This window comes from Robertmurraya sp. FSL W8-0741, from assembly GCF_038004005.1.
In the GTDB taxonomy this organism is placed as follows: Bacteria; Bacillota; Bacilli; order Bacillales; family Cytobacillaceae; genus Robertmurraya; species Robertmurraya siralis.
Map to the genome: position 1 here is coordinate 2,323,500 of NZ_JBBOQG010000001.1, position 56,614 is coordinate 2,380,113.

A 56,614-nucleotide genomic window follows, 5' to 3' on the forward strand; every position below is an offset into this window, starting at 1 on the left:
ACTTAAGCAAGTATAGCGGCGCATTGCTGCTTGTTACCCATGATCGTTACTTTCTCGATCGAGTTACAAACCGCATGTTCGAGTTAGATAGGGGAAAGCTATATAGCTACAAGGGGAATTATGCTGCCTTTCTTGAAGCGAAAGCGGTCCGAGAAGAAAATGAAGCAGCAACGTTAGAAAAAAAACGAAATTTATTTCGTCGTGAGCTGGAATGGATTCGTCGAGGAGCAAAAGCACGGACTACAAAACAAAAAGCAAGAATTGGGCGCTTTGAAAGCTTAGATGAACAAATTTCTTCTGTCAAGTCTGGCGATAAGCTGGATATTTCACTTTCAGGCAGCCGTTTAGGAAAGCAAGTTTTTGAACTGAAAAAGGCGAATAAATCTTACGGTTCTCAAGTAATCTTAAAAGATTTCGATCTACTAGTGAAACCGGGGGATAGAATAGGGATCGTTGGTAGAAATGGTACGGGAAAATCGACTTTATTAAACACTTTAGCAGGAAAACTCCCGTTGGATTCAGGAGAGTATGTGATCGGGCAAACTGTTAAAATTGCTTATTATACGCAGGAAAATGAGGATTTGGATGAGAGTAAAAGAATGATCGAATATTTAAAGGAAACGGCACAAGTCGTTACTACTGCTGATGGGAAGACGATTTCAGCAACGCAAATGCTTGAACGGTTCTTATTCCCATCTTTTACTCATGGAACTCCGATTCGCAAGCTTTCAGGGGGGGAGAAACGACGATTATATCTCTTAAAAATCCTTATGTCAGAACCGAATGTCTTATTGCTTGATGAGCCAACCAATGATCTGGATACACAAACATTAACGGTGTTGGAGGATTATTTAGAAGACTTTCCAGGGGTCGTTATTACGGTTTCCCACGATCGTTATTTTCTTGATAAAGTGGCAGAACAACTGCTTATTTTAAATGGAGATGGAAATATTGAATCATTTTATGGAAACTATACAGAGCTATTAGAAAGTCAGTTTGCTAACCAACAGATTAAGCAATCAAGTCCCTCAAAGGATAAAGCGGCGGTCGAAGAGAAGCCAAAAAAGAAAAAGATGACGTATAAAGAGAAAATGGAATGGGAAAAAATCGACGAGGATATTGCTAACGTTGAAGCGCGACTCAAAGAAATCGCGGAAGAAATGACACAGACGGGCAGTGATTTTGAAAAGGCACAGGCTTTGATGAACGAAGAAAATACCTTAAATGAAAAGCTAGAACATTTTATCGAAAGATGGAGTTACTTAGCTGATTTAGCTGAAAATGAATAATGATTTGCTTTTCGAGCACATTTTGTGTTTCAAAAGCTTTCTTATGTTACGATAAATGTAAGTAAATCTGTAATAGTAAGGCGTGTAATTGCCGGTAAAAAGGGTGAAATTATGAAAATTAAATCTATTGAACCTACTCCGAGTCCAAATACAATGAAAATCAATTTGGACGAACAGCTTCCAATGGGAAAAAGCAATAATTATAAAAAAGAAACGATGTCAGGGGCTCCTCTAGTAATACAGGATATTTTGCACATCGAAGGAATAAAAGGTGTCTATCATGTTGCTGATTTTTTAGCGATCGAACGCAATGCTAAATTCGATTGGAAAGATCTTCTTTCGCAAGTGCGAAGGGCTTTTGGAGAAGAAGAAGGAGATAATTCTGAACGGCAAAGTATGGATGAGCATTTTGGCGAAATCAAAGTTCAAATTCAAATGTATAAAGGGATCCCTCTTCAAGTGAAATTGACCGATGGTACTGAAGAAAAACGCTTCGGTATGCCCGAACAATTTACGAAATTAGTGGCAGAAATTGAAGATGATGAGAACTATATTTTACAGCGAAAATGGAAAGAACACGGAGTTCGTTATGGTGAATTTGCTGAAATTGGACAGGAAGTTGTCGAAGAGCTAATTGCAGCATATCCAGAGGAACGGCTGCAAGAAATATTGCGACAAGCAAAGAGTACTGATCCGGTCGTTCAGTTCCAACCGCGTAAAAAAATAAAGGTAAATCGAGATGATTTAAATGAGCCAAATTGGCAGAAGCGCTATCAGCTGTTAGAACAAATGGAAGATCCAACTTTGGAGGATTTACCTCTATTAGATAAAGCTCTGTCTGATGAAAAAGCATCGATTCGAAGATTAGCGACCGTCTATTTAGGGATGATTGAAGATAAACAGGTTTTACCGTATCTTTATAAAGCATTAAAAGATAAAGCTGTAACTGTTAGAAGAACGGCAGGTGACTGCTTGTCGGATTTAGGATTTACTGAAGCGGCAGATGAAATGGCGCTAGCATTACAAGATAAAAGTAAACTTGTACGCTGGAGAGCAGCGATGTTCCTTTATGAGGTGGGGGATGAAAGGGCTCTTCCGGCCTTAAAAGCCGCAGAAGACGATCCAGAATTTGAAGTTAGCATGCAAATTAAATTGGCCATTGAAAGAATTGAGCATGGTGAAGAAGCGAAGGGTTCTGTTTGGAAGCAAATGACAGAAATGAGAAATAAATAAACAATTAATAAGCACAGACCAAACCTGGTCTGTGCTCATATTATGAATGAATTTGAAATTGTACGGGAATATCATTTTCGTTAATTGGTAAAAATTCATAACCTAAATCTTTAAGTTCCTCAATAATTTGTGGTAATACCTTAGCCGTAATCTCTTTATCATGAAAGAGGATAACTGGGACTTTGTCTTTTTTTAATAATTTTTGCACTTGAGTTAATACAGATTGTGTAATCGTCTTCGGGTTATCGATTTTCCAATCGTTGCTATCTACGTTCCAATCCCACATTACGTAATCTGCTTTATCAAGTTCTATTTTTTGGGCGGATGTTAAATTAGGAAAGCTCCCAAATGGCACTCTCACAATTTTGCTCGATTTCCCAGAAACGGACTCTAATGTTTTAGCGCAAGTATCCATTTCTTCTCGAGGCGATGTCATGGTTTTATAGAAATTCGAAACTCGATGAGTCACACCATGGCAGCCAATTGCATGTCCATCTGCAACAACGTTTTCTACAATTTCAGGCCTTTTAATCATATTTTCATTGAGCATAAAAAAGGTTGATTTAATTTGATGAGTATGAAGAATTTTTAAAATTTCTTCTGTGTATTCAGTTGGACCATCATCAAAGGTTAAATAAATCACGCGGGCAGCACTTTTCGTTTGAAAAAACGTGTTTAATGAATTTCCTTTTACTTCGATATTCATTAATTTTGTTTTGTGAATGCGATAGGTGCTTTTATTGATTGTAGTGGCTTGTACTTTTGCTTCAAGAGAAAGATGTTTTCCTAAAATCATAGATGAAGAGAAAATAACAATTGTAATGCAAAATAAAGTGGTAAATATAATTAGTCTTTTTCTAGGTGTCATGCTTAGGACTTCCTCTCCTACAATATATCTATCTTTAATAATAGGACAATAGTAGACAAATTTATAGGGGGATTCTACAAATTTTGTAAGTTTTAAAATTCGGAATATTCAGTCGTATTGAAGATGCTAACAAATTGCTTCAACACCCAAAAATATAGTATGCTGTTATTGGAATTCATTTAAGGAGGGATGTTCATTATGTCAATGGCATATGAAGAATATATGAAGCAAATGGTGCGACCAATGCGTGAAGAACTTGTTCAAGCAGGGTTTCAGGAGCTTCTAACACCAAATGAAGTAGAGGACTTTATGGAAAATGCCGAAGGTACGACATTAGTAGTGGTTAATTCGGTATGTGGCTGTGCTGCGGGGCTTGCTCGTCCAGCGGTAACTCAAGCAGTGCTTAGAGCAGAGAAAAAGCCGGATCAGCTTGTTACTGTGTTCGCGGGTCAAGAAAAAGAGGCGACCGCAAAGATGCGTGAATACTTTGTAGGGTTTGAACCGTCGTCTCCATCCATGGCCATTTTAAAAGGCAAAGAAGTTGTTCATTTTATTCCAAGACACGAGATTGAAGATCATTCAATGGAAGCGATTATGGAAAACTTATTAGTTGCATTTGAAAATCATTGTAAATAAGTTATCGTTATGATGAAAAGGATGTCAAGGACGTCCTTTTACTTTTTTTATAAAGCTTTGTTAAACAATATAGTTTGTTTTAGTTCATTTCGTGTGAAGCCTTGGTTTCACACGTCTTTTTAGTTATATTGAAAGTCAGAGAGAAAATAAGCGAAAAATTAACAATAACCGATATATAACAAAATCTATAAAAAGGAAATTCAGGTGAGGATATGTTTGTAACTACAGCTGGTCGTACAAAAGAAAAAATGATCAAGGAAGCTCAGATGATCGCAGCGGATTTAAAAATAGATTATGCACCGAGATTAAAACGTTCAGTTCGAGCTCTTCAGGAAATTTACGCTGATGATTGCCTTGTTGTAGGAAAGGGAAGGTTAGAATTGTATCCTTTAGGGGAAAGGCAGCCATTCTTCTTTCATCCGAATTCTAGCATGTTTCGTATAAAGCGGTTGCAGGCAGGAGAGAACGATCCATTCATTGAGGCATGTCAGCTCAAAAAAGGCTCACAACTGTTAGATTGTACGCTCGGTCTTGCTTCCGATAGTATTGTGGCAAGTTTTGTCGTGGGCGGTGAAGGAAATGTTGTAGGAATAGAAGGTAATCCATTTATTGCTTATATCGTGGAAAAAGGTCTCCAGTCATGGGATGCAGTAGACGCTGAAATCAATGCAGCTTTAAAGCGTATTTCAGTCGTGAATTGTTTGTCACTTGAACATTTAAAAAAATTAGAAAGTTGCAGTTATGATTGTGTTTATCTCGATCCGATGTTTGAACACCAAATACTAGAGTCAGATGGCATAAAAGAATTAACAAAATTTGCTTTGTATGAGGACATAACTCAAGATTTGATAGACCATGCCAAAAGGGTGGCAAAAGAGAGAGTGGTATTAAAAGATCACTATAAAAGCAAGCGCTTTGCTAAATTTGGCTTTCAAGTAATGCGTCGCAAAACGGCTAAATTTCATTATGGAATCTTACAGATACAGTGAAATCCAAGGTTCACGGTATCTGTAAGAAAATTAATCAGCAATTGCTAAATACACGAAGTATGCAAGTAACAGCAGGCTGCTAATTACGACAAGAATCGTCCAATCCACCACGTTTCACTCCTTTCATGTTCTTTGTCGCATATTGTGTTTTCACTTAGTACGAACGATAGATAAAATAGAATATAAAAAAATGAAACTTCTTTTCCCTTAAAGACGTAATAAATGTATAATTTATATTATAAAGTATAGCTATGTTTAACTTAGAATACGAGTAATAGAGTAAATTTATTCATAATAGAAATATTTAGTCGAAAGAAAGATGGGGAAAAGTTGATGCTGATACATAGTGCTCGTCGAATGAAGGCTTTCCAAGAGAATATTTTTACGGAGCTGGCAGATATCAAAAAAGCTAAAGTAGCTCAAGGAATTGAATTGATTGATTTGAGTATTGGGAGCCCCGATTTAGCACCACCTCCATCTGTTTTACAGACTTTGGCAGAGGAAGCTGCCAACCCAAATAAGTTTGGTTATGCTCTAAAAGGAACAGAGGATTTCCATCGAGCCATCACGAATTATTATATGAGGAATTATCAAGTCGAGTTAGATTGCGATAATGAAGTTCTTACGTTGATGGGTTCTCAGGATGGTCTCGTTCACTTGCCGATGGCTCTCTGTGAGCCAGAAGATTATGTGCTCGTACCAGATCCAGGCTATACTGCTTACGCGGCAGGGGTGTCTATGGCAGGGGCTACCATGTATCCGATGCCTTTAAAAAAGGAATCTGGATATTTACCGAGCTTAGAGGACATTCCGCTAGAAGTGTGTGAAAAAGCAAAGTTAATGATTTTAAATTATCCTGGTAATCCTATTCCGGTTGTCGCGTCTGAAGGCTTTTTTAAAGCTGCGATCACGTTTGCGAAAAGACATAATATTGTTATTTTACATGATTTTGCTTATTCGGAGCTTTATTATGATAGAAAACCAGTGAGTTTTCTATCAGTTGACGGTGCCAAAGATGTTGGGATTGAAATGAATTCATTATCTAAAAGCTTTAATATGGCAGGCTGTAGAATTGCATATGCTGCTGGAAACCATGAACTTCTGCAATTGTTAAAAAGGTTAAAGTCGAACTTAGATTATGGAGTCTTTTTGCCAATCCAAGCTGCTGCAACAGTGGCTTTAGATCAACCTTCAGAATTTTTGGAAAAAAATCGCGTGATTTATCGCAAAAGAAGAGATACCCTAATCGGAGGTTTTCAGCAATTGGGCTGGAAGGTGAGCTCTCCGGAGGCTTCCATGTTTATATGGGCAGAAATTCCACAAGGTTTTACGGCAAAGGAATTTGCTTTTACATTAATAGAAGAAGCGAACGTCGTTGTTACGCCTGGAAATGCATTTGGAAAATGGGGCGAAGGTTACGTAAGAATAGCACTTGTTCAGTCAGAAGAAATGTTAAAAAAAGGACTGAATCAAATAGAGAAAAGTGGATTATTCCACGCAGTAAGGGAGGGATAGCAGCATGCCAAATTGGTTGCGTAAATCTATTGTCGTATTGGTGACAGTCTTAACGTTTGGACTTGTTTCACCTTCACAAATATATGATCTTGTTGACAATAAACCGCCGAAACGTGATACGTTTCAATCGAAAGCAGATGAGAATTCTCTTTCACATGATGAAATCACGTTTATACAAACCCCGCTATCTGAAGAAGATGCATTACACAAATTGATTAAAGATGCAGAGTCACAGTCCTATATTAAATTTGGTGAGCGAATTAGACCGGTAATAGAGGATGAATTTAAAGAGATTATTCTTCCAAATATTGAAGCGGCCATTCAATCCATTGCTTCGCACTATGAGGAGGATGAAATAAAAAACCTTGTCATTTCGGAAGCACCAACCGGTGGAGATACGGAAAAAATATTTCATATTGCGGACAAGGGGAAAAACCAAGAGCTTATTCGCTTTCATGTAAGAAAAGATCATCCTCCACAAGCGGGGTATTGGTTTAATTTCCATTATCATACAGCGGTGGACAATTTTGAAGAACATCATGAGTTAGGTTCTATTTACTGGGATAAAAATACCCCACCTAAATGGATGAGCTAACAGGTTGAGTTGTCAGTTATAACTATGAATTTCAATCAAGTTAATTAGTCAACTTAATTGAAATTCATAAAAATTTATGAAAAAATATAAATATGTTGTGAAACTTTAATAGGGCATAAACGTATTAAGATAAAAGGAAATGAGAGAGCTTTGATGCAGGAGAGCAAACACAATGACACTGAAAGTCGTCATCTTGTTCGTTTTCTTGATGAAATGAACTTATCAAATTTGGAGGTAATAAAATGGCGGTTAGTTTATCAAAAGGACAAAAGGTGGATTTAACAAAAACAAATCCAGGTCTCTCAAAGGTAATCGTTGGTTTAGGCTGGGATACGAATAAATATGATGGTGGAAATGACTTTGATTTAGACGCATCTATATTTTTATTAGGTGAAAATGGCAAAGTAGCTTCAGAAAATGATTTCGTTTTCTATAATAATACAACTGGAGGCAACGGTTCGGTTGTACATACTGGTGATAATAGAACTGGTGAAGGCGATGGAGATGATGAGCAAGTAAAAATTTCTTTAAATGACGTCCCATCAAGCATTCAACGTGTAACTTTTACTATTACCATACATGATGCGGAAGCAAGAAGCCAAAATTTTGGACAGGTTTCAAATGCTTACGTACGAGTTTTGAATGGAGATACGAATGAAGAGTTAATTCGCTATGACCTTGGAGAAGATTTCTCCATTGAAACTGCACTTGTGGTGGGAGAGTTATATCGACACAATGGCGAGTGGAAGTTCAGTGCCATTGGCAGTGGTTATCAAGGCGGTTTAGCTGCACTCGCACGAGATTTTGGCTTACAAGTTGGTTAAGTTTATAAAAGTTTTACTAAAAGGCTCGGCTAATGCCGAGTCTTTCTAGAGCAATCATTTCATTTACAATTTGGGAGGAACATCTTGAATGTCAATATTACAAGGAATTTTAGATACATATGCCATGTTTTTCGATTGGAACATGTGGGTGGAGGCATTAAGTGACCCTGTATCCTGGGGATTGATTGGTACACTAGTTATTATGGAAGGGTTGCTTTCAGCTGATAACGCTCTTGTTCTTGCGGTCATGGTAAAGCATTTGCCGGAAAAACAAAGGAAAAAAGCTTTGTTTTACGGATTACTTGGCGCATATATATTCCGTTTTCTTGCCATCGGTGTAGGGGTTTACCTTATTGAATTTTGGTGGGTAAAGATACTGGGTGCAGGATATTTGGCATGGTTGGCAATCAAGTACTTTATGGATAAAAGGAAAGAAAATGATAGTGGTGAGGAAGAGCTTGAAGGTATCAATAAAAGCGGCTTGCTAATTCGTTTGTTTGGTAATTTCTGGGGAACAGTTGCGGCAGTTGAACTAATGGACATCGCTTTCTCTATTGATAGTGTCTTGGCTGCGTTTGGAATCAGCCAAGAAATTTGGGTTCTGTTGCTCGGTGGTATGCTCGGAGTGCTAATGATGCGTGGTGTAGCTGGTATCTTCTTAAAACTGATTGATCGCGTGCCAGAGATTGAAACAACCGCATATGTACTGATTTTGATTATATCAGTAAAAATGTTATTAGGTGTAGTTGATATTCATATTGATCATATCTACTTCTTTATTATTTTACTCATTGCTTTTGCGGTCACTTTTATAATTCATTTCCGAAACAAGAAAAAGCAATCTGAAGCTCAGAATCTATAAATGAAAACCAAGAAATCAGGCATATACAGTTGTGAAAGGGAACAGACGTAGAGTCCGCTCCCTTTCTTTTTTAAAATTATGTTGAAATCATACGGATCAAAAAAAGAAGGAGAAGGTTTAATGAGATTTTTTTCAAATCTTTATGACGATGATATCAAGCAATTTTTTTTCAAGCGTCCTACTTCATTTAGTAAGTATTCTCCTCGTGAAATTCTTTCATATGGACTTGGTGGAACCTTGTATATGCCGGCAACGAAAAAGAATATCCATGAGGATGTTCTGACAAAAAAACATGCTGGCCTAACATCGCTTGTGATCTGTTTAGAAGATGCGATCGGTGATAATGAAGTGGAAAAGGCAGAAATGATGCTTTTGCATGAACTCTCTCAGCTTTATGAAGGAATTGAAAAAGGCTATATCGACATCGAAGAGCTTCCACTCATTTTTATTCGCGTAAGAAACAATGAGCAGTTAAGACGCTTAATTGCTTTACTTGGCGAACGAAGAGAAGTGATTACAGGCATTGTTATTCCTAAATTTCGTCAAGGAAATGGGGAGGCAATTTTACATGAGATTGCTCATTTAAGTAATAGTCGTTCTCCATTGTATGCTATGCCTATTCTTGAAACAAAGGAGATTATTTATAAAGAATCAAGGGAACAGGAATTATTAAATATTAAAAATATACTTGATCAATATAAAAACAATGTATTAAACGTCCGAATTGGAGCAACTGATTTTTCAGGATTATTTGGAATCCGGCGGAATTCAGATACGACTGTTTATGATATAGCTGTTATTCGTGATTGCATCGCGGATATTATTAATATGTTTGTACGTTTAGACAGCCCATATGTTGTCTCAGGTCCGGTTTGGGAATATTTTTCTTCTCCAGAGAGGGTATTAAAGCCGCAAATAAGAGAAACTCCCTTTTTGGAGAGGTACGGCAAAGAAGGACTAAAGCTTCGCAAGGAAATTATCGGCAGCCATATGGATGGTTTTATAAGGGAAATTTTAATGGACATTGCCAATGGAATTGTTGGCAAGACGATTATTCACCCAACACATATTCAAACTGTACAAGCATTAAATGCAATCTCGTATGAAGAATACACGGATGCTGCACATATTATTGCTGAAGGGAATGGGGAGATAGGAGTGTTAAAAAGTTCTTTTGCCAACAAAATGAATGAACTTAAGCCACATCTCTATTGGGCTCAAAAGATTATGCTTAAATCGGAAACTTATGGGGTGCTACAAAATGAATACACATATGTCGACCTTCTTAAACAAAACAATTACGTATAAAATTTTAGACGGACTTACAGTTAAATTAGCAATTCAAGACAACCCGTATCAGCTTTCATTAGAAGATTTATTCGAAATGGCAGCAAGGATTAATAAAAAACGCTCTTTTTTATTTGTTAGTAAAGTCCTTGGGAAGCATATTCCCATTTCACCGCAAAAGGGGCTCCACATAGGTGCTCTTTTAGCAGCGAGATATTTAGAAGTCGTAAAAGGGGTTACTCCTGAGCAGCTGCCGCTTTTGGTGAGTCAATTTAAAAAAAATCAATTTCCACAAAATATCTCTCCTTTTGTTGCTGAAAATATAGAACCGCTTATTATTGGCTTTGCTGAAACGGCGACAGCTTTAGGTCATGCTTTTTTTGATGCCTTTCAAAAGGCTGAATATGTGCATACAACGCGTGAGTTTCTACATGATGTAGAGCCTAGCATTACTTTTGAAGAAGAACATTCACATGCAACTTCACATCGAGCGTATTTAAAGTCGCCATGGTTTGAGCGGCCTAATGAGATTATTTTAGTAGATGATGAAATGACAACAGGGAAGACAACAATTAATATTATCCGTTCGATACACGAGAAGTTTCCAAGGAAATCGTACACAATCGTTTCAATTCTTGATTGGCGCTCTAAAGAACATGTCGAGCAGTTTCAGGCATTGGAGAGTGATCTCGGCATTACCATTCATTCCGTAAGTTTAATAAAGGGAACAATCGATGTAGAAGGAAGCGTTAAAGAGGAAGATTTCCATGAAGAACCCATCTATAAAAGATTACAAGTGGTGCAGCAAATTACATCTATTCCTGTCTTAATGCCATCCGCTATGTATATGAATGGCTCTGTAAATTCCCCATATACCCGCTATACGGGAAGGTTTGGAATAACAGCTGATGAACAAAAAGAGGCACTTCAATGGTTGAAAAATATAGGTCGTATGCTAAAGGAATATAGGAGCGGTTCCAAAACCTTAGTGCTTGGTTCAGGTGAATTTATGTACATGCCAATGAGAATTGCTGCCAATATGGGGGCAAATGTATATTATCAATCTACGACTAGAAGTCCGATATACCCAGCCGATCGCTGTCATTATGGTGTTCGAAATCGTTTCTCCTTTTTAAATCCGGAGAACTCTTCAGTACAGCACTATGCTTATAATATAATGGAGAATCAATATGATGACCTGTTTCTGTTTTTTGAAAAGGAAATTCAGTGGGAGCATTTACAGCCAAAATTAGACCAATTGAAAAGAACAAATATTACCGATATAAAAGTCGTATATTTAAGTGAGAAAGAAGGTGTTCCGAAATGGATTCGCTATTAGCGCCGTATCATAAAATTGGCTCTTACTCTGAAAAAGATGTGAAATTTCTTCTGAAGGATCTTAGTGCTCTCGACTTAGAAGGAACGACTGAATCAAGGGAGAAAAGGATACAATCAGGGGAGCATTATAGTGAATCGCTTCCCGTTGAGTATCAGCCACCTCAGGAATATCTTAAGCTTTTTTTAGCGACATTGGATGAATATAAGGAAATGGTCGCACTTTATGTTGGGGTGGTGGCGGAGCAAATAGTCAATTTAAAAGGAAAAGATGCGGTGCTTGTATCTTTGGCAAGAGCCGGTACTCCAATTGGCATCCTGATTAAAAGATATGTAGAGTGGAAATATGCTCTCACCCTCCCTCACTACAGCGTTTCGATTATTAGAGGGCGTGGCCTTGATGTCAATGCGATTAAATATATACGCCATCACCATCCACGAGGAAACGTGCAATTTATTGATGGTTGGACAGGCAAGGGAGCCATTTCTATTGAATTGACGAGATCGTGCCAAGAACTGCAGCACAATGAAGGGATTGTACTTGATGATACATTAGCTGTGCTGGCTGATCCAGGACATTGCACATCCCTATACGGGACGCGCGAGGACTTTATCATTCCGAGTGCTTGTCTAAACTCAACTGTTTCCGGTCTCGTGAGCAGGACGGTTTTAAATAAAAAATATATAGGACCGAATGATTTTCATGGAGCAAAATATTATAAAGAGCTTGAAGCAGAGGATTTGTCAAATGACTATTTGCAAGAGATAACTGCACAGTTTCCACTAGTTAAGGATGAGGTTTCTGCGCGATTGAAAGAGGATAAAGTGCTGGAGAAAGCTACCTTTTCCGGCTTGGAAACGGTAAAACGAATGATGGAAGAGTTTGCTATAGAAGATATTAATTTCGTAAAACCAGGAGTTGGTGAAACGACTAGAGTCCTTTTAAGAAGGGTGCCGTGGAAAATTCTTATAAAGGATTTAAACAGTCCTTTCGTCAAGCATATTTTAATGCTGTGTGCAGAACGGAATGTGCCGGTTGAAGAATATCCAAACATGGAGTATACATGCTGTGGTTTAATAAAAAATGTGAGGTAGAAACAAAAATGATGTTTGCATCTGATCTCGATAGGACGATCATATATTCACATCGTGCGATCGAAGAATACTCAAAACATGAAAAACTAGAGCTAATTGCGGTAGAGAAGAGAGAGGAAAAAGAAGTATCGTTTATGTCTAAAATGGCTTTAGCATATCTTCGTAAATTATCATCAATGCTCCTGTTCGTTCCTGTCACAACAAGATCACATTCCCAGTATAAAAGAGTTTTCTTTCAAAACATCGCTCATCAATACGCAGTGACAACAAATGGTGCTATTATTCTTTACAAAGGTGAAAAGCTGGTAGAATGGGAAGAAAAAATCTCAAAGGAAATACGAAGCTCTTCTGTATCGATGCAAGAATTAAAGAAACTGCTTATCAATTATTTTAAGATAGAGGGCGAGCTGAGATTGGTAGAAGAGCTTTTTATCTATTATTACTTAGAGAAAGGAATAGCACCTGAGCTTCTCTTGGAAGTAACGGAATTCGCCCGGAAAAAAGGCTGGAGAGTTTCTCTACAGGGAAGAAAACTTTATTTTGTACCAAAATCATTATCAAAAGGGAGTGCGATTAAGTTTATTCAAGAAAGGGAAGGAATTTCGACGTTAATTGGCGCAGGCGATTCACTATTAGATGATGACTTTTTAAAACTTTGTCATCATCCATTTGTTCTTAGCCACGGTGAACTTAATAACTATCCATTAAAGGAACATTATTACGTCATTGAGCAAGCAGGCGTTAAGGGTGGAGAGGTATTGTTAAAATCAATACTATCAATCGCTAATAAAGCAAATAGTTGATGGATTACTTCTGTTTTAATCTTTCTTCGCCCCATAGTCCTAATGAATAATAAAAGCTAAAACATAACAGACCGAAGCCAATAAATGTAAGCAATCCATAAACGATAGATTGGTGTAGTGGATAGAGCATATACGAAAAAATAAACGATAAAAGGATGAAGTCCATATAAACAAAAATACGAGAAAACATAATATCTTCTATGGTGTTTAACTCATTCTGGAGATCACCGGTTGTTCGCAGTCGATAAAGTAAGCGCATAAATCTCACCTTCCTAATAAATCTTCTTCCTTAAGCTGTGCGATTGCTACAACATATGCACAGATAAGAAAAAAGGTGAAAGGGGAAGAGGAGTGAAAAAAATGAAACCTTTTTGAATATTTTCTCGTAATAGAAAATATAGCATTCTTAGAAAATCAATAATTAACTGTGATATGATGATACTATAATCACATCATCGAAATATGGAAGAAGAGCTTTGTTAAAAGGGAAGGGATTTCATGAATCCATCTTACAGTCATTTAGTTGCCCATATCTTGCCACTATCGTTGGAAACATGGGTATCGATGGTTAATAAAACGATTACGGAACGTCCGCAATATCAAATTGATAAAGGGGCTATTCATGTTGGGCAAGTGGTTGCCCGTTTTTTAGGAGTAGCTGTCGATGAAGATGAATACTATAACCAACTATTTGAGTATGTTCATGGAGAAGAGAAAATTTTAACTCTTTTAAGTGAAAATACACTTGATAAAAAAATAGATAATCAGCACTTTCAAGCAATACAAAGAGTACTGAATATTAATCAAGAACAAAAATTGTCAATCAATCGCTTAGTGGCTTTTTTAGACGGTGAACAACTCCTTTTAAAAGCAAAGGACCCCGCACTTCATCGTAAGCTTCGCGAGGCGATGATCGCTACGCTGAAGTTATTTGCAGACAGGGAATCTGAAGGATTGCAACATCATGAGTTGCGCCGCGTATTAGTTGATTTAGTGAAATGGTCATTTAATCATCTTCAGCCAGAGCTTGAGGAAAGTAATCTGAACGAGCATTTGCCTAAGTTCCTCTGGTATGGAGACTTTAAGAAAAGTCATTTTTATTTTGCTTATTACTTAATGAAAGTTGGCTGTGATTTAATTATCTTTAGTCCAAGTGGACGTGATATTTTAGCTGAAATTGATCCGAATGGGGAATTATCCTTCATCCATAAATATCCAGGTCAAAAGGAAGCGGAAGCTTTCCCTACTGAAAGAAGAAATCGAAAAGCTACCGTTGCTTATAGAGCTTCTCGAGAAATTGAGACTATTTTAAATCATGAAGGCTCTGGGTTATATAAGCCTTGGCAGCTAAGGGAATATACTCCGAGTTCGATTACGTTAAAAACTACCTATGATGAGCTCTTTATTATTGCAAAGGAAATCGCGATGATCCGTCCTGATTTTGAAGTAAGTAACGGAGTGGTAAACATCCCGAATGTATTTGCGAAGATCCAAGGGGTGAGTCGTAACCGTAAGGAGTATTGGGATCGTCTTCATGCACTCACTGCAAGTGAAGCAAGTTTACTGATTAAACAATTTCCGTTCTCAAGTTCGGTCAATAATGATTTTCGTTTTCATTATCGAGATGCTTTAGAACGGGATGGCTTATTAAGCACCGAAAAAATGATTCAAAGCAATTATTGGCGTTACAGTCATCTTCCTACAGGTTTACAGATGGGCATCGCAAATGCAATTCGAAACATTTGTGCTAAGCCAGCACTTAAACCTCTTAACAAAGAAACGTTGGACGATGTAAAGATCTACCTCTTTACCCAAGGCATGCAAATCCCGGCAAATGTTTTACAGCTTCTGCAGCAATTTGACTATTCTCAGACAGTTCCGAAAATAATCCTCTTTAACAATGAGTTAAATGGAACGATGACTAGGACCGATACTGCTTTATTATTGCTTCTGAATCAATTTGGCATCGACATCATTCTCTATAATCCTCCTGGTCATAATGATATTGAAAATTATGTTGAAGAACATCTCTATGATATACACTGGTTGGAAGATGTAGTTTTTAATCTTGATTATCGAGAGCCGTCAATTGTGAAACGCCTTTTCCGTCAAGGTTTTAGGAGAACTTAATAAATCCAATTAAATATAAATTGCAAAGGTGGATGATAAAATGAATCAGATTCAAAATGCTCAGCTTGATCTTCTAGCGAAGGAACCTGAAGATAAGTTATCAGAAACGAAGGTTTCTGAAATAAAGCTTGCTCTTCGAAACGAGCCTGAAGTCCAACAGCTTGCCCGTTCCATTGATGAGAAAGACCAAATTCAAGTATTGGAGTTTGGGAAGGAGCCTGCTGTTCAAATTTCAAGATTTTCTGATCAAATTTTAAGCAATATGAGAGCGACAAAAATAGAAGATTCCGGTGAGCTATTAAAACAGCTTGGACGTATCATGGATAAATTTGATAAAAAGGATTTTGAACAAAGTTCAGGCGGACTTTTCGGAAAATTATTTAAACGCGGCGAGAAATTGATTGAAAAACTATTTGGAAAGTATCAAACGATGGGTGGAGAAATTGATAAGATTTATGTGGAAATATCTAAATATCAAGGTGAAATGGTAGACTCTACCCAAATGCTTGACCAAATGTATGAAGAAAACTATCAATATTATCTCACATTAGAGAAATATGTGGTTGCTGGGGAAATGAAGGTTGAAGATTTGAAAAAGAACCAACTCCCGTTACTCGAGTCCAGAGCCCAATCTGGTGATCAAGTTGCAGCTATGCAACTTGACACAATGAGAAATGCCATTGAACTACTAGAGCAAAGAATTTATGATTTAGAAATGGCTAAGATGGTTGCTCTGCAAACAGCTCCACAAATCCGATTGCTGCAAAGAGGAAACACAAAACTAATTGGGAAAATTAATTCTGCTTTTGTCACAACCATTCCGATCTTTAAGAACGGTCTCATTCAAGCTGTTGCTGCTAAACGCCAAAAGCTTGTAGCAGATTCGATGAGTGAGCTCGATCGGCGCACAAACGAAATGCTTCTGCGCAACGCGCAAAATATTTCTCAGCAAAGCGTTGATATTGCGAGACTTGCTGGCGGACCAAGTATTAAAATTGAAACGATCGAGGAATCTTGGAATGTTATCATGAAAGGGATGCAAGAAACTAAGTCCATCGAAGAAGAAAATAAGCGTCTTAGAGAAGAAGGGACGAAAAGACTTGAGCAATTGCAGGATAACTTTAAAAAGATGAAGCTTCAAGGCAATGTCTAAACTGAAATTCTGATTTAAAAATACATACAGGGGGGTAATGAAATGGCGATTAATTTACAAAAAGGACAAAGAGTGGATTTAACGAAAGGCAATCCAGGTCTATCAAGAATATTAGTTGGACTCGGCTGGGACCCAGTTGAGAACCGTGGTGGCGGTATCTTTGGCTCACTGTTTGGGGGCGGTGGTGGCTCTAACATCGATTGTGATGCCTCTGTGATTATGTTAGGTGATAATGATAGATTACAAAATAATAATGATGTTATCTACTTTGGAAACTTAAAAAGCAGCGATGGCAGTATTCAACATACTGGCGACAATCTAACAGGACATGGTGATGGCGATGATGAGCAAATTAATGTGGATTTAAGCAGAATTCCTACGCATGTCCAAAAGCTTGTATTTGTAGTGAATATCTATGATTGTGTGAAAAGAAGGCAGCATTTTGGGATGATTCGAAATGCTTATATACGAATCGTTAATCCGACGAGTGGACAAGAATTAATTCATTACAATTTAAGTGAAGATTACAGTGGCAAAACAAGCTTAATTGTTGGAGAAATCTATCGTCATGGCTCCGATTGGAAATTTGCTGCGGTGGGAACTGGAACGACAGCAGCCAGTCTTGGAGAATTAGTAAGAACTTATTCCTAATCTATTATGATGGTTCCAGCTTAACTTTCAAATAATTCTATTATGGGGTGAGGATAATGAGCAGTATTAATTTATCAAAAGGACAACGAATCGATTTAACCAAAACGAATCCAGGCTTAACTAGAGTCATCGTAGGATTAGGTTGGGATACGAACCGTTATGATGGAGGTCAAGATTTTGATTTAGATGCTTCTGCCTTTTTAACGGATGAAAATGGAAGGGCAACACAAGATTTGGATTTTGTTTTTTATAACAACTTAATCCATCCTTCTGGTTCTGTTGAGCATACAGGTGATAATCGTACAGGTGAAGGTGATGGGGACGATGAACAAATTAAAATTGATTTCAGTAAAGTCCCTGCCAATATTAATAAAATTGCCATTACGGTAACCATTCATGATGCGGAGCAGAGGAGCCAAAACTTTGGTCAGGTTTCAAATGCTTTTGTTCGCGTTGTTAATGCCGATACGAATCAAGAAGTTTTGCGCTATGATCTTGGCGAAGACTTTTCCGTGGAAACGGCTGTAGTTATTTGTGAATTATATAAGCATAATGGTGATTGGAAATTCAATGCAGTAGGAAGTGGATTTTCCGGGGGACTTGCAGCCCTTTGCCGAAACTTTGGCTTACAAGTGTAGCCGGCTTTAAAAGTATCAATACGAACGAATGATCCTGTTTAACAGAAGCATGCTGTAGACAAACTCGCTGAATTCATGGAGGTTTGTCTACAGTCTTTTTGTCGTGCACCTTTTTTAAAATGCTTGGATAAACGCCATTCCCATCAACAGAACAAAGTCAATCCTCGGTAGTGCCGTTAAAAAAGTTAATGAAGGAGACATTTATTGTACCTTCATGCTTGCTCTCTATATGTTCTTGTTACACGGACAGACCTACTCTACTAATCGTGAAATATTGTTTTTCGAATGCTTTGTCCCTTATTTTTTCAACTGAGCCAAAAATCAGCACCGTCCTATAACAAAGCCTCCTAGGAAAATGTAAGTCGTTATGAACTTGCGACAAAAATTAAATGAGAAGGGCATTTGCAATCAGTAGAGCCAAATTTTTTAACAGGCCAGCATCCTCCACTTTCTTTCCTTAATTTCTCAGCTAACTGGCACTCTCCGATACTAGTTTCATATGTTATAATTTTTGTAATAATACCGTGTGGTCGTAAATAGTCAAAATGCCATTTTTGCACCTTTTCCTCCTTGATATGACGGTTTATCCGAGCAATAATATTGCGTTTGGCGCTTCCTACGTAAATGTACTCTCCCTTTTTAAAGAGAATACTTCCTAGTTTTCCAACCTCTACTTTTATTTCATCAGAGATGTGCAAGTGAATGGAATAAAGAGTATGGGATGGATCAATTATTTCAACCATGATAAACCTCCTATTGTTAGAAAGGGGAGTAGAAGAATGAAAAAACGAATCTCCGTAATCGGAATTTGGGTTCTCCTTGTAGTTCTATTAGGGAATTCTACGCAATCCTATGATGGGATTATTTTAAAATATTATCCTAGTAATTCGCTCTTAAAACAACTGCTCTATTTAGATGGCAATGCCCCTGTAAATGAAATGGTTATTTTACCAGAACAAAAATTTGATGAAGAAAAAGCTGCTGCGATAATAAAAAATATTCAACAGCTTCCGCCTCCTCTCTTAGCAAAAATACATCAAAACGGGATTTATTTAAAGTTATTTGTAGGGAAATTAACGGATAATCCTAGTGCTAAACATTTAAGAGGGCTTATTCCAAGAGGGTATGTCCATCAGAAAAAATGGGATGAGGTACCTGGGATTGGCGGAGGAAGAGTTGTTCTCGTCAAAATTGGTCATAGTGAAAAAGGGATGGGCCATGGCTCTGTTAATTTAGAATTACATGAGCTAGCCCATTCCATTGATCGAATTATTTATAATAAGCTTCGCTTTGACCCTGTTTTTCTTCATATATGGACGAATGAAAAACATGCCTTATTTCAAAACCAAGCGTATTTTATCACTTTACCAGAAGAGTATTTTGCTGAAGCATTTGCAATGTATTATGTGAATGAGGAAAATCGTACCATCTTAAAGAACAAAGCTCCTTTGACTTATGAATATATAAAAAACCTTCAGTAATTTTTTTGAAAGCTTTAGAAATCGTTAGACGACCAATTGTGGTAAAATATAAACCATATTTAATTTCTCTTGCTCTAGAAAATGAGGAGCAGGAGTTAGTAGAAAGATGTCAGGAGTGGAATTTATGAAACAATATTTAGATTTGTGCAAGCATGTTCTGGAAAATGGCGTCCAAAAAGAAGATAGAACAGGAACAGGGACGATTAGTACGTTTGGCTATCAAATGCGTTTTAATTTAGCAGACGGATTTCCGCTGGTGACGACGAAAAAACTGCACTTAAGATCAATTATTCATGAGCTTCTTTGGTTTTTAGCAGGGGATACGAATGTGAAATATCTGCAAGAAAATGGTGTGCGAATTTGGAATGAGTGGGCTGATTCTGAGGGGGAATTGGGTCCAGTTTATGGCCATCAGTGGAGATCATGGACTGCAGCAGACGGAAGTACGATTGACCAAATTAGCCAACTGATTGAACAAATAAAGACAAACCCAGATTCCCGGCGCTTACTTGTAAATGCATGGAATGTAGGCGATCTGGACAAGATGGCACTTCCTCCATGCCATTGTCTGTTTCAATTTCATGTCGCAGATGGAAAATTATCGTGTCAGTTGTATCAGCGTTCTGCAGATATTTTCCTCGGCGTGCCTTTTAATATAGCATCTTATGCTTTATTAACGTTAATGGTAGCTCAAGTGTGTGATCTAGAGCCAGGAGAATTCATCCATACATTAGGTGATGCACATATTTATAATAATCATATTGAACAAGTGCAGTTGCAGCTCACACGAGAGCCATATCCACTACCTAAAATGAAAATTAATCCAGCTGTAAAAGATATATTCCAATTCACATTTGCAGATTTTGAATTGGTCGATTATGTTGCTCACCCTCATATTAAAGGTGTGGTCAGTGTATGATTTCTTTTATTGTGGCAATGGATGACAACCGTGTAATTGGAATAAATAATCAACTCCCGTGGCATTTACCAGAGGATCTGAAATTTTTTAAAAGGACAACAATGGGGCATCCTATCATCATGGGTAGGAAGACATTTATCTCAATTGGCCGCCCATTGCCTGGCAGAGAGAATATAATCCTGACAAGGGATGCAGATTTTCAATTTGATGATTGTACCGTATTTCATGATCTAGAAACTTTATTATCTTTTTGTCAACAAAAGCCAAAACAGGAATTTTTCGTCATTGGGGGAGCAGAGATTTTTAAGGAGCTATTATCTAAAGCTGATAGACTGTATATTACTGAAATTCATGCAAGTTTTGAAGGAGACACCTTCTTTCCCCAGATTGCAATGGATGAATGGCAGCTTATATCAAAAGAAAAAGGCTTGAAAGACGAACAAAACCCATATGATTATGACTTTGTCATTTATGACAGGAAATAAGGCTGGGCCCTCTTGATTTCAGGGGGCTTTTTTTGTGGGCCGTGTAAAATAATATTGTTGATAAAATGAATTTGGATCATTTCGTGTGAGACCTAAGTTTCACACGCCTTTCAGCTCTGCATTCCATAAGTGATGTGAGAAAATGAGCAAAGAACAATACTGAAATATAGTAAATCTTTTGTTTTAAAAATGAGAATAATAATAATTTTATAATAACAGGCTTAACAATTGCTGAAGAACATGTTAAAATAATCAAATTAAATTAAGGAAGTTTTTTAAAAATTTTGTGATATTAGAGGTAGGGGAATGATATGGAACAGAATGTACTAAAAAGAAAATGGCTGCAAGTGGAAGATATAATTATTGCATACCAGCAGCTCAAGGATATCGTTGCCCATACACCGTTACAAAAAAATGAACGGTTGTCGGAGAAGTATTCTTGTAATGTATACCTGAAGAGAGAGGATTTGCAGCATGTCCGCTCTTTTAAACTTAGAGGAGCATTTTATAAAGTAAAATCTTTAAGTGAGGAACAATTAAGAAATGGCGTTGTTTGCGCGAGTGCAGGGAATCATGCTCAAGGTGTAGCATACGCCTGCCGTCAACTTGGCGTACACGGTAAAATATTTATGCCGACAACAACGCCGAAGCAAAAGGTTAGTCAAGTGGAGTTATTTGGGAGGGAATACGTCGAGATTGTGTTAATCGGTGATACGTTTGATGATGCCTATCATAAGTCGGTCGCATGTGCACAACAGGAAAAACGTGCGTTTATCCATCCGTTTGATGATGAAATGGTCATTGCTGGGCAAGGGACTGTTGCCGTAGAAATTCTCAATGATTGTGAAGAACCAATTGATTTCGTCTTCGGAAGTATTGGAGGGGGAGGACTACTTTCAGGTCTGAGCACCTATGTAAAAAGTGTGTCCCCTAATACGAAAATGATCGGGGTGGAGCCTTTGGGAGCCCCTTCGATGAAGTTAGCCATGGAAGCGAAGGAAGTTATCTGCCTTGACAAAATCGATAAATTTGTTGATGGAGCAGCAGTGAAAAGTGTTGGAAATAAAACGTTTGATATTTGTCAGGAGCTTATGGATGATATATTGCTTGTCCCGGAGGGAAAGGTGTGCACAAGCATATTGGAGTTATACAACGAGCACGCGATTGTTGCGGAACCAGCAGGTGCAATGCCGATTGCAGCACTTGATCTGTACCGAGAAGAAATTAAAGGGAAAAATGTAGTTTGTGTCGTAAGCGGGGGAAATAATGATATTGGAAGAATGCAGGAGATTAAAGAGAAATCACTTTTGTATGAGGGATTACTATACTACTTTATCGTTAATTTTCCTCAGAGGGCTGGAGCTCTCAGAGAATTCCTTGACGAAGTATTAGGCCCGACAGATGATATCACTAGATTTGAATACACAAAGAAAAATAACAAGGATAATGGACCTGCATTGGTCGGAATTGAATTGCAAAGAAAAGAAAACTACTGTGCTCTAATTGATCGTATGAATAAAAAAGGGTTTTCTTATAAAGAAGTGAATAAGGACCGGGATCTCTTTAATCTTCTTATCTAAAATGTGAATTTCTTATGAACAATTGTGGATAATGCCCCTATAAAGATTAAAAAATACTATAATCATATTAGGAAGGGTTGATTGTCCTATCGATGCTGCGATTATTGCTTTTCAAACATTATAGTGGTATTGTTGAGTTATCAATTAACCGTATTAATGATCTTATTAAAAGGGGTTGTTCTACACATGTTGTCAAACATCGGAGTACCTGGTTTAATCTTAATATTAGTATTGGCATTAATCATTTTTGGACCGAAGAAGCTCCCTGAGATTGGAAGAGCATTCGGGCAAACATTACGTGAATTTAAAAAATCAACAAAAGAACTAACAAGTGATGTTATGGAAGAATTCGAAGAAGAAAAAAAAGAAATTAAAGACATGACAAAATTGACAAAATAAGGTGTGAGATTTCTATCTTGCACTTTTTTTCTGAAATTGTAGTTTATGGGTTAAGAAATCTTTTTTTAATATGATATACTATTCCTCTAACGGCCTTTCGTTTAGATGTATAAATTTTGTAGTTGGTAGGGGACATTAATGAATGATAAAGAATTAAATTTAATAGACCATTTAGATGAATTAAGAAAAAGAATCATTTTATCTGTTGCCGCATTTCTTGTGTTTTTTATTGTCGGCTTTATTTATGTAAAAGATATATATGAATGGTTTGTTCGTGACCTGGATGTTAAACTCGTTGTTTTAGGTCCGAGTGATATTATTTGGATTTATTTCATGATTGGTACAATTATTGCCATTGCTGGTACTATCCCAGTATTAGCTCTACAAATATGGCTTTTTGTTAAGCCTGCTTTGAAGCCGAATGAAAGAAAGATTTCCCTATCTTATATTCCTGCCCTATTTATTTTATTTATTGTTGGTCTATGTTTCGGCTATTTCGTCATATTCCCAACAATAATGAATTTCTTGGTTGAATTAAGTGGGGATATGGTTGTCACAAATTTTACTGCGGATAAGTATTTCCGGTTTATTATGAATACAACCCTTCCATTTGGATTCTTATTTGAGCTTCCAGTCGTGGCAATGTTTCTAACATCTCTGGGAATTATCAATCCTTATGTGTTGCAAAAGGTGAGAAAATATGCATATTTTGTATTGGTTGTGATCGCGGTAGTCATTTCTCCGCCAGATATTATGTCAGATGTTCTAGTCACGATACCATTATTATTCCTTTATGAAATTAGTATTAACTTATCAAAAATCGTTTATAAACGTAAGCTGAAAAAAGAACAGGAATGGGAAGTAGAGTTTTCGGAATAGAATGAACCGGGCGATGGCTCGGTTTTTTATATATTTGCGTACGGAGAAAATGATGTGAATTATTTTGAAAAAATATAAATTTGCCATTATTTTTATAGAATCTCCTGTTTACTCTCATTTTTAGCTATTTCCTCTCAAATTCTATCAGAAATGTGCTTTTTAAAGGATGTTGTTGTTCTTTATAATGTACATATTAAGATTGAAAAAGGGGAAATAGAACATGGTAGGTGAGAGAATTAAGGAACTTAGAAAAAAGAAAGGCTACTCTATCTCGGAATTGGCGAAATATGCTGGTGTTTCAAAATCATATTTGAGCTATATTGAGAGAAATGTGCAAAAAAATCCGTCCTTGCAATTTTTATCAAAATTGGCAAAGACATTGGGCACCACGATTGAATATTTACTTGGACAAGATTCGGAAGAATTAGACGAAGAATGGATCGATTTAATAAAAAAAGCAATTGATAACGGAGTTGACAAGGCTGAGTTTCAAAAATACTTAGAGTTTGTAAAGTTTAAGAAATGGGAAGAAAAACAGAGAAATCCGTTAGAATAATGAAAACAAGTATATTATTGCTTTTTTTATCAATCCTGAATCTTTTCGATGGCTTAATGACGTTCTTCGGTATTCATTTTGATTTGATAAACGAATTAAACCCATTTATGAATTATATTATTCAAGTGGACCTTTTGCTTTTTCTTTCTTTGAAAGCGATTCTGTCTATTTTTTTGTTTATTCTTGCCATGTTTTTTCAACATCGGCAGGCTTCAATCTTTGTTAAGGGATTACTTATCATCTCTTTACTTTTATATTCAAGTGTTACGATTGTTCATATATTATGGCTTATTTTGCTCATATGAAAGAAAGCGTTTTAGAATAAAAGGATATTAGACACATGACTTTAATTCTGTACGTATAAATGTGTATAATATAGAGAAAAGCAACATGAAATGGAGGAAGTGATGGGTTGGGTAAGGTTAGAGTGGTTACAGATTCAACAGTTGATTTAGATGATAATGTATTAGCGAAATATGAAATTGAAGTGGTTCCTTTGTCATTACATATTGATGGAAAAACCTATATAGATAGGGTAGATATTACAGCGAAAGAATTCATGCAAAAAATGAAAGAGGCAGAAGAATTACCGAAAAGTTCACAGCCTCCAGTTGGAGAGTTTTTGCAGGTATATGATCGGCTACATGAGGAAGGTTATGACGTCCTTTCAATCCATATGACTGGTGGCATGAGCGGAACTGTCCAGTCAGCAGAATCAGCTGCTAGCATGGCAAAAGGAAATGTAAAGGTCGTTGATTCCCGTTACATTTCTAGAGCGCTGTCATTCCAGGTGATAGAAGCAGCAACAATGGCTAAAGCAGGAAAATCGGTGGATGAAATTTTGGAAGCCGTTGCAAAAATCCGCGACAATACTAGATTATTCGTTTATGTCGATACGTTAGAAAATCTGATCAAAGGTGGCAGGATTGGAAAAGGGAAGGGAATTATTGGATCCTTGCTTAATATAAAGCCCATTGCGTCTTTAGAAGGTGGAGTATATACTCCGGTTACGAAAGTAAGAAGCCATAGCAAGGCAGCGAAGTTTCTTGCAGAAGAATTTGCAAAGGATGTAAAAGGAAAAACGATTAAATGTGTAAGTATTGCACATGCAGAAGGCCTTGAACTTACGCAAAAAATAAAAAAGGCGATCTTTGAATTTACTGGTTATGAGCAAATAGACGTTGTTTTTACAACGCCGGTCATTAGTACGCACACGGGGCCAGGTGCCATTGGTTTTATGTATTATTTCGAATGATCATGAAGTGACATCAAGATGCTGAAGAATAAGTTGTGTAATAACAACTTTTTCTTCAGCATTTTTTTGTGAATAGAAGGATTCTTTCCAATTATGTCGAAATGGAAGAACTAACAGACAAAGCTTGGGAATATGAGGGACTGATATGTGGAAATTATTCAGAAATGTTTCTTTGAATAGCAAGGTTATGGTTTTAACGCTCTGCATTACCTTGGTGGTGGTTCTTGCCACTGGAGGAATTGCTCTATCACTCCAAATGAAGGAAATGAAAGAACAACTAACAAGACAGGTGGTAGGATTTGCGTCATTATGGAGCTCAACTATTGAAGGAGAAGAAGTCAAAAAAATCATTCATGCTGGAAATGTTTCTGATCCGAGTTATCAAAAGATTTATGAGCATTTAAATCTGATAAATGAAAAAAACTCTCCTTTATTTCATGGTTTCATATTAATGCCGGATGAAACAAATAAAAAATTGTACTCTGTTGTTTCATCGAAAAGCAGTGAGGAAGTAATAGGAATTGAGGCATTCCAGCCTTTCGAAGCATCAGAGGAGTTTTACAGGGCGCTGCAAAATACGTTAGTAACGAAAGAGGTGACATCGAGCAGCCTCTACGATAAAAAAGACGGCAGCTGGATATCAGCAATTTCACCGATTGAAGATAGTGGCGGCAACATCATTGCTTTATTGGCCATTCATACCGATGCATCTAATATTGACAACTTTCAGAGTGAATTAATTTATTCGTTATGTATTATATTTCTCTTCATTACAATTGCTGTTTATTTCATTTTTCAAAAAGGCTTAAATAAAGTTCTTGAGCCTGTAAATGAAATTATTTATGGAATTAACGAGGTAAGTAATGGCAATTTTCAAGTCAAGCTTCCAATAAAGGATCAGTCCGATTTAGGCCAATTAACTGCTCGATTTAACGATATGACTGAGCAATTATCACTGTTATTTGATCGGGTAACGACGACATCTAAGCATTTAGGCAAAAAATCACAGGAAGGACGGCAAACGTCAAAATTTGAGGACGTTATCGGTGAAATGGAAAACATTATTCAAAAGACAAAAATTTTAAAAGAGCTTCAACGTGCTGAAAAAATGAATGCGATCGGCCAGCTTGCTGCTTCGGTCGCTCATGAAATCCGCAATCCAATGACGGTTGTGAAAGGGTTCTTGCAAATTTTCAAGTCGAAAAAAGAACTTTCTACAGAAGAACAGATGTTTGTAAAATTAATGATTGAAGAAATGAATCGGGCGGAGACCATTATCAATGATTATTTATCATTAGCGAAGCCGGATATGGAAAATACAGAAAAAGTGGATGCAGTCGTTCTGGCCCATAAAGCGATGGATTTAATGAATTCATATGCAATGATGTCGAAGAATATAGAGTTGGAGACGGTCATCGAGGATGAAATAACAGTGATCGGTAATAGAAGTGAATTGATCCAGGTGTTAATCAATATTTTAAAAAATGGGATTGAGGCGATGAAGGACGGTGGGACGTTACGCTTAAAAGTATATAAAAATGGGGGAAATGGAGTTTTTGAAATAAAGGATAATGGCATCGGCATGACTGAAGAGGAGCTTGCCCGATTAGGGACGGCGTTTTATTCCTTAAAGGAAAAGGGCACTGGGATGGGATTGATGGTGTGCTATCAAATCATTGAAAGAATGAAAGGCAAAATTGAGGTGGTCAGTGAAAAATGGCAAGGGACAACATTTACAATTACGGTTCCGCTTGATGAGGAAGTGGAATGATGTAGAATTCATTCATTTTTCTTTCCAATAATCAATTGCTTTGCTACAATAAAGTTTGAATGTTGAATGGGATTGCAGGTGAAAAAATGAAATATCGAATAAGTTTAATTGGAATGATGCTTGTTTTATTGTTGTCTGCTTGTGGTAATAATAGCGGAGTTAAGGATCCGTTAAATTGGCCTTTGGATGATTTTACTTTTACTGATCACAATGGTGAGCAGTTAGGAAAGAAGGATTTAAAAGGAAAGGTATGGGTTGCGGACTTTATCTTCACGAACTGTACAACTGTATGTCCGCCAATGACGCACAATATGACAAAACTTCAGCAAATGGCGAAGGACGAGAAGATCGAAAATATTGAATTTGTTTCATTTTCGATCGATCCGGAAGTCGATACACCTGAAGTATTAAAGGATTACGGTGGGAAGTTTGACTTGGATTTCAGCAATTATCATTTTTTAACTGGCTATGACCAGACGTTTATTGAAACTTTCGCAGGTGAAAATTTCAAGACATATGTGAAAAAACCTGAGAACGAGGATCAAGTCATTCATCAAACCTATTTTTATTTAGTCGACCAAGAGGGAACGATCATGAAGTACTACTCTGGGGCAAATGATGTGCCATTTGCAGATATTATTAACGATATAAAAGCATTGCAATAAATGAAAGTAGACCTTCTAATGCAAGGTCTACTTTTCTATATTGTTAGAGGAGGATTCTTTTCGTTTCCTTTAATCCTTGATATAATGATAAAAGCTTTATAGGGAAGGTGAAAAGATGAAGAGAATATTCACCTCTTTTACTCTTTGTATTAGTTTTAGTCTTTTAGTTGCCTGTAACCATCAGATAGAAGAACAACCTAGTTCATTTAAAGAGACATCGTTGACACCGAAAGAAAACATTCCATATGATTTTATTCCGAGAACATATCATATCGTATCTGTTGGTGATTCATTGACACAAGGTGTAGGTGACAGTACAAAAAGGGGCGGTTATGTACCTTATTTGCAAGAGCAGCTTGAGGAGCAAAAGGGAATAAAAGAAGCGATATTTCATAATTTTGGAGTGAGTGGAAATCGCACTTCGCAAATATTGAATCGGTTAAGGACAAAAGAAATAAGAACTGCGGTGAAAGAAGCAGACATAGTATTAATCACTACTGGTGGAAACGATATTATGAAGGTAGTTCGCGAAAATTTTTCAGGGCTGGATATGAAAGATTTCGATCGTGAACTTATTCACTATGAGAAAACATTGACTTCTGTTATGGATACGATTAGACAGGAAAACGATGAGGCGATAATAGGCTTAATTGGCTTGTACAATCCTTTCTTCCTTTTTCTTGCTGACGTGAAAGAAATGGATATAGTCATTGAAAAATGGAATCATGTTAGTGAAAACGTTTTAAGAAAATATGATCGTACGCTTTTTGTGGAAATCGCCGATCTGTTTAAAGATAGTGTAGAAGACTTACTCTATTCCGATTATTTTCATCCAAATGATAAAGGATACGAGCTAATGGCAAATCAAGTTTTTCATGTTTTACAAAATGAAGCAGTAGGTCAAAAGCTTGTGGCAGTGAAGAAGGAGAACGAACAAGATGACTAACAAATGGAAATGGATATTTTTTTTCCTGCTCGGGTTGAATATCCTCTTTGTTTTATTGGTTGTGATTATGGTGAATATGCCGATTAAAGACAAAGCATTACCACCAACGGACGGGCCGGTTGAAGAAGATGTTCAGTTTCACATTCAAGCGACAAAAGCTGATTTAAACAAAATTATTAATCATTATATTGAGGAGGAAGGATTAACAAGTCCAATTGCGTACGAGGTTCTCCTGAATGATGAAGTGGAATTATATGGGACGATGAAGGTTTTTACTCAAGATATTGAGATGAAGCTAACTTTTGAACCGGAAGCACTTGAAAATGGAGACATCATTTTGAAGCAAAAGTCGATCTCGATTGGTCAAATTCAGTTGCCTGTCTCCTATGTATTAAAGTTTATTCGTGATCAATACGATTTTCCTGAATGGGTCAATATTCAGCCAAATGATGAGCTTATTTACGTTTCTTTGCAAAGAATGAATTTAAAAAGTGATGTAAAGGTAAAAGTGAATAAATTTGATTTAGTCGATGATGATATTCAATTCTCCCTGTTGGTTCCAACCAATTAATAAGCGGATTTTCGGCTAATTTTAGACTGTGGACAAACTTGATTCGCTTTGTTGTTTATCAACAGTCTTTTCTTTTTAAAAGAGAATGGAAGGGTTCGTTTTTTATTAGAATGTACAGAATGAATTTTACTCTTTTTAAGATGTGAAGCTATGGTAATGGAGGACTATAAGTGGTGAAAATGTACCCCAATCGGAGCTAAACAAATGTGTATGCTTAAGGAGATATGACATTTCAGAGGAGCTTATTGACAAATCTCCCCGCAAAGCAAGCGCTTTGGAAGAGCAGCGTTTTTTTATTTGTCCTTTGAAAGGAAAAGGAGGAATCATCTTTCAGGGCAAATTTCTTCAAGCTGATCTGGGACAATATTTTATTAATGAAATCTTGTTATTTGCATTTCCTAATTTGATTCCTTAATCTAATACTAAGTTAAATATATTAACAAAGTTGAAAGGATGATAATTGATGGAAAGTCGAGAATTCGACGTAGGCACTTTTGCCGGCGGCTGTTTTTGGTGTATGGTTAAGCCTTTCGACGAACAACCAGGCATTATTAAAGTAGTTTCTGGATACACGGGTGGACATAAGGAGAATCCAAGCTATGAAGAGGTTTGCAGTGAAACGACCGGTCACTATGAGGCTGTACAGATCACGTTTGACCAAAAACAGTTTCCCTATGAAAAATTGTTAGAGATTTATTGGCAACAAATTGATCCGACGGATCCTGGCGGCCAGTTCTATGATCGGGGAGAATCATATCAGACGGCCATATTTTATCATAATGAAGAACAAAAGAAGATAGCAGAGGAGTCCAAAAGGCGTCTGCAAGAAAGCGGCCGCTTTCAAAAACCAATTGTCACCAAAATTTTGCCGGCAACACCGTTTTATGAAGCAGAGGAATATCATCAACATTTTTATCGCAAAAATCCGGCAAGATATCACTCATATAGCAAAGGCTCAGGAAGAGTCGATTTTATAAAAAGACATTGGGGTGAGAAAATTGAAAAATAAGGATTTGCGGGAAAAATTAACTGAGATGCAATTTGAAGTTACGCAAAATAACGGAACGGAACCGCCATTTCGTAATGAATATTGGAATGAGTTTTCTGATGGCATATACGTAGATATTGTATCGGGAAAGCCATTGTTCAGTTCAAAAGATAAATTTGATGCAGGCTGTGGTTGGCCGAGTTTTACAAAGCCGATTGAGGAAGATGAAATTATTGAAAAAGAAGATCGGAGTCATTTTATGATCCGGACAGAAGTTCGGAGTAAAACAGCCGATTCTCATCTTGGCCATGTTTTTGACGACGGTCCTGGACCAACTGGATTACGATATTGCATCAATTCTGCAGCTACTCGATTTATTCCTAAAGAAAAGCTTGAAGAAGAAGGGTATGGGGAATACTTAAAATTATTTACAGAGAATTGATATAGAAGCAACCTATAAAAAGAGAACCTCAATCCTTTTTATGGGTTGCTTTTTTAAATTCTTTTTCATTACATTGTACAATTTGGGCAAATACACATACGGGTCAAGTACCTACTACATACATTAGCAGTGATAACAACCTAAATTGATTCTACAGTAAAAAATTGCAGTACACAGGCGAAAGCTTACTGTTTATTTTTGCTTGAAGTGTAGAATCGATTGACTAAAAAAACGAAGGAGTGGAGATAGAATGTACGGGTATGGATATGATGGTTGTGGATATGACCCTTGCTATACTGGATATGCTTATCCAGCACCAGCTGTAGGAGGAGTAGCTGTTGGCGGTTATCGCGGAGGGTTTGCGCTAATAGTCGTTCTCTTCATCCTATTGATTATTATTGGTGCTTGTTATTGTAAATAAGATTGAACACATGGAATTACCTTGTTTTATGGTAATTCCTTTTTTATCTGTTTTAGTTGAAACAATACTGTTCATTTTGTCCTATTTTGAACTTGGGCGTCTTATATAAGAAGACAAGGTAAAAAATAGCGAAGTTTGTCAATTGACGAACATTTTTGTAATTATTTCAAATTAAAGTTCGTATTTTATTGTTGACCCCCCTTAGTTTCTTTGCTATATTATTAAAGGATTTGAAAAAACACGAAAAACGAGAGCGGCGACAGGGGGATGAACGATGAAAACAAACTATGATGTAATCGTTGTTGGAGCAGGACCTGCCGGAATTTTTACATGTTATGAATTAACATTAAAGATGCCAGAAGCAAAGATTGTTTTGATAGATAAAGGCCATGATATTTTTAAAAGAAATTGCCCTATTCTGCAAAAGAAAATTGAAAAATGCCCACCGGCAGCAGGAAGAAAAGAATTTGCTGGATGTTTGCCAGCTTGTTCAATTACAAATGGGTTTGGTGGAGCTGGTGCTTATTCTGATGGGAAATTTAATATTACAAGTGAGTTTGGTGGCTGGATGACTGATTATTTGTCAGATTCACAAGTCATTGAACTGATAAAATATGTGGATGAAATTAACTTGAAACATGGAGCAACGACAAGTACTACGGATCCGTTGACGCCAGCAGTAAAAGATATTGAAAGACGAGCTTATGCAGCCGGTTTAAAATTACTTCGCGCTCAAGTGAGGCATTTGGGCACGGAACAAAATCTGCAAATCCTTCAGGATATTTATGGTTACTTAACAGAAAAAATTGATATGGCTTTTAAAACAGAAGTGGAAGATTTAATGACTGAGAGAACTTCAGAAGGACATAAAATAACAGGTGTGCAATTGAAATCGGGTGAATCGATTTCTGCTGATAAGGTTGTTATTGCACCAGGAAGAGATGGAAGTGTCTGGTTAGCTAAGCTATTAAAATCAAGGCGACTAAAGATGATCAGCAATCAAGTTGATGTAGGGGTTCGTGTTGAAACTTCAAATATCGTGATGGAAGAAATCAATGAGCACTTATACGAAGGGAAATTTACGTTTAATACTTCTGTTGGCACCCGAGTGCGAACCTTTTGCAGCAATCCTTCCGGGCATGTCGTTGTGGAAAATCACTCTGGCACGATGCTAGCAAACGGACATGCATATAAAGACCCGAAGCTTGGGAGCCCAAATACGAATTTTGCATTGCTTGTTTCTCACACCTTCTCAGAGCCATTTGATAAACCGAATGAATATGCCATTGCCATTTCCAAGCTCGCTAATGCATTATCAAATGGCGGTATCATTGTACAAAAGTATGGCGATATTTTAAAGGGAAGAAGATCAACAGAAAAACGAATTAAAGAAGGTTTTATCGAACCGACGTTGAAAGAAGCCGTTCCAGGCGACTTAGGCCTAGTTTTACCTTACAACACGTTGAAGAGCTTAGTAGAAATGACAGAAGCGTTAAATGCTGTTTCACCAGGGCTTGCTTCTGAACATACCTTATTTTACGGAGTAGAGGCGAAATTTTATTCAGCGCGTCCAAAGCTAAATGATCGCTTTGAAACAGAAATTAGCGGTCTTTATGTTGGAGGGGATGGTGCTGGTGTAACAAGAGGACTTGCTCAGGCAAGCGCTTGTGGAGTATGGATTGCACGTGATATTGTTGAAAAGAGTAAAAACTCTTTAAAAACAGAATCAATAACTGTATAAAAAAGACATCACAAATTTTAATGAAGAAAGGCGACCTTGAGCACTGCTCTAAGTCACCTTTCTCTATTTTTTTGGTGTGCAACGTTCTCTTAAAAATAGGAACCCTTAATTTTTAAACCTTCATGAGGCTGCTGCTGTATTGTCTGTGAACGATGAGTAGTACATGTTGTTTTGCATTGAAACAAAGAATCCTCTCAATCATGATTGAGAGGATTCAAATGCATTTCCATCAGTGATGGTGATGATGGTGGTTTCCAGATGATTCAGCCTTCGCTTTACATAAAATCGAATCATCATGAAGATGGGCTGATGTTTCTAACTGAATCGTCATGTGGTGAATATTTTTATGTTCGAGTTTATGTTCAATATTACGAAGCATTTGTTCACTTTCAGCAATGGACATTTGGTCATCAACAACTGCATGGCAGGAAAGTGAATTTAGGCCACTTGTAATTGACCAAATATGCAAATCATGAACACCTTGAATGCCTTTTGTATTTTGGATTGTTTGCACTACGTCGTCCACATTTACATTTTGTGGTGTTCCCTCCATCAAAACATGAAGCCCAGATTTCGTAACATTGTAGCCGCTACGTAAAACGAGCGCGGCGACAATGACACTTGCAAGTGGGTCTGCCCAACCCCAGCCAAAAAATATGATGAGTAGTGCAGCTATAATGGCACCAATGGAACCAAGCATATCGCTAATTACATGCAAGTATGCTCCACGCATGTTCAAATTCTCTTCTACATCCCCGCTACGCATCATGATCCAGGCAACAAGTATATTAACTAGTAAGCCAATTGATGCAATGATTAACATTCCAGTTGACGCAACTTCAGGTGGATTTTGAAAACGCTGAATGGCTTCATAGAAAATATATATGGCAATTAATACAAGTGTTACTCCGTTAAGAACAGCTGCTAATATTTCAAATCGTTTATATCCATATGTTTTACTATAATTAGCGGCTTTTTCACCAAGTGTGAATGCCAATAATGCAATTCCCAGTGAAATGGCGTCACTTAACATATGTCCTGCATCAGATAATAACGCAAGGCTATTGGTAACGAAGCCTCCAATTGCTTCAACGATCATATAGCCTGTAATGATAATAAAACTGATCATTAGCGTTTTTTTGTTTGCACCATGTGTATGATCATGTCCATGGTTGTGTCCCATTTAAGTTCCTCCTAGATTAATGATGTGAAGCATGTTCAATGGCTTGCTTCAGTAAATTCATAACATGAACGTCGTCTTCCGAATAAAACAGAGTTTGTCCTGCTCTTCTGAATTTGACTAATCTTAAATTTTTCAAGAAACGCAATTGATGTGAAATGCTTGATTGACTTAAATTTAGCGTCTCCGCAATTTCATTGACGGAATGCTCTCCTGTACATAATAAGTTCAATATGCGAATTCTTGTTGGATCGCTTAGCGCTTTAAACGTTTGTGAAACGACAAATAATGTCTCTTCATCTAAATGTTGTTCTCCCTCATGGCACGTTTTTTCATTTTTCTGTTCTTCAGTCATATTTTGTACTCCTTTATCATTAAATTTATATTTATATATGAGTATCTTTTCATATATAGGTTAATATACTCTTTGCTGAAAGTCAATCAAAAATATTGATTTTATTTTATTATTTTCTCCTTTATAGAATAACCTCAATAATATTTATTGAGGTAGTAGCTGATAACGGATGTTCTATTTAAAGATTGTGGAAATTTTATGTGAGCCAGTTTACTTAAAGCAAGCAGTGAAGGGATGAAGTTGGATTGGATGGGGAGGAGACATAGTATTTGAAGAACAAAGATGTGCTTATGCTTTAAAAATGTGGTTCCTCATAATGACGACCACTCTTTTTTTCTGAATGATCTTACTTTTCAGAAACAATTAATTTCGTTACAATTTAAATAACGATTTCAAATCTCAATCTGAAATAAAAGAATGGAGGATGGGAAGAGTGAAGCAATCTTTATGGATTAACGGAGAATTTGTAGAGACAACGGAATATTCAAGGCTATTAAATCCCTACGACGAAACTCTTATTGCGGAAGTAGCAATAGCTGAGCGAGAACATGTCATCAAAGCAATTGATTCAGCCTCATTCGCCGGGGAACGGTTTCGTGCCATGTCAGCACATGAACGGGCAGAAATTCTTGAAAGAGTAGTTGAACTAATTAAAGAAAATAAAGAGGAATGCGCGCAGATCATCGCAAAAGAAGCTGCCAAGCCGATAAAAGCTGCAAGAGGTGAAGTAGATAGAACGATTATGACTTATAAATTTGCAGCACAAGAAGCAAGAAGAATTTATGGAGAAACGATCCCGATGGATGCTGCTCCTGGAGGAGAGGGGAGAATTGCGTACACGGTTAAAGAACCGTTGGGGGTGATTGCCGCGATTACGCCTTTTAACTTTCCGATGAATCTTGTCGCTCATAAGGTTGGACCTGCCATTGCCGCTGGGAATACAGTCGTATTAAAGCCTGCTACTCAAACTCCATTATCTGCATATAAAATCGCACAATTTTTTCATGAAGCCGGCTTACCGAAAGGTGCCTTAAATGTTGTTACTGGAAGGGGAGGTACTGTCGGTGCTGTGCTTTTCGAAGATGACCGTGTCAAAATGGTGACGTTTACGGGTAGTCCCGAGGTTGGAAAGCAGATTCGCGAAAAAGCTGGCTTAAAGCGAGTGGCGCTGGAGTTAGGCTCAAATTCTGCCGTCATTGTTGATAAGGATACGGAGCTTCAAGAAATAGTTCCGAGAATCGTCGCAGGTGCCTTTGCATTCCAAGGGCAAGTTTGTATATCTGTTCAACGAATTTATGTCCATGAGTCTAGCTTCAACGATTTTGTTGAACAATTTCTACAAAAGGTGAAGGAATTGAATGTTGGAAATCCTCTTAATGAGCGAACCGACATCTCTGCGATGATTTCAAAAAGTGAAAGGAACCGGGTGTTGGCTTGGATTGAAAGTGCTATTAATAATGGTGCAAAGCTTGCTATAGGCGGCAGAAATGAGGAAAACGGGCTTTTGCAGCCGACCGTTTTATTAGATGTGCCTCCAGAGGAAAAAATTTCATGTGAAGAAGCCTTTGCACCAGTTGTTCATATTAATCGAGTGGCATCATTAGACGAAGCGATTCGTCTTGTAAATCATTCAAAATATGGATTACAGGCGGGTGTTTTTACAAAGGATGTTGGGAGAGCATTCCAAGCAGCAAAAGAATTACATGTTGGTGGTGTGATGATCAATGATTTTCCGACCTTCCGAGTCGATCATATGCCTTATGGTGGGGTGAAATTAAGTGGAATGGGAAGAGAAGGAATTAAATATGCACTAGAGGAGATGACTGAGTTAAAGTTAATTAGCTTTAAATTGTGATACGTCTATTGCAAAGGAGAGAAAAGAAATGGCAAGTACGGTTGTTACAGGCGCTAACTATGTAATGGATGTATTTGATGATCCGTATAATAAACGAATTCGCATTGACGATATAAAGGGCAGTTTCAGCGAGGCAATTGCCAAAGCGGAGGAACTAGCGGTCAACTCGGGAGCGGAAAAGCTGATTGTAAAAGGGAGAAAAGAGCAGTTTGTCCAATTATTAGAAAATGGCTATCAATGTGAGGCGATGATCGACCGCTTTTTTCTTGGTTCAGATTGTTATTTCTGCTGTAAGTATTTTAATAATAATAGAAGAGATAGTAATACCTTCGTATCAGAAGATGAAATCGTCAAAGATGTGCAATTACTGGATAGGAATTTTTTGTTGAATTCTCCACCTGACGAGTACAAATTGATTTTTGTGCAAAAGGAAGAAGTCGAAATGCTTGCAAAGCTCTATCAGCAGGTATTTAAGCTTTATCCAACACCGCTACACGACCCAGCTTACATCTTAAAAACACTTGATGAGGGGACAATTTATGTAGCTTTTAAGAATGGTAATCAAGTGGTCAGTGCAGCGTCTGCAGAGATTAATGATTTTTATAAAAATGCAGAGCTGACTGACTGTGCGACTTTGCCAGAACACCGTCAATACGGTTTTATGAAAATCCTTTTAACGAAGCTTGAGGAAAAACTTGTGGCAGGAGGGATATTTTGTGCTTATTCGATTGCGAGGGCACAATCATTTGGCATGAACGCAGCTCTACATCAGCTTGGCTATCGTTATCGGGGAAGGTTAACGAATAATTGTTATATTTTTGATAAAATAGAAAATATGAATATGTGGGTAAAGGATTTATCACAGTAGTACACCATAATTTCAGTTATTATGACGACATGCCGGAAAATCGTCTCTTACTGCCGATTTTTCAGCATGTCATTTTTACAATGAGTGGATTGGTAGGTGGTGACGTTTGCCGCAAGAAGTTGCAATTTCAAACGAAGTACTGAAAGCGATTTTGTCCAGGATTGATGAAGGAATTCATGTCGTCGATACAAACGGAAAAACAATTTATTACAATGAAGTAGCTGCAAGACATGATGGATTAAATATTAGTGACGTAATTGGTAAGCCTCTGCTGCAGGTGTTTCCATCTCTTAATGAACATACAAGTACGTTGTTAAAGGTTTTAACGTCAAAGAAAGCCATTTATAACCAGGCGCAAAGCTATACGAATGTCTATGGCAAAAAAATTGAAACGATGAATACAACGCTTCCGATCTTTGTGAAAAAACATTTTGTTGGAGCGATGGAAATAGCAAAGGATCACAGCACGATGAAAAGACTATCTGAGCAACTTGTAGATTTACAAAGGCAGTTGCTTGCCCGAAAAAATAGCTCGAAAAGGAAGAGTACGGCCTCTTACACACTGCAAGACTTATTGACAAAAAATCCCCATTTTATTGAAATGAAAAAAGAGGCTGAGAAGCTTGCTCGTTCCCATTCACCTATATTAGTCTTTGGCGAAAGTGGCACAGGAAAAGAACTTTTTGTTCAAGGTATACATCATGCATCACCTCGTGCCAGCGCTCCTTTTATTGCTCAAAATTGCGCAGCTATACCGGAAAATCTTTTGGAAAGCATCCTCTTTGGTACGGCGAAAGGAAGTTATACTGGAGCAGTGGAGCGCCCCGGGTTATTTGAATTAGCAGATGGAGGAACCCTTTTTCTTGATGAAATTCACGCGATGCCGATTGAACTTCAAGCAAAGCTGTTAAGAGTTCTTGAGGACGGCCGTTTTAGACGGCTTGGTGGCGCAAAAGATGTCGTCGTTGATGTAAGGGTGATGGCTGCGATGAACGTTCACCCAAAAACAGCTCTCGATCAGAAACTGCTCCGTTCAGATTTGTTCTATCGATTGAACGTTTTTACATTTGAACTAACGGCATTGCGAAATCGCAAAGAAGACATTTTATATTTATCAGAGGTTTATATGAAATACTTCAATCAATGCTTAAACAAAAAGGTTTTACGTATTTCTGATGGGGTTAAAGAGGTACTGCTGAGCTATTCCTGGCCTGGAAATGTGAGGGAATTGAAGCATGCCCTAGAGTATATGATGAATATTAGTTCCGGGGAGCAATTAGAGCTGGACGATCTCCCGGTCATGTTAAAGGAATTCATAAAGAAAGGGGCTAAGCGAATAAGTGGGGAAACGTTGTCCTTTCGCGAAAGGGTTGCTGCGTTTGAACAGGAAATGATATTGGAAGCGCTGCAAAGAACAGGAGGAAATATTCAACAAGCAGCATCAATGCTCAGACTCCCTAGGCAGACATTGCAGTATAAAATTCAAAAATATGAACTAGATGCCGAATAACCAGCATCTCCTCTTTTTGAAGGAAGTCCCTTTGATTTAACCGCGCTTACAGAGAAGGAAACCTTTAGCTATAGTCAATTGAAGGACGTGTGAAGTCGAGGTTGCGCACGAGCTGAACGAAAAATGTATTATCTTTAGCACTAGCAATACACTTCTTTTCCCCCATCCGTTTGTGAAACGAAAAAAAGAAGGCATTTTACAGCATGGGAGACAAGCAGGCTGCATATGAATATTCCGGCGCCTTTCTTCCCCTTATATTATTACTTTGGCATGAATATTGCATAAATTATAATAAATATGATTTAAGGGGGAAAAAGTGTGAAGCATGAATTGTATAAGCCGAAAAGGCATTGGCAGGATATAGAGCTTTGGAGGGATGTCTCCGAAGAGCAGTGGAATGATTGGTTGTGGCAATTAACGAATACAATTCGAACGCTAGACGATTTAAAAAAGGTGATTCAATTAACACCGGAAGAAGAAGAGGGAGTAAAGATCTCTACAAAAACCATTCCCTTAAATATTACCCCTTATTATGCATCATTGATGAATCCCGATGATCCTCGTTGTCCCATTCGCATGCAATCAGTACCAGTTTCAAAAGAAATCTATAAGACGAAATATGATTTAGAGGATCCGCTCCATGAAGATGAAGATTCTCCAGTACCAGGATTAACACACAGATATCCAGATCGCGTTCTTTTTCTTGTTACGAATCAATGTTCGATGTATTGCCGCTACTGTACGAGACGAAGATTCTCCGGACAAATTGGGATGGGCGTTCCAAAGAAGCAGCTTGACAATGCCATCAATTATATCCGCAATAATACTGAGGTGAGAGATGTCCTTATTTCTGGCGGTGATGGACTCCTTATTAACGATACGATTTTAGAATATATTTTGAAGAATTTGCGTGACATTGATCATGTGGAGATTATCCGGATTGGAACTCGAGCTCCAGTCGTTTTTCCTCAGCGAATTACGGAAAACTTATGCAATATTTTAAAAAAGTATCATCCGATTTGGTTGAACACTCATTTCAACACATCGATTGAAATAACGGAAGATTCTAAGCGTGCATGCGAAATGCTCGCCAATGCAGGTGTGCCAGTTGGAAATCAATCTGTGATTTTAGCTGGAATCAATGACAGTGTTCCAATCATGAAAAAATTAATGCACGATTTAGTGAAGATTCGCGTTCGTCCGTATTATATTTATCAATGTGATTTATCAGAAGGAATTGGCCATTTCAGAGCTCCAATTTCAAAGGGGTTAGAAATTATTGAAGGCTTAAGAGGACATACATCGGGCTATGCAGTTCCGACCTTTGTCGTTGATGCTCCCGGGGGTGGTGGAAAGATTTCGCTTCAGCCCAATTATTTAATTTCACAAAGTGCAAATAAGGTTGTACTTCGAAACTTTGAAGGAGTTATAACAACCTACCCTGAACCAGAGTCCTATACTCCAGGCACGGCTGAAGAATATTTTAAAGAGATTTATCCAGAAATGGAGGAAAAAAGGTCAAATATTGGAGTCTCTGCCTTAATGAATGATCAACAATTTAACCTTATACCAGAAGGGATTGAAAGATTGCACCGTCGTGAACAGTATGAAAGTGATCCCACACATGCTTCACTAAAGAATCAGAGGGAAAAACGCGATTTATTAAAGGAGAAAAAGTACCGTGCGCAGCAGGATAAATATCAGAAAGTGGATGTAGAAACAAAGGAGGCATAGCATCGTGGGAAATTGTGCTTGGTGTGAAAGCAATGAAGTTCGTACAGATGAGCAATCAGTTTATTGGGAATTGCCAGATGGAACGAAGGCTATTGAAATAAGGAAAACACCGACTATCGTTTGTCGAGCTTGTGGAATGGTCTATCAGGATGAATCGGTAGTGAAGGAAATAGAAGATCAACTCTATTTAATTAATACAAAGAACTTAGAGGATATTATCACTTTTAAAGATTTAATGGAAAAACCAAGGTTATTAAAAAAGAATTACTTTGACTTCACTTCTTAATATATGTTCTTGACTTGTTATGGCACTCAGAAATGGGTGCCATCATTATTATAGTATGCTGTTGTATGTTTATCCATCCTCCCTTCTCCTTCTTTTAAGAAGTAAAGTGAAACAGCAGTAATGCTACCACAAAGCCTATTTCGCTTGACTTATGAGCCAGGAGCGTCAGTGTGGCTAGGATCAACGCTCTTGCAAAGTAAGTGTAAGAGCAGGAATCAACGTTAAAGTTTTTATTTTCCTTTTAAAATCCAAAAACCAAATAATATGACGCTTAAACCAACTGCAGTACGCCAACTAGGAACCTCTTTTAAAAATATGTAACCAATGGCGACGCTGACCAAGACTTCCAACCCTTTAGAAACGATAAGGGAAAAGCTTAGGTTATTAACGGTTTTTGTTAGAAATTTAACACCATACCCTATCATCATGCTTGCGGAAAGGAAGAGGGGAAATATTTTTAGATAATATAGTAAAGTAGATAAGAAATGTGAGTCGATGTGCTTCGTATGGTAAGCGTAAACAGCATTAATAATTAGTAATCCGCTTGTCATTAACAAGAGAGCAAGTAACAACATAAAAGGCAATCTCCAATATTTTAGTTTCTATAATTTTTGCCTTTATGCAAAACAATTATGTGATCTTAATCAACAAATTTAACTTTGTCATGCTTTAGCATCGCAACAATTCCATGCTCGTTCATTACAGTGCAGAACGAATTAAACCATATGTTGAAGCTGCGATCTCATTCTGGTTGGAAGGCCAAAATGAGCTCCTTTCTTTTAATGTGAAAGCTCTGTTAATTCCCCTGCGTTTAAGTGTATGTTTGGTCATTTTCTAACTGCTCCTTTTTTATGGACGAATTGCTTGTAATTAGCTATAGTAATAGACAAAATTGAAGCAAAAAAGGAGATAGCAAATTGATGTTGAAATCGTTCTATCATTTTTTAATGAAATATCGTCATCCGAAGCCGCAAAATGACATCAACCTTTTCGCCAATGCTGCATATGAAGATCATAGTTTTCCTAAAAACAGTGAGGATTACGATGAATTAAGTAATTATTTAGAGTTAAACGGTCATTATTTAACAAGCATGGTTGTATTTGATGAGGCATGGGAGATTTACCTTTCTACTGAAAAGAGATGAGATAATATATGCTGAAAAATAAGGAACCAGCTTAAAGCTGGTTCCTTATTTTTCAGCCGTCGACAGAAGGAGAATTGATTACTTCTGAACCAAATTCTAAACATTCTTTACAGATGGATACTCCAGGGCCAAGGGCTAACTCTCCTACCTCTTGCTTACTTCTTCCACAGAATGAACAATTGTCTATATGGGACAAATCACTACTGCTATTGGGCATTGAGGTTTTTTCTAAAGCGTTATAAAGCTCGTCAATTAATTTAGGTTCAATATAATCAAAATCATTTTTCATTTTTACTGCGACCGTCGTATAGGCTATAGCCATTCCTTCATAAAAACGTTGTCTAGTTAATTCCTCGCTATTTCGTGATTTTTCATCACATAAACTACTTAATTTCTCTAATTCTGAAATAATGTCTTCAATTTTTGCTCCACGAAATGTTTTTTTACGAAAATCTTGTTCCATAAATGAAAACCTCCTTTATAATATGTATACATTTGTATACATTCTATATATATATTCTTTAAAATAATTAATTATCCTGCTTTTTTTTAAAAAAATCGGGGGAATTATTGATTCTTATGATATTTACCTAAAGTACGGTTTGCTTTTATTGAGCATATAATACCGTAACTAATTCACGACTCATCATGTGGGAGATGGAGGCAATGAAAGAAAAGAAAAAACCAAAATTTAAGGTCGGTGATACAGTCGTGATCACGATTTACGGTACGGTTGGAAAGGTGACAGATGTTAAATGGCTTGATGGTATGCATGTTTATGGAATAAACGGGAGTGAAGGTTTGTTTATGGAATCCAGTCTCCAAAATTTATCCGAATATGAAGGCAACATTACTGAAAAAGAGCGAATTGATATCGAGTATCGCTATTTCATTGGAGATCTTGTCCAAGTTAAAGGATACGGTTCTGATTTGTTTAAAATAGTTGGTTTCAGAACGGAGATTTGGAGATATAAAGAAGATGCATGGGAAGATGTAATTTATGAGCTGGCAAGAATAAAAGATGGAGAATGGCTTGAAGCGGGTGATGAAGAATTGACCTTAGTGGCTGATGCAGAAAACGCAGAGATGTTCATTCAAAAGTCGGGTCTTTTATTTTTCGCCAATAAAAAGAAACCATTAGAGTCACAAAGTACAACATCATTATATCGAAAGGCAGAAAAACAGTTTCTTGAAGAGCGAAAAGAGCGAAGTCAACTGATTGATGCATTGTTGGATATTTATAATGATTATCTGCTACTCTATGAGTTCTTTCAAGACGAGGAATACAAGCAAATAATGAGAATGGTAGTGCGAAAACTGAAGCTAATTGTAGGGAATTCCCGCTCGCTTCATCAATAGCCACGATCACACTTAAAGAAAGAATAATAAATTTAAGAGAATAGGTATACCTAACAACAAAGTAAATTTAAATTGCCATGAGGTTATTTTTGCAAAAAAGCGCAATGTCAAGCTGTTGTCCTCATTCAAATCTTTTCTCCACGTCTCAAATGCTTTTGAAATATTCATCATTTTAAAAGCCTCCTTTTTTTCATTCTATGCTTGTCCAATATAGAAATATGACCAAGAATTAAAGAGGAAGGTTGTAGTCATACGGAAAATTCTAGTTAAATAAGAATGAAAGGGATATTGTCATCATACATTTTGTACAAAGGGGGCGATTCTGTGAAGGAAATTGAAGTATTTATTGATACTGATGAAATTGCAGAGTTTTTCTTCCAAGAATTACTAAGGAGAGGATACGCTCCTTCGGATGGAGAAGTGGAAGAGCTTGCAGATATTACTTTTGAATATTTGTTAGCTAAATGCATTATTGATGAAGAAGTAGAAGACATATGAGTGAGGAAATGATCTGACGAAAAAATATGCAATAAATGAGAAAGGGCTGTTAAAAACAGTCCTTTCTCATTTTACATTCAAGGTGAGAAATACAAAAGGAAGTTTTTAATCATTAAGTATTTTTTCGATCTTTTGCTCGATATTCCTTCTCATGCGCTTCTTGTTCAGCAACGATCTGCTCAGCGGGAATATGATTGTTCTTTTTCGGTTGATTAATGCGACTTCTATGTTTTTTACCCATGATAGCCTCCTTCGGCTTATTTTTTATGCTGTTTTTTAATTGTTAAGGATGTATGAGGCTCTGTATTTGATCTCGAGGACGGATTTGTTTCATTTGCATGCTGTACGGCTTGCTCAAGCTTTTTACTCATTTTTTCTTTAGGCAAGAAGCATTCCTCCTTTATAACATTCGTCTTATTTTTCCCCAATCAAAATTGAATCATTCGTATTGAAAAATCATGACTCTACAAACAATAAAATTAACGCTATAATAGGACAAGAAAGCTGGTGTACATGTTATACTTATTTTTCATAAAGGTTAAGGAGGATTTTTCATGAGCGTACATATTGGTGCAAAGGAAAATGAAATTGCTGAGACAGTCTTATTACCAGGTGATCCGTTAAGGGCAAAATACATAGCGGAAACTTTTTTAGAAAATCCTGTTTGCTATAATGAAGTGCGTAATATGTTTGGATACACTGGAACATATAAAGGTAAGCGCGTATCTGTACAAGGAACAGGCATGGGGGTTCCTTCCATTTCCATTTATGTTAATGAGCTGATGCAAAGCTATAATGTACAAAACTTAATAAGAGTTGGTACATGTGGAGCGATTCAAAAGGATGTAAAAGTGAGAGATGTTATATTAGCCATGACGGCTTCTACTGATTCTCAAATGAATCGCATAACGTTTGGTGGAATTGATTATGCCCCAACAGCGAATTTCGAGCTATTAAAAAAAGCATATGATGTCGGTCTTGAAAAGGGATTAAATCTTAAAGTGGGCAATGTATTTACGGCAGATATGTTCTACAATGATAATGCGGATCATGAAAAATGGGCCAAGTATCAAATTCTTGCTATTGAAATGGAAACAGCTGCACTGTATACATTGGCGGCTAAATTTGCCCGAAATGCACTCTCCGTTTTAACTGTTAGTGATCATTTATTAACTGGGGAGGAGACAACTGCTCAGGAGAGACAAACGACCTTTAACGAAATGATTGAGGTTTCTCTTGAAGCAGCAATAAAGTAAAGCCTTCTAAGAAGTTCAGATGCAGCTTCACTGTGTTTGTGTGTGAAGCTGCCTTTTTATTCAGCGAGCAATCATGTAAAATAAATTTGTCTTTAGTTTGAAGAATTAATTCATTGAAGCATTGGTGGTTACTATGAAAAAAAATATATTAACTTTATACATGTTATGCAGCATTCTACTTATAAGTGGTTGTAGTCAATTTGATGCCCTCGTCAATAAAATCCCGTTTATGAACCAAAGCGATGGGGGACATCGAGTTGAGGAGAACGAAGAAATGGCAGAAAATGCAGGAGAGAAGAAAGAGGAAGAGGAAGAAGAGGCAACAACCGAAAGCCTAACTCTGGAGTCGCAATTTTTTAATGAGATCAAAGAGGTTGATGGGAAATTAGTTATTCAAAATCCATTGAATATAATGGCTCTAGTTAATAAAGAATTTGCTCTTCCGGATCATTATGCTCCAGAGGACTTGGTGCGACCAAAGGTGCCTTTTTCTTTTGGGGATATTGACATTGAAAAAAGTTATATGAGAAAAGAGGCAGCGGAACATCTTGAGTTATTGTTTAAGGCAGCAGAAAAAGCTAAAATAGAGATTTTTGCCGTTTCCGGTTATCGTTCTTATGATCGTCAAGCCGATTTATTTGACATAAAAGCAAATCAGGTCGGTGAACAAGCTGCCGCAACTGTTGTAGCAATACCGGGGACCAGTGAACATCAAACTGGATTAGCGATGGATATATCAAGTAGAAGTATTAACCTTGAGTTAATTGAGAAATTTGAGGAAACGAAGGAAGGCAAGTGGTTAGCTGAAAATGCACATAAGTTTGGTTTTATACTGCGATACCCGAAAGGAAAAGAAGAAATAACCGGTTATCAATATGAGCCTTGGCATTTTCGCTATGTCGGAATTGAAGTAGCCACTGCCATGTTTGAAAAAGGCTTAACATTAGAAGAGTATTTTAATCTTGTCGAGAAAATTTAAATCAAGTCACAATTTGTTCATATTTTCTTTATATAATAATTGAATATCGAAAAGGGGGAAAATAAAAACAATGTTCGTTTTAATTTCACCCACTTTTTTCTTTGTAAATTTATTGATTTAAATGTTATGCTAGATAGTAAAGGGTTTTTTAAGCTGTTGCAGTGCCCTAGGCGCGTGGATTCTAAGGAAATGAAAGTGGTGACAATATTGGAAAATGAAGAATTGAATAAAGAGTCGAATGAAAACCATTCCCATTCGGGGTTCATTCAGATGAAAAAGTTTCATTTCGTCATGCTCTTGTTCTTCGTTGTGTTTTTATCAGCAGGTATTACAACATTTGCACTTGCCTTTGGTGATGAAAAGGCAGTACCGGTGATAAGTGAGAGAAAAGAATTTGAAAAGCTGTATACAGCTTTCGATACGATAAAGAAAAGCTACTATAAAGAAGTGGATGAAAATACATTAGTAAATGGTGCAATTAACGGAATGGTTGAATCATTGGATGATCCTTACTCTGATTATATGAATGAAGAGGAGGCGGCGAACTTTCATCAAAGTATTTCCTCCTCATTTGAAGGAATCGGTGCTGAAATACAAGAACGGGATGGCAATATTGTCATTGTCTCACCTTTGAAGGGCTCCCCAGCAGAAAAAGCTGGCATTCGTCCAGAGGATAAGGTTCTATCAGTAGATGGGGAAAGTATTCAAGGCATGAGTTCTACTGAGGCGGTTATGCTAATTAGAGGAGAAAAGGGCTCAAAGGTTGAGTTAGAAATAGAGCGACCTGGCATTGAAGATCATTTAATGATCACAATTGTCCGTGATACAATCCCGATTGAGACAGTATATGGTGAAATGATTGATGAAGAAATTGCAAAAATCCAAATCACATCATTCTCTGAAAATACATCAAAGGAATTGATTGAAACTTTAAACGAATTGCAAAATCAGGGTATGAAGGGATTAGTTTTAGATTTGCGACAAAACCCTGGTGGACTATTGGATCAAGCAATCGCTATTTCTAATCTTTTTGTTCCGGAAGGAGATATTTTATTCCAAGTTGAGGACAGGGATGGCAATATTGAACAGGTAAAGTCAAATAATAAGAATAACGCGTCTGTCCCATTAGTTGTCGTCATTGATAAAGGAAGTGCGAGTGCTTCGGAAATTCTTGCAGCAGCAGTTAGTGAATCAGCAGAAGTGCCGTTAGTTGGAGAAAAATCATTTGGGAAAGGAACTGTACAAAGAGCACAAGACTTTGCCGATGGTTCAAACATTAAATTTACTACAGAGAAATGGTTAACGCCAAAGGGTAACTGGATTCATGAAAAAGGGATCAGTCCTGACTACGAAGTGGCATTGCCTGAATATTCAACATTGACGATCTTAAACCCGAATGATGAATTGCAGCTTTCTAGTTCATCTGCTCAAGTGAAATCTGCGCAGTCGATGTTAAAGGCACTTGGATATGATCCAGGCCGTGAAGATGGCTTCTTCGATGATAAGACTGAAGCTGCCGTAATCGAATTCCAAAAGGAACAACAATTGGAAGCAACGGGAATTTTAACAGGTGAAACTTCTTTAAGACTTATGGAAAAGTTGCGAGAGCTTATTAACGAGAATGATACGCAAATCCAAAAAGCAGTTGAATTATTAAAAGAACAACTATAATCGGAGCCCTCCAAATATGGAGGGTTCAGGCTATTGACAAACGCTCGCTTTCTTTGTTGCTTCACCTTGTCCAGTGCTCATTACCTACTATGGTAACTCCGCTCTTCCCAAGGCTTCGCGCCTCGAAAGACAAACGTTTTCAATCAGCCTGAAGGTAACTGCCGTCTAATATTTTTGAGCTTTGTCTTTACTCGGAGCCCTCCAAATATGGAGGGTTTTTTCATTTAGACAAAACATTTTTGTAAAATATTTGTAAGCGGGTACGAAATAGGCTAAAATGACTTTTTAGAGAAAGAGCAAGTAATAGTAGGTGATGATTTGCAACAAGTTGTAAATTTCGATGATCAGTTTAAAGAAAAAATTGTCGAATTTGAAAAAGAGTGTGAAAAAGTTTGTGCTTACTTTGAAAATAAGTATCAAAAGAAGTTTCAGAACTACGATCTTCAATTATTAATTGAATTTACTCGGACAATTAAAGGGAAGATGGCAAAATCCTCCGATATATATGATGATGATTATCAATCATTTATAGAGGTTGGCATTGAAAAAGATGAAGAATATTATCCTAATGCTTATATTCCAATTTGGCGCTGCAAAATGGATCTTTTTCAAAAAATCGGCTATTTTACTGACTATGACATTAAAGGGATAAAGCGCAAAATTTTGTTAATTATCGAAGAAATGCTGGAGGAGAAAGTTGAAGATAATCATTCTTGATGCATGCTCTTAGTTCAAAAGGGGAAAACTCACAATATGTAAATTTTGAAAATGAGTGAGTGATTATGAAAACCTTTAAGGTACTGATTTTACTACTTATGATTATTGGGGGACAGCGTCATGTATCGGCTGAAAAACATATGCCGAATGAAATTGAATTAATTCCATGGGATCAGGTAAATCCTCTGCTGCCAAAGTATACGAAGTTCACAGTACGTGACGTCATAACTGGAATGGAATTTAATGTTCAAAGACGTGCAGGCAACAGGCATGCAGATGTACAACCATTAACAAGAAGTGATACGAAAATCATGAAAGAAATTTATCAAGGTCAATGGAGCTGGAAACGAAGGGCAATTATCGTTTTATATAAGGGTCAACAAATTGCAGCTTCTATGCATGGAATGCCGCATGGAGCAGGAGCGCTGAAAAATAATTTTCCCGGTCATTTTTGCATCCATTTTTACGGAAGTACGACTCATCGGAGCAATAGTATGGATTTATCTCATAAATTAATGATTTTTAAAGCGGCGGGGAGAATATACGAACATTTGCAAACGGCAAACCCGCATGAGGTAATTAGTGCATTTATTACAGGCATTAAAGAAGATGACGAAGAAATTATTGATATGGTGACGATTCAGAATTTAACATGGGGAAAATCCTTATCAAAAGTAGAAATGATCATGATTAAAAATATGCCTCAGCTCCCAGATGAAGACCTTGTTTCTCAATTGCAGCTTTCAGTGCCAATTGAGCTTGACTGGTATAGTGCGGATGTTGGAGGAAAAAATAGTCATGGAGAGATTCATTTATTTAGATTTTTGCCATCGGAAGGTTGGAAAATTGATGCGCGGCGATTTGTAGAAGATTTTTTTGAAGATGGGATTGTAGAATTAAAGAAAAAATAGCGCCTGAGTTTTTTCATGCGTTCAGACCGTAGACTAACTCGAGAATTTCGAGTTTGTCTACGGTCTATTTAATTTTATAATATTTTTCGCGGGCGGGGCCGAGCTCACCCCCCGCCCCCCGGAAAGCAAGCGCTCGGAGCGGAAATCAGCCTTTTTCCCACCATTCCTAAACAAAAAAATGACAAAAGGTAGCGAGAAGGGCTTCGCACTACCTTTTGTCGACAATCTGAGCGATTCCGTTTTTTCAAGCGTTATTTTTCTCACCAAATTTAATGAAGGTGAGTTCATCTTCAATTAAGCCGCATGCCGCACATTGAACACGAATGTCTGGACCACTATATGCTAAATGGAAGGGGCTCAATTGTTCACTTTCATACTCTTCTAATACGTTACCAGTCCGTGGATCCATTTTTACATACTGTGGTTCCTGTTTAATAACATTGAAACGACTTCGGTTTGTCTTGCAATTTGGACAACAATAAGGTGAATTCATTTACATTCTCCTTTCATTGGGCTATGTTATAGTTAAATATCTATTGTTCGAGTTGTCCCTGACCTTGGTAAATATGATAGCTTTGGATATGATTAAACTTGATGGAAAGCAAGAAATCGATACGTCAATTCACTTAGCAATGTCTTTATTTTATTTTGCCCAGAATCGATACAGACATACGATAACCTTTCTTGCTCCGTAATAATCACTTTTGTTTAAAAAGGGGGATGGAAAGTGGTTTTCAATTATGATGAACTATTAAGACAATATCGTTCCCTTTGGAATAATCGTGTTTTACAAGTCGAAAAAGATAGTAAGAATACTTTATTGGATGCTATTCGCAGGGAGCTTGACGATGCAAATTCGCATCCCCGAATTCGTAAAGGGCTTCATGAAAAATTTTACTTTGCGATAAAAAGAATCAATCGTTCTTCGCTTTGTGAAGACATAAAAACGCAACTTATTGCGTTACATATTAAGGTGATGGAAGAACACGAAGGGCAGTAGGACATAAGTTGCTATTTTGTCCATTTTGCCGATTTTTTGATAAAAGTTCACTATTCGTTCACAGATTCCTTTTTTTTGAACGATATAATGGGTATGAATGCTTAAGTAAGTACAGTTGAAAATTTTCGAATAGGGGAGAAATACATAATGCAAAAAAAATTTATTGGTTTCATGGCTTTTTTTATGATCGCTATTCTGCTTAATGCATGTTCTGAAGAGAAAAATGAAGAGAATGAGCTTCCAATCTTAGATGTTAAGCTCACCGTAGCACCAGAAAAAGCTGAACCAGGAGAGGCAGTAACGATTGAAGCAAAAGTTACCTATGGCGATGAAGACGTAACAGATGCCAATGAAGTTACATTTGAGATATGGCGAGCCCATGACGAAGAGCATGAAAAGGTTGAAATAGAACATGCAGAAAAGGGGATTTACCGTCTCGAGAAAACTTTTTCAGAAGAGGGAACTTATTATGTTATATCACATGTCACAGCTAGAGATATGCATAATATGCCGAAAAAAGAATTTGTTATCGGTGAAGCAAGTGAACCAGAAGAGTCTCCTTCCTCTACTCATATGAATCATTCAGAGGATGAAAATTCAGCTGACCATAGTGAAGATGGTCATGAAGGGGAATGATCGAGTCATTCTAATTAGTTAGTGGTTTTTAGACCAACAATTGAACATTCCCGGCAATCACTCATATTCGCGAATATCAATCTCTGTATATTGTAAATGGATTGATTTTGGCAGTTTAATTTCGAGGGTCCCTTCTTTATAAGAGGCCCTCGCACCTTTTCTCTTCACAATCGCTGGAAGCGTAATGGTATGTTTATCCTCAGCTTCGGGAAAATGCTCAATGATAAGTTGATTGGAAGTATGGAATATTCGCATATTATGAACGCTATTTTTATTTTTGACTCGGATGATAACATACACATCATCATGCGTTTCAAATACATTTGCTTCCAGTTGATTGAACTTCTGAGTAGTTGGTTGTGCAGAGATATTAAACGGATTACTTCCTTTTGTAAAATTCATCTCTTGCATTTCTGCTGGCATCATTTTCCCGAGCATTTCATTTACATACTTTTCAATTTCTTCTGGTTGCATTTGCTGTAGTTTTTTTATTGTATCTTTATTAAACGGAGTTAAATTCCATGGAAACATTTGGTTCTTCCTTTCCGCTTAAGAGCGATAAAGATCATTTTTTGCCAGTAGAGTACAATATCATCGTATGCAAAAAAATGGGATGGGTTATTTTTTTCACAGTGTAGAGAATACAAAGTTGCAAAGAAATGGACGGAATGTTTGCATATCTTTCAATTTCTTTTTAGTATAGAGGTAGGTTCCATTCATGAATTGCACCATGAAAGGAACTTATATAAAGTATATTCATATTGTGAGGTTAGTCATTTTGAAACAAAAAACCGCCTTAATAACCGGTGGAGCAACGGGAATCGGGAAAAGAACGGCGTTGGAGCTCGCCGGAAGTGGAGTTAACCTGGTTATTAATTTCCGAAGCAGTGAAGAACAGGCGAAAGAGCTTGCAAATGAGTTACATTCATACGGAATAAAGAACATTATCGTACAGGGTGATCTTACGAGAGAAGAAGATTGCATAAAGCTGGTGGAAACCGCTCTGAATTTTTCTCCGACCATTGATATCCTTATTCATAATGCTGGCCCTTATATGCATAAGCGAAAAGAGATGGTTGAGTACACTTTTGAAGAATGGAATTACATAATAAACGGGAATTTAAATGCAGTATTTTATTTATCAAAATCGTTAATTCCGAAAATGAGGGAGCAAAAATGGGGGCGCATCGTGACTGTTGGTTTTGATCGAGTTGAATCGGCACCAGGATGGATGTATCGCTCCGCTTTTGCAGCGGCTAAAACGGGACTGGCTTCTTTAACAAAAACAATAGCGTTAGAAGAAGCGGAAAATGGTATTACCGTAAATATGGTTTGTCCAGGTGATATTACAGGTGAGTGGAAAGAGAGAGGAATCGGCGATGCCCTTGATGTATTTGACAAGGATACGCCAATTGGACGCCCCGGTACAGGCCAAGACATTTCAAGGGTAATCTCTTTTTTAGTAATGGAGGAATCTAGTTTTATCACAGGAGGGATTATCCCCATTACAGGAGCAAAAGATGTTCTTGGAAAAGTAAAGCATGTCAACTTTTAGCTGTGATGAAGGCATCCATGTGATGGGCAACAATCAATAGGGGGAGAACTAGAAACGACTGCTAGCGTTAATAGCTCTTATACAACAAGAAATCATTTATTTTCTAAACGACAATAAAGCAAAGGAAGTAAAACAACTAGTTTTTTTCCTTTGCTTTTTTTTTATATTTGTTTAAGCTGTTTGAATTTTTGCTTCTGTATATAAATAAGCCTCATGCTTAAAGTGAGTGCGCCAACAGCTAATCCACTAATTAAGCCAATCCAGTAGCCAACAGGGCCAAGCGATGTATGCATCGCTAATATATAGCCAACTGGCAAGCCGATTATCCAATAGGAAATCAGTGACATCATCAAGGTCATGTTCACATCTTTATACCCTCTTAACGCTCCTTGAATAGGGGCTTGAATTGCATCCGATAATTGAAAGAAAAGGGCAAATAATAAGAAATGTGCTGTTAATTCCAATACTTTTGCATCTGTTGTGTAAAAACTAGCAATTTCAAATCGGAAAATAAGTAAGATCAGTCCGCAAAAAATCGCCATCATCACTCCGAGTGAGACGCCAATCCAACTGTACTCTTTTGCATCCTTTAATCGTCCTGCCCCTGCTTCAAAACCAACTAAGATTGTTAAAGCCATTGAGATACTTAGCGGGACCATGTATAAAAAGGAGGCAAAGTTGACCGCAGCTTGGTAGGATGCGATCGTGATTGTATCAAAAACACTCATTAATAAAGTGACTGCTGAGAAAATGCTAGTTTCAAAAAACATTGAAAAACCTATTGGAACACCGATTATTAAAATTTCTTTCCATTTTTTTATTGATATGCGATGGACGGTTTTAAACAATTGAAAGGATGAGAACGGATAATGTTTTGCTGTAACGAAAAAGGCAATTCCCATGATGAGCCAATAGGTTATAGCAGATGCATATCCGGCTCCAACTCCTCCAAGCTTTGGTAAGCCAAGTTTTCCAAAGATAAGGAAGTAATTAAAGATTACATTTATAGGAAGAGCCGATAATGTGATAAGCATTGAAACCCGCGTTTTTCCTAATGCATCGATAAAAGAACGAAGTACATTATAGATAAATAATGGCAGTATTCCAAAACTAAGGGCTTTTAAATAATCCATGGCAATCCGTCGGACCTCGTCCTCAAGACTCATCATATTAAGCAAAGGATCTAATAAAAAGCTTCCAATAATAATGACAGCCAATCCTATCACGAAACTTAAATATATTGCTTGAATAACATTATAAGCAACTTCATTTTCTCTTTTTCCTCCGATTAGTTGAGAAACGATGGGGGTAACTGCTAATAATATTCCGTTAAGGCCGGAAAAAACAGCAACCCAAATCGAAGACCCTATAGCAACTCCAGCTAAATCATTTGGGCTAAATCTACCCGACATCATTGTATCAAAGAAGCTCATGGAAAACATGCCAAATTGAGTAACCAAAATAGGAATAAGAATTTGTATGAGCAGTTTGCCTTTCTGCTTTTTGTTATAAGTTTGATCCATATGTATACCTCGTTAAATAGAAATTTTCTGTTATAAGAATGGATTATATCATACTAGGTGACTAAAATAAGGGAAATTACGCAATTTTTAAACATACAGGTGATATTTTTTACATATAGTGTAAGGACATGCGCTTTTGAGAGGAGAATGAAGGTGGCTTATCAAGGGTCAAAGGGCTGGTATGTCCAAAAACTAAAAGAGCTTGGCGTTTACTATCATCCGGTAGAGAGAAAAAAGCTGGAACTATACAAAGCATATGTATTACGTAATATTTATCTTCAGATGACGGAAAAAAAAGATTAACAAGAGTTAACTAAAATCCTTTAACACAATAAGGCAAGGGAAGATAAATGACTCTTTTTCTTCCTTTGCTTTCTTTGTATTTAGATCATCCATTTAACGAGTAAATCTGTGGACTAGCACAAACAGCCACAGCTCCAAAACTTCAGGCAGTTTTCTTCCACTAAGCTTGCTGGAGCGGTGAACATGTCCGTATCGCTTCATCGATTTGTGAAAAATGTTCATCTCCATCCCAGTGTACGAACGGTTAAAGCGAGAAAGGCTCCAGTCCAAATAAGCTTCCAATTCTGGAACAAATGAAGTCTGCAAGAGTTCAATCCGTCATCCGATTAATAGCGCCAATAAAACAAAGTGCCGGAAACCAACGTCATTTGTTTCTACCCTGACAGAACAGAGGACGACAACTCTCGAGGTTCTGCAAAAAAAAGACTGATGAAACCCTTTTCAGTGGCCTCATTTACGGGAACAGGTGAGTGCCCTCAGGAGAGACTCTCCAAGGAAGCTCACCGCCCGCCCCCTCGGGAAGCAAGTTCCTGGAGCAGAAATCAACGGATGTTGTCCGCAATTGCAAAAAAAATTGACAAAAGGTACCGAGAGAGTGTCTCACAATACCTTTTGTCGACTGTCTGAAACCATCCGTGCGTAATAACGGCTGGTTTTTATTATGCTTCTAATAAATGATTTGCATCTTGCTTTACATATCCATGTCGCAATACATGGAGTGTATATAGATCCTTTGGAATTTCATATAAATTATAAATCTGCTCTGAAACATTTAATTGTGCAAAAATTTCTTGGCGTGTTTCATTGGCATGGATGACATAAGGAAGCTTTTCAGCTGCTTTTTGAGAACGAATATTTTCATTGCGAATCCGCATGTAGACCGTCTCGATGTTGAGGTTATTAAAAATTTCTTCAAAGAAAGCATCCTTCGCGATCTTGTTATAGCCTTTGCCATGAAAAGGCTTTCCTAGCCAAGTTCCTAGAAACCCTGCGTTGTTTTTTATGTCAAATAAATTAATGGTTCCAATCGGATTTCCCCACTCGTCTAGAATTGTACGTGATATCAACTCTCCTCGTTCCTCAGCTTCAATGGTTTGCTTTGTGAGGAACAGGAATTCATCTAACGAGCTGGCCTTATGACGAACAAAAGGGAAGACATCGGGGTGTATCATCCACTCATATAATGCATGACTGTCTTGAAGTTCTCGTTTTTTAAGCATGAATAATTCCCTCCATAATTGAGGACAGTCTTATTCTACGCATAAAAAGACTAAGACCCACCCTCGAAATTTTTTATAATGTTGCTAAAAAATTTCGGGGTGGGAATCGAACCCACTAGAACCAGCTCATGAAATATCTTTGAGTGGTGGCGCACCATTTGCCTTCCCTATTGCTTTTTTGTTTTGATATGATCAGTATTCTTTCTGTATAATACAAGATTTTTTTGAAAAAGGAAATAGATATTTTATGAAAAATCTTTAAGATTTTTTTCCTTTTTCTTTGAGAAATGTAAACATAAAATAAAGAATAACTCCGGCAATGGATAACCCGATTATCGGCAAAATAAGAGGACGCGAATATTGTTCAATCTTTTGCCAATGTTCCCCTAATTCGATTCCCAACAAGAGAAATAATATCGTCCACGGAATCATTGCACCTATCGTCAGCAATGTAAAATGGGCAAGAGGCACCCTGGCTATGCCGGCGGGAATAGAAATAGCGTGGCGGATAACGGGAATAAACCTTGCGGAGAAGATCACTCCAGTACCATATTTATGGAACCACGATTCGGCTGCATCAAGATGTTTTTTTTGTATTAAGATATATTTTCCGTATTTTTCTAAAAAAGGCCTCCCTCCGTAAGCGCCTAACCAATATAAAAACAACTGGGCGAGCGTCCCTCCGATTACTCCGCAAAGAAGAGCTCCGAAAAAGTGAATTTGTCCGGTACCAATTAAATACCCACCATAGCTCAGGACAATTTCACTGGGAATAATTTCAATCATAAGACCAAATAAAATGCCAAAATAGCCAAGGGCAGAGAGGAATTCGAATATATTCGAGATTATTTCATGCATGAAAACTCACTCCTAAAAAAAGCCGGTCAACTGAAATATTAATACTGTGAAACCTAAAATCCATACATATACGGCGAAAACCTTTAATGAACGTTTCTTCAAAAAATTGATCATCCAAACGATTGCAAAATATCCGCAAAGTGCCGAAGAAATGGTTGCAACGATTAGACTTCCAAGCGTTACTGCTTCAATG

General features: G+C 37.3%; 66 protein-coding genes (2 of these 66 only partly in view). 50 read left to right on the forward strand and 16 right to left on the reverse strand.

What is annotated here, in order from left to right:
• Positions 1-1,289 carry the 3' portion of an ABC-F family ATP-binding cassette domain-containing protein gene (locus tag NST02_RS11260; protein WP_095306586.1) on the forward strand. 598 nt of this gene lie to the left of the window's left edge, so 1,289 of the gene's 1,887 nt are visible here — the last part of the coding sequence; its start codon lies off the left edge, out of view; it ends in the stop codon at positions 1,287-1,289.
• 111 nt (positions 1,290-1,400) lie between these two features.
• Complete coding sequence (locus NST02_RS11265) at positions 1,401-2,522, forward strand: conserved virulence factor C family protein (RefSeq protein ID WP_340949022.1); 1,122 nt, start codon at positions 1,401-1,403, stop codon at positions 2,520-2,522.
• 40 nt (positions 2,523-2,562) lie between these two features.
• On the opposite strand, the gene NST02_RS11270 is transcribed toward NST02_RS11265, so the two are convergent.
• Positions 2,563-3,390 carry a polysaccharide deacetylase family protein gene (locus NST02_RS11270; RefSeq protein ID WP_095306453.1) on the reverse strand — a complete coding sequence of 276 codons (828 nt, stop codon included), beginning with the start codon at positions 3,388-3,390 and terminating at the stop codon, positions 2,563-2,565.
• 198 nt (positions 3,391-3,588) lie between these two features.
• Here NST02_RS11270 and NST02_RS11275 point away from each other — a divergent pair, with 198 nt between their 5' ends.
• From NST02_RS11275 to NST02_RS11320, 10 genes are all read left to right on the forward strand, one after another.
• Entirely contained in the window at positions 3,589-4,026 is a 438-nt protein-coding gene (locus NST02_RS11275) for a BrxA/BrxB family bacilliredoxin (RefSeq protein WP_095306452.1), read from the forward strand.
• Between the two features lie 212 nt (positions 4,027-4,238).
• On the forward strand, positions 4,239-5,015 hold the full coding sequence (locus NST02_RS11280; RefSeq protein ID WP_340949024.1) for a class I SAM-dependent methyltransferase: 777 nt from the start codon (positions 4,239-4,241) through the stop codon (positions 5,013-5,015).
• A gap of 333 nt (positions 5,016-5,348) precedes the next feature.
• Positions 5,349-6,530 carry an LL-diaminopimelate aminotransferase gene (locus NST02_RS11285; protein WP_095306450.1) on the forward strand — a complete coding sequence of 394 codons (1,182 nt, stop codon included), beginning with the start codon at positions 5,349-5,351 and terminating at the stop codon, positions 6,528-6,530.
• A gap of 4 nt (positions 6,531-6,534) precedes the next feature.
• Positions 6,535-7,125 (forward strand): YpjP family protein, encoded by a 591-nt coding sequence (locus NST02_RS11290; protein WP_095306449.1) that lies wholly within the window; start codon positions 6,535-6,537, stop codon positions 7,123-7,125.
• 242 nt (positions 7,126-7,367) lie between these two features.
• Positions 7,368-7,949 carry a TerD family protein gene (locus NST02_RS11295; RefSeq protein ID WP_095306448.1) on the forward strand — a complete coding sequence of 194 codons (582 nt, stop codon included), beginning with the start codon at positions 7,368-7,370 and terminating at the stop codon, positions 7,947-7,949.
• Positions 7,950-8,037: 88 nt separating this feature from the next.
• A complete protein-coding gene (locus NST02_RS11300; RefSeq protein ID WP_095306447.1) occupies positions 8,038-8,811 on the forward strand; it encodes a TerC family protein in 774 nt (257 codons plus the stop codon).
• A 120-nt stretch (positions 8,812-8,931) separates the two neighbouring features.
• A complete protein-coding gene (locus tag NST02_RS11305; RefSeq protein ID WP_095306446.1) occupies positions 8,932-10,119 on the forward strand; it encodes an HpcH/HpaI aldolase/citrate lyase family protein in 1,188 nt (395 codons plus the stop codon).
• The gene (locus NST02_RS11310) at positions 10,073-11,437 is read left to right on the forward strand and encodes a phosphoribosyltransferase family protein (protein WP_340949026.1); all 1,365 of its coding nucleotides are present in this window, start codon (positions 10,073-10,075) and stop codon (positions 11,435-11,437) included. The genes NST02_RS11305 and NST02_RS11310 overlap by 47 nt, the downstream gene beginning before the upstream one ends.
• Positions 11,422-12,528 carry a cysteine protease StiP family protein gene (locus NST02_RS11315; protein ID WP_340949027.1) on the forward strand — a complete coding sequence of 369 codons (1,107 nt, stop codon included), beginning with the start codon at positions 11,422-11,424 and terminating at the stop codon, positions 12,526-12,528. Before NST02_RS11310 ends, NST02_RS11315 begins: the two co-directional genes overlap by 16 nt.
• Before the next feature lie 8 nt (positions 12,529-12,536).
• Positions 12,537-13,331, forward strand: a complete 795-nt coding sequence (locus NST02_RS11320; protein WP_212933259.1) for an HAD family hydrolase — start codon at positions 12,537-12,539, stop codon at positions 13,329-13,331.
• Between the two features lie 4 nt (positions 13,332-13,335).
• On the opposite strand, the gene NST02_RS11325 is transcribed toward NST02_RS11320, so the two are convergent.
• The gene (locus NST02_RS11325; protein WP_095306442.1) at positions 13,336-13,590 is read right to left on the reverse strand and encodes a hypothetical protein; all 255 of its coding nucleotides are present in this window, start codon (positions 13,588-13,590) and stop codon (positions 13,336-13,338) included.
• A 239-nt stretch (positions 13,591-13,829) separates the two neighbouring features.
• Between NST02_RS11325 and NST02_RS11330 the strand changes: the two genes are divergently transcribed.
• Genes NST02_RS11330 through NST02_RS11345 form a run of 4 tightly spaced genes read left to right on the forward strand, consistent with a single transcriptional unit; the run spans position 13,830 to position 17,903 of the window.
• A complete protein-coding gene (locus tag NST02_RS11330) occupies positions 13,830-15,461 on the forward strand; it encodes a YceG family protein (protein ID WP_212933260.1) in 1,632 nt (543 codons plus the stop codon).
• A 40-nt stretch (positions 15,462-15,501) separates the two neighbouring features.
• Complete coding sequence (locus NST02_RS11335; protein ID WP_095306440.1) at positions 15,502-16,614, forward strand: toxic anion resistance protein; 1,113 nt, start codon at positions 15,502-15,504, stop codon at positions 16,612-16,614.
• 42 nt (positions 16,615-16,656) lie between these two features.
• Positions 16,657-17,265 carry a TerD family protein gene (locus tag NST02_RS11340; protein ID WP_095306439.1) on the forward strand — a complete coding sequence of 203 codons (609 nt, stop codon included), beginning with the start codon at positions 16,657-16,659 and terminating at the stop codon, positions 17,263-17,265.
• A 56-nt stretch (positions 17,266-17,321) separates the two neighbouring features.
• On the forward strand, positions 17,322-17,903 hold the full coding sequence (locus NST02_RS11345; RefSeq protein WP_095306438.1) for a TerD family protein: 582 nt from the start codon (positions 17,322-17,324) through the stop codon (positions 17,901-17,903).
• Positions 17,904-18,268: 365 nt separating this feature from the next.
• Here the strand turns inward: NST02_RS11345 and NST02_RS11350 are convergent, their stop codons facing one another.
• Positions 18,269-18,646, reverse strand: a complete 378-nt coding sequence (locus tag NST02_RS11350; RefSeq protein WP_340949031.1) for a GIY-YIG nuclease family protein — start codon at positions 18,644-18,646, stop codon at positions 18,269-18,271.
• Between the two features lie 36 nt (positions 18,647-18,682).
• Here NST02_RS11350 and NST02_RS11355 point away from each other — a divergent pair, with 36 nt between their 5' ends.
• From NST02_RS11355 to NST02_RS11430, 17 genes are all read left to right on the forward strand, one after another.
• Positions 18,683-19,384, forward strand: a complete 702-nt coding sequence (locus NST02_RS11355) for an anthrax toxin lethal factor-related metalloendopeptidase (RefSeq protein WP_340949032.1) — start codon at positions 18,683-18,685, stop codon at positions 19,382-19,384.
• Positions 19,385-19,508: 124 nt separating this feature from the next.
• The gene (locus tag NST02_RS11360) at positions 19,509-20,303 is read left to right on the forward strand and encodes a thymidylate synthase (RefSeq protein WP_340949034.1); all 795 of its coding nucleotides are present in this window, start codon (positions 19,509-19,511) and stop codon (positions 20,301-20,303) included.
• Entirely contained in the window at positions 20,300-20,788 is a 489-nt protein-coding gene (locus tag NST02_RS11365; RefSeq protein ID WP_095306435.1) for a dihydrofolate reductase, read from the forward strand. Before NST02_RS11360 ends, NST02_RS11365 begins: the two co-directional genes overlap by 4 nt.
• A 311-nt stretch (positions 20,789-21,099) precedes the next feature.
• Positions 21,100-22,368 (forward strand): threonine ammonia-lyase IlvA, encoded by a 1,269-nt coding sequence (gene ilvA / locus NST02_RS11370; RefSeq protein ID WP_095306434.1) that lies wholly within the window; start codon positions 21,100-21,102, stop codon positions 22,366-22,368.
• 186 nt (positions 22,369-22,554) lie between these two features.
• Complete coding sequence (gene tatA, locus NST02_RS11375; RefSeq protein WP_095306433.1) at positions 22,555-22,767, forward strand: twin-arginine translocase TatA/TatE family subunit; 213 nt, start codon at positions 22,555-22,557, stop codon at positions 22,765-22,767.
• A 138-nt stretch (positions 22,768-22,905) separates the two neighbouring features.
• The gene (gene tatC / locus NST02_RS11380; RefSeq protein ID WP_095306432.1) at positions 22,906-23,646 is read left to right on the forward strand and encodes a twin-arginine translocase subunit TatC; all 741 of its coding nucleotides are present in this window, start codon (positions 22,906-22,908) and stop codon (positions 23,644-23,646) included.
• A gap of 220 nt (positions 23,647-23,866) precedes the next feature.
• Positions 23,867-24,202, forward strand: a complete 336-nt coding sequence (locus tag NST02_RS11385) for a helix-turn-helix domain-containing protein (RefSeq protein WP_212933263.1) — start codon at positions 23,867-23,869, stop codon at positions 24,200-24,202.
• Complete coding sequence (locus NST02_RS23775) at positions 24,202-24,507, forward strand: DUF5658 family protein (RefSeq protein ID WP_373315025.1); 306 nt, start codon at positions 24,202-24,204, stop codon at positions 24,505-24,507. Before NST02_RS11385 ends, NST02_RS23775 begins: the two co-directional genes overlap by 1 nt.
• 107 nt (positions 24,508-24,614) lie before the next feature.
• Positions 24,615-25,457, forward strand: coding sequence for a DegV family protein (locus NST02_RS11390; RefSeq protein ID WP_095306429.1), 843 nt, complete (start codon positions 24,615-24,617; stop codon positions 25,455-25,457).
• Between the two features lie 145 nt (positions 25,458-25,602).
• Positions 25,603-27,228: an ATP-binding protein gene (locus NST02_RS11395; RefSeq protein ID WP_235879427.1), complete on the forward strand. Its 1,626-nt coding sequence runs from the start codon at positions 25,603-25,605 to the stop codon at positions 27,226-27,228.
• Positions 27,229-27,314: 86 nt separating this feature from the next.
• Complete coding sequence (locus NST02_RS11400; protein ID WP_095306428.1) at positions 27,315-27,893, forward strand: SCO family protein; 579 nt, start codon at positions 27,315-27,317, stop codon at positions 27,891-27,893.
• 115 nt (positions 27,894-28,008) lie between these two features.
• On the forward strand, positions 28,009-28,839 hold the full coding sequence (locus tag NST02_RS11405; protein ID WP_095306427.1) for an SGNH/GDSL hydrolase family protein: 831 nt from the start codon (positions 28,009-28,011) through the stop codon (positions 28,837-28,839).
• Entirely contained in the window at positions 28,832-29,410 is a 579-nt protein-coding gene (locus NST02_RS11410; RefSeq protein WP_095306426.1) for a YpmS family protein, read from the forward strand. Before NST02_RS11405 ends, NST02_RS11410 begins: the two co-directional genes overlap by 8 nt.
• A 463-nt stretch (positions 29,411-29,873) precedes the next feature.
• Positions 29,874-30,419: a peptide-methionine (S)-S-oxide reductase MsrA gene (msrA, locus tag NST02_RS11415; protein ID WP_095306424.1), complete on the forward strand. Its 546-nt coding sequence runs from the start codon at positions 29,874-29,876 to the stop codon at positions 30,417-30,419.
• Positions 30,409-30,840 (forward strand): peptide-methionine (R)-S-oxide reductase MsrB, encoded by a 432-nt coding sequence (gene msrB, locus NST02_RS11420; RefSeq protein WP_170943508.1) that lies wholly within the window; start codon positions 30,409-30,411, stop codon positions 30,838-30,840. The genes msrA and msrB overlap by 11 nt, the downstream gene beginning before the upstream one ends.
• 250 nt (positions 30,841-31,090) lie before the next feature.
• Positions 31,091-31,261 (forward strand): YjcZ family sporulation protein, encoded by a 171-nt coding sequence (locus NST02_RS11425; RefSeq protein ID WP_095306423.1) that lies wholly within the window; start codon positions 31,091-31,093, stop codon positions 31,259-31,261.
• A gap of 274 nt (positions 31,262-31,535) precedes the next feature.
• Entirely contained in the window at positions 31,536-33,002 is a 1,467-nt protein-coding gene (locus NST02_RS11430; protein WP_340949038.1) for an NAD(P)/FAD-dependent oxidoreductase, read from the forward strand.
• Between the two features lie 229 nt (positions 33,003-33,231).
• Here NST02_RS11430 and NST02_RS11435 read toward each other — a convergent pair whose 3' ends face one another.
• The gene (locus tag NST02_RS11435) at positions 33,232-34,185 is read right to left on the reverse strand and encodes a cation diffusion facilitator family transporter (RefSeq protein ID WP_095306421.1); all 954 of its coding nucleotides are present in this window, start codon (positions 34,183-34,185) and stop codon (positions 33,232-33,234) included.
• A gap of 16 nt (positions 34,186-34,201) precedes the next feature.
• Positions 34,202-34,537: an ArsR/SmtB family transcription factor gene (locus tag NST02_RS11440; RefSeq protein ID WP_095306420.1), complete on the reverse strand. Its 336-nt coding sequence runs from the start codon at positions 34,535-34,537 to the stop codon at positions 34,202-34,204.
• A gap of 424 nt (positions 34,538-34,961) precedes the next feature.
• Between NST02_RS11440 and NST02_RS11445 the strand changes: the two genes are divergently transcribed.
• The 5 genes from NST02_RS11445 (at position 34,962) to NST02_RS11465 (ending at position 40,790) form a co-directional block, all read left to right on the forward strand.
• Positions 34,962-36,392, forward strand: a complete 1,431-nt coding sequence (locus tag NST02_RS11445; RefSeq protein WP_095306419.1) for an aldehyde dehydrogenase family protein — start codon at positions 34,962-34,964, stop codon at positions 36,390-36,392.
• A gap of 28 nt (positions 36,393-36,420) precedes the next feature.
• On the forward strand, positions 36,421-37,260 hold the full coding sequence (ablB, locus tag NST02_RS11450) for a putative beta-lysine N-acetyltransferase (RefSeq protein WP_095306418.1): 840 nt from the start codon (positions 36,421-36,423) through the stop codon (positions 37,258-37,260).
• Between the two features lie 106 nt (positions 37,261-37,366).
• Positions 37,367-38,770, forward strand: coding sequence for a sigma-54 interaction domain-containing protein (locus tag NST02_RS11455; RefSeq protein WP_095306417.1), 1,404 nt, complete (start codon positions 37,367-37,369; stop codon positions 38,768-38,770).
• Between the two features lie 318 nt (positions 38,771-39,088).
• The gene (ablA, locus tag NST02_RS11460; protein ID WP_137743127.1) at positions 39,089-40,504 is read left to right on the forward strand and encodes a lysine 2,3-aminomutase; all 1,416 of its coding nucleotides are present in this window, start codon (positions 39,089-39,091) and stop codon (positions 40,502-40,504) included.
• Position 40,505: 1 nt separating this feature from the next.
• A complete protein-coding gene (locus NST02_RS11465) occupies positions 40,506-40,790 on the forward strand; it encodes a YokU family protein (RefSeq protein ID WP_137743126.1) in 285 nt (94 codons plus the stop codon).
• Between the two features lie 230 nt (positions 40,791-41,020).
• On the opposite strand, the gene NST02_RS11470 is transcribed toward NST02_RS11465, so the two are convergent.
• Positions 41,021-41,365 carry a hypothetical protein gene (locus NST02_RS11470; protein WP_095306414.1) on the reverse strand — a complete coding sequence of 115 codons (345 nt, stop codon included), beginning with the start codon at positions 41,363-41,365 and terminating at the stop codon, positions 41,021-41,023.
• 348 nt (positions 41,366-41,713) lie between these two features.
• Between NST02_RS11470 and NST02_RS11475 the strand changes: the two genes are divergently transcribed.
• Positions 41,714-41,935 (forward strand): YozE family protein, encoded by a 222-nt coding sequence (locus NST02_RS11475; protein WP_170943513.1) that lies wholly within the window; start codon positions 41,714-41,716, stop codon positions 41,933-41,935.
• A gap of 52 nt (positions 41,936-41,987) precedes the next feature.
• Here the strand turns inward: NST02_RS11475 and NST02_RS11480 are convergent, their stop codons facing one another.
• Entirely contained in the window at positions 41,988-42,398 is a 411-nt protein-coding gene (locus tag NST02_RS11480) for a ClpX C4-type zinc finger protein (protein ID WP_095306412.1), read from the reverse strand.
• A 203-nt stretch (positions 42,399-42,601) separates the two neighbouring features.
• On the opposite strand from NST02_RS11480, the gene NST02_RS11485 reads away from it, so the two are divergent.
• Positions 42,602-43,294 carry a hypothetical protein gene (locus NST02_RS11485; RefSeq protein ID WP_137743125.1) on the forward strand — a complete coding sequence of 231 codons (693 nt, stop codon included), beginning with the start codon at positions 42,602-42,604 and terminating at the stop codon, positions 43,292-43,294.
• 12 nt (positions 43,295-43,306) lie between these two features.
• On the opposite strand, the gene NST02_RS11490 is transcribed toward NST02_RS11485, so the two are convergent.
• Complete coding sequence (locus NST02_RS11490) at positions 43,307-43,465, reverse strand: hypothetical protein (protein WP_170211217.1); 159 nt, start codon at positions 43,463-43,465, stop codon at positions 43,307-43,309.
• Between the two features lie 153 nt (positions 43,466-43,618).
• Here NST02_RS11490 and NST02_RS11495 point away from each other — a divergent pair, with 153 nt between their 5' ends.
• Entirely contained in the window at positions 43,619-43,792 is a 174-nt protein-coding gene (locus NST02_RS11495) for a YozD family protein (protein ID WP_095306407.1), read from the forward strand.
• A 112-nt stretch (positions 43,793-43,904) separates the two neighbouring features.
• Here the strand turns inward: NST02_RS11495 and NST02_RS11500 are convergent, their stop codons facing one another.
• Both NST02_RS11500 and NST02_RS11505 read right to left on the reverse strand, forming a co-directional pair.
• A complete protein-coding gene (locus NST02_RS11500; protein ID WP_095306406.1) occupies positions 43,905-44,033 on the reverse strand; it encodes a hypothetical protein in 129 nt (42 codons plus the stop codon).
• A 16-nt stretch (positions 44,034-44,049) separates the two neighbouring features.
• Complete coding sequence (locus tag NST02_RS11505; protein WP_268951564.1) at positions 44,050-44,178, reverse strand: hypothetical protein; 129 nt, start codon at positions 44,176-44,178, stop codon at positions 44,050-44,052.
• Positions 44,179-44,346: 168 nt separating this feature from the next.
• On the opposite strand from NST02_RS11505, the gene deoD reads away from it, so the two are divergent.
• From deoD to NST02_RS11530, 5 genes are all read left to right on the forward strand, one after another.
• The gene (gene deoD / locus NST02_RS11510) at positions 44,347-45,048 is read left to right on the forward strand and encodes a purine-nucleoside phosphorylase (RefSeq protein ID WP_095306405.1); all 702 of its coding nucleotides are present in this window, start codon (positions 44,347-44,349) and stop codon (positions 45,046-45,048) included.
• A gap of 133 nt (positions 45,049-45,181) precedes the next feature.
• Positions 45,182-46,027, forward strand: coding sequence for a M15 family metallopeptidase (locus NST02_RS11515; protein ID WP_095306404.1), 846 nt, complete (start codon positions 45,182-45,184; stop codon positions 46,025-46,027).
• A gap of 189 nt (positions 46,028-46,216) precedes the next feature.
• Positions 46,217-47,698, forward strand: a complete 1,482-nt coding sequence (locus NST02_RS11520; RefSeq protein ID WP_170211216.1) for a lmo1851 family serine protease — start codon at positions 46,217-46,219, stop codon at positions 47,696-47,698.
• Positions 47,699-48,016: 318 nt separating this feature from the next.
• Positions 48,017-48,415: a hypothetical protein gene (locus tag NST02_RS11525; RefSeq protein WP_095306402.1), complete on the forward strand. Its 399-nt coding sequence runs from the start codon at positions 48,017-48,019 to the stop codon at positions 48,413-48,415.
• A gap of 65 nt (positions 48,416-48,480) precedes the next feature.
• Entirely contained in the window at positions 48,481-49,326 is an 846-nt protein-coding gene (locus tag NST02_RS11530; protein ID WP_095306401.1) for a hypothetical protein, read from the forward strand.
• Between the two features lie 244 nt (positions 49,327-49,570).
• Here NST02_RS11530 and NST02_RS11535 read toward each other — a convergent pair whose 3' ends face one another.
• On the reverse strand, positions 49,571-49,819 hold the full coding sequence (locus NST02_RS11535; RefSeq protein ID WP_095306400.1) for a DNA alkylation repair protein: 249 nt from the start codon (positions 49,817-49,819) through the stop codon (positions 49,571-49,573).
• 234 nt (positions 49,820-50,053) lie between these two features.
• On the opposite strand from NST02_RS11535, the gene NST02_RS11540 reads away from it, so the two are divergent.
• Both NST02_RS11540 and NST02_RS11545 read left to right on the forward strand, forming a co-directional pair.
• Positions 50,054-50,326 carry a hypothetical protein gene (locus NST02_RS11540; RefSeq protein ID WP_137743122.1) on the forward strand — a complete coding sequence of 91 codons (273 nt, stop codon included), beginning with the start codon at positions 50,054-50,056 and terminating at the stop codon, positions 50,324-50,326.
• Between the two features lie 147 nt (positions 50,327-50,473).
• Entirely contained in the window at positions 50,474-50,962 is a 489-nt protein-coding gene (locus tag NST02_RS11545; RefSeq protein WP_340949049.1) for a FixH family protein, read from the forward strand.
• 57 nt (positions 50,963-51,019) lie between these two features.
• Here NST02_RS11545 and NST02_RS11550 read toward each other — a convergent pair whose 3' ends face one another.
• Positions 51,020-51,493: an Hsp20/alpha crystallin family protein gene (locus tag NST02_RS11550; protein WP_095306397.1), complete on the reverse strand. Its 474-nt coding sequence runs from the start codon at positions 51,491-51,493 to the stop codon at positions 51,020-51,022.
• A gap of 247 nt (positions 51,494-51,740) precedes the next feature.
• On the opposite strand from NST02_RS11550, the gene NST02_RS11555 reads away from it, so the two are divergent.
• Positions 51,741-52,517 carry an SDR family oxidoreductase gene (locus tag NST02_RS11555; protein ID WP_095306411.1) on the forward strand — a complete coding sequence of 259 codons (777 nt, stop codon included), beginning with the start codon at positions 51,741-51,743 and terminating at the stop codon, positions 52,515-52,517.
• Between the two features lie 161 nt (positions 52,518-52,678).
• On the opposite strand, the gene NST02_RS11560 is transcribed toward NST02_RS11555, so the two are convergent.
• Positions 52,679-54,040, reverse strand: coding sequence for an MATE family efflux transporter (locus NST02_RS11560; protein WP_095306396.1), 1,362 nt, complete (start codon positions 54,038-54,040; stop codon positions 52,679-52,681).
• Positions 54,041-54,187: 147 nt separating this feature from the next.
• On the opposite strand from NST02_RS11560, the gene NST02_RS11565 reads away from it, so the two are divergent.
• Positions 54,188-54,343, forward strand: coding sequence for a DUF2639 domain-containing protein (locus NST02_RS11565; RefSeq protein WP_373315026.1), 156 nt, complete (start codon positions 54,188-54,190; stop codon positions 54,341-54,343).
• Between the two features lie 659 nt (positions 54,344-55,002).
• Here NST02_RS11565 and NST02_RS11570 read toward each other — a convergent pair.
• The 3 genes from NST02_RS11570 to NST02_RS11580 form a co-directional block, all read right to left on the reverse strand.
• On the reverse strand, positions 55,003-55,563 hold the full coding sequence (locus NST02_RS11570) for a GNAT family N-acetyltransferase (protein ID WP_095306394.1): 561 nt from the start codon (positions 55,561-55,563) through the stop codon (positions 55,003-55,005).
• 258 nt (positions 55,564-55,821) lie between these two features.
• Complete coding sequence (locus NST02_RS11575) at positions 55,822-56,421, reverse strand: DedA family protein (protein WP_095306393.1); 600 nt, start codon at positions 56,419-56,421, stop codon at positions 55,822-55,824.
• A 12-nt stretch (positions 56,422-56,433) separates the two neighbouring features.
• Positions 56,434-56,614: the end of an undecaprenyl-diphosphate phosphatase gene (locus NST02_RS11580; protein WP_095306410.1), read on the reverse strand. Its footprint extends 599 nt past the window's final position; the window shows 181 of its 780 coding nt (coding positions 600-780); its start codon lies off the right edge, out of view; the stop codon is at positions 56,434-56,436.

What these genes read in the sequence shown, in the direction of transcription:
- NST02_RS11265 (WP_340949022.1), top strand. Translation starts at nt 1,401, where the DNA reads ATGAAAATTAAATCTATTGAACCTACTCCGAGTCCAAATACAATGAAA.
- NST02_RS11270 (WP_095306453.1), bottom strand. Translation starts at nt 3,390, where the DNA reads ATGACACCTAGAAAAAGACTAATTATATTTACCACTTTATTTTGCATT.
- NST02_RS11275 (WP_095306452.1), top strand. Translation starts at nt 3,589, where the DNA reads ATGTCAATGGCATATGAAGAATATATGAAGCAAATGGTGCGACCAATG.
- NST02_RS11280 (WP_340949024.1), top strand. Translation starts at nt 4,239, where the DNA reads ATGTTTGTAACTACAGCTGGTCGTACAAAAGAAAAAATGATCAAGGAA.
- NST02_RS11285 (WP_095306450.1), top strand. Translation starts at nt 5,349, where the DNA reads ATGCTGATACATAGTGCTCGTCGAATGAAGGCTTTCCAAGAGAATATT.
- NST02_RS11290 (WP_095306449.1), top strand. Translation starts at nt 6,535, where the DNA reads ATGCCAAATTGGTTGCGTAAATCTATTGTCGTATTGGTGACAGTCTTA.
- NST02_RS11295 (WP_095306448.1), top strand. Translation starts at nt 7,368, where the DNA reads ATGGCGGTTAGTTTATCAAAAGGACAAAAGGTGGATTTAACAAAAACA.
- NST02_RS11300 (WP_095306447.1), top strand. Translation starts at nt 8,038, where the DNA reads ATGTCAATATTACAAGGAATTTTAGATACATATGCCATGTTTTTCGAT.
- NST02_RS11305 (WP_095306446.1), top strand. Translation starts at nt 8,932, where the DNA reads ATGAGATTTTTTTCAAATCTTTATGACGATGATATCAAGCAATTTTTT.
- NST02_RS11310 (WP_340949026.1), top strand. Translation starts at nt 10,073, where the DNA reads ATGAATACACATATGTCGACCTTCTTAAACAAAACAATTACGTATAAA.
- NST02_RS11315 (WP_340949027.1), top strand. Translation starts at nt 11,422, where the DNA reads ATGGATTCGCTATTAGCGCCGTATCATAAAATTGGCTCTTACTCTGAA.
- NST02_RS11320 (WP_212933259.1), top strand. Translation starts at nt 12,537, where the DNA reads ATGATGTTTGCATCTGATCTCGATAGGACGATCATATATTCACATCGT.
- NST02_RS11325 (WP_095306442.1), bottom strand. Translation starts at nt 13,590, where the DNA reads ATGCGCTTACTTTATCGACTGCGAACAACCGGTGATCTCCAGAATGAG.
- NST02_RS11330 (WP_212933260.1), top strand. Translation starts at nt 13,830, where the DNA reads ATGAATCCATCTTACAGTCATTTAGTTGCCCATATCTTGCCACTATCG.
- NST02_RS11335 (WP_095306440.1), top strand. Translation starts at nt 15,502, where the DNA reads ATGAATCAGATTCAAAATGCTCAGCTTGATCTTCTAGCGAAGGAACCT.
- NST02_RS11340 (WP_095306439.1), top strand. Translation starts at nt 16,657, where the DNA reads ATGGCGATTAATTTACAAAAAGGACAAAGAGTGGATTTAACGAAAGGC.
- NST02_RS11345 (WP_095306438.1), top strand. Translation starts at nt 17,322, where the DNA reads ATGAGCAGTATTAATTTATCAAAAGGACAACGAATCGATTTAACCAAA.
- NST02_RS11350 (WP_340949031.1), bottom strand. Translation starts at nt 18,646, where the DNA reads ATGGTTGAAATAATTGATCCATCCCATACTCTTTATTCCATTCACTTG.
- NST02_RS11355 (WP_340949032.1), top strand. Translation starts at nt 18,683, where the DNA reads ATGAAAAAACGAATCTCCGTAATCGGAATTTGGGTTCTCCTTGTAGTT.
- NST02_RS11360 (WP_340949034.1), top strand. Translation starts at nt 19,509, where the DNA reads ATGAAACAATATTTAGATTTGTGCAAGCATGTTCTGGAAAATGGCGTC.
- NST02_RS11365 (WP_095306435.1), top strand. Translation starts at nt 20,300, where the DNA reads ATGATTTCTTTTATTGTGGCAATGGATGACAACCGTGTAATTGGAATA.
- ilvA (WP_095306434.1), top strand. Translation starts at nt 21,100, where the DNA reads ATGGAACAGAATGTACTAAAAAGAAAATGGCTGCAAGTGGAAGATATA.
- tatA (WP_095306433.1), top strand. Translation starts at nt 22,555, where the DNA reads ATGTTGTCAAACATCGGAGTACCTGGTTTAATCTTAATATTAGTATTG.
- tatC (WP_095306432.1), top strand. Translation starts at nt 22,906, where the DNA reads ATGAATGATAAAGAATTAAATTTAATAGACCATTTAGATGAATTAAGA.
- NST02_RS11385 (WP_212933263.1), top strand. Translation starts at nt 23,867, where the DNA reads ATGGTAGGTGAGAGAATTAAGGAACTTAGAAAAAAGAAAGGCTACTCT.
- NST02_RS23775 (WP_373315025.1), top strand. Translation starts at nt 24,202, where the DNA reads ATGAAAACAAGTATATTATTGCTTTTTTTATCAATCCTGAATCTTTTC.
- NST02_RS11395 (WP_235879427.1), top strand. Translation starts at nt 25,603, where the DNA reads ATGTGGAAATTATTCAGAAATGTTTCTTTGAATAGCAAGGTTATGGTT.
- NST02_RS11400 (WP_095306428.1), top strand. Translation starts at nt 27,315, where the DNA reads ATGAAATATCGAATAAGTTTAATTGGAATGATGCTTGTTTTATTGTTG.
- NST02_RS11405 (WP_095306427.1), top strand. Translation starts at nt 28,009, where the DNA reads ATGAAGAGAATATTCACCTCTTTTACTCTTTGTATTAGTTTTAGTCTT.
- NST02_RS11410 (WP_095306426.1), top strand. Translation starts at nt 28,832, where the DNA reads ATGACTAACAAATGGAAATGGATATTTTTTTTCCTGCTCGGGTTGAAT.
- msrA (WP_095306424.1), top strand. Translation starts at nt 29,874, where the DNA reads ATGGAAAGTCGAGAATTCGACGTAGGCACTTTTGCCGGCGGCTGTTTT.
- NST02_RS11425 (WP_095306423.1), top strand. Translation starts at nt 31,091, where the DNA reads ATGTACGGGTATGGATATGATGGTTGTGGATATGACCCTTGCTATACT.
- NST02_RS11430 (WP_340949038.1), top strand. Translation starts at nt 31,536, where the DNA reads ATGAAAACAAACTATGATGTAATCGTTGTTGGAGCAGGACCTGCCGGA.
- NST02_RS11435 (WP_095306421.1), bottom strand. Translation starts at nt 34,185, where the DNA reads ATGGGACACAACCATGGACATGATCATACACATGGTGCAAACAAAAAA.
- NST02_RS11440 (WP_095306420.1), bottom strand. Translation starts at nt 34,537, where the DNA reads ATGACTGAAGAACAGAAAAATGAAAAAACGTGCCATGAGGGAGAACAA.
- NST02_RS11445 (WP_095306419.1), top strand. Translation starts at nt 34,962, where the DNA reads ATGGGAAGAGTGAAGCAATCTTTATGGATTAACGGAGAATTTGTAGAG.
- ablB (WP_095306418.1), top strand. Translation starts at nt 36,421, where the DNA reads ATGGCAAGTACGGTTGTTACAGGCGCTAACTATGTAATGGATGTATTT.
- NST02_RS11470 (WP_095306414.1), bottom strand. Translation starts at nt 41,365, where the DNA reads ATGTTGTTACTTGCTCTCTTGTTAATGACAAGCGGATTACTAATTATT.
- NST02_RS11480 (WP_095306412.1), bottom strand. Translation starts at nt 42,398, where the DNA reads ATGGAACAAGATTTTCGTAAAAAAACATTTCGTGGAGCAAAAATTGAA.
- NST02_RS11485 (WP_137743125.1), top strand. Translation starts at nt 42,602, where the DNA reads ATGAAAGAAAAGAAAAAACCAAAATTTAAGGTCGGTGATACAGTCGTG.
- NST02_RS11490 (WP_170211217.1), bottom strand. Translation starts at nt 43,465, where the DNA reads ATGATGAATATTTCAAAAGCATTTGAGACGTGGAGAAAAGATTTGAAT.
- NST02_RS11500 (WP_095306406.1), bottom strand. Translation starts at nt 44,033, where the DNA reads ATGGGTAAAAAACATAGAAGTCGCATTAATCAACCGAAAAAGAACAAT.
- deoD (WP_095306405.1), top strand. Translation starts at nt 44,347, where the DNA reads ATGAGCGTACATATTGGTGCAAAGGAAAATGAAATTGCTGAGACAGTC.
- NST02_RS11515 (WP_095306404.1), top strand. Translation starts at nt 45,182, where the DNA reads ATGAAAAAAAATATATTAACTTTATACATGTTATGCAGCATTCTACTT.
- NST02_RS11520 (WP_170211216.1), top strand. Translation starts at nt 46,217, where the DNA reads ATGAAAGTGGTGACAATATTGGAAAATGAAGAATTGAATAAAGAGTCG.
- NST02_RS11530 (WP_095306401.1), top strand. Translation starts at nt 48,481, where the DNA reads ATGAAAACCTTTAAGGTACTGATTTTACTACTTATGATTATTGGGGGA.
- NST02_RS11535 (WP_095306400.1), bottom strand. Translation starts at nt 49,819, where the DNA reads ATGAATTCACCTTATTGTTGTCCAAATTGCAAGACAAACCGAAGTCGT.
- NST02_RS11545 (WP_340949049.1), top strand. Translation starts at nt 50,474, where the DNA reads ATGCAAAAAAAATTTATTGGTTTCATGGCTTTTTTTATGATCGCTATT.
- NST02_RS11550 (WP_095306397.1), bottom strand. Translation starts at nt 51,493, where the DNA reads ATGTTTCCATGGAATTTAACTCCGTTTAATAAAGATACAATAAAAAAA.
- NST02_RS11560 (WP_095306396.1), bottom strand. Translation starts at nt 54,040, where the DNA reads ATGGATCAAACTTATAACAAAAAGCAGAAAGGCAAACTGCTCATACAA.
- NST02_RS11565 (WP_373315026.1), top strand. Translation starts at nt 54,188, where the DNA reads ATGAAGGTGGCTTATCAAGGGTCAAAGGGCTGGTATGTCCAAAAACTA.
- NST02_RS11570 (WP_095306394.1), bottom strand. Translation starts at nt 55,563, where the DNA reads ATGCTTAAAAAACGAGAACTTCAAGACAGTCATGCATTATATGAGTGG.
- NST02_RS11575 (WP_095306393.1), bottom strand. Translation starts at nt 56,421, where the DNA reads ATGCATGAAATAATCTCGAATATATTCGAATTCCTCTCTGCCCTTGGC.